Here is a 57,671-nt window from a genome sequence, read left to right as displayed (position 1 = left end):
CTTCAATAATTTCTTTCAAATTCACTCTTGCTTTGTCATAATTTTGCTTTCCAGCTTCCATCCGCTGTATATCAAGAAAGTCATTAATAAGCGAGGTTAATCGCTTCGCTTCTTTATAAATCGTGCTTAAATATTTCTTTTGCTTCTCAGGTTTTAGCTCTTTTGAGAGCATAAGCTCTGTAAAGCCAAGAACACTTGAAAGCGGCGTTCTAAGTTCATGACTAACTGTACTAACGAATTCATTTTTCATTTCATCTACCTCATGTTCACGAGTAATATCGCGATGAACAAAAATCGATCCAATGAACTTATCACCATTATATAAATGCTCATAATACATTTGAATAAAGAGCGCTGGTTCTGTATTTGTTTGATAAATTAATTCACTTTGCTTAGGTTTAACACCCGCAATGACGTCATGCACGTACGACTTTACTGCATCGCGATCATCTAAATCAACTTGCAGAAGAAACTTCGAACTCCACTCAGCAAATGTTTTTTCGTTTACGCCATCAGGGAAACAGGCATCCAACATCGTACACATTTGATCATTAACAGCACGCGTCGTTCCTTCCCTGTCTACGAGTTGAATTCCCTCTCGAATCGTATTCAATATTTCTCTATTCACCTGTCGTTCATTCTCTGTTGTTTCATATAATAGGATTTTATCTAAAGCAAGAGAAATTTGACGTGATAAACCATTGATTTCCGATACTTCTTCTGGCTTGTATTCTACCCCAGTTCTAGTAATGCACAATAAAGCTACTACTTCATTACTTGAAACCACAGGGATATACAGATCATTTGAGAGAACTTCATCACCATGATATCCTGCTTCTCCAACTGAGGCTGGTCTTTGTACAATGTGATACCGCTTTTGTTGAACTGCTTTTATTCCAGGTCCATCCGTAAGATGATCAATCCACTGATGTACCTTCTCCTGGCTGATGCCTAACGACGCATAATCTTTTCCTTGATTCAGCATCACAATAATCCCTTTATCTGAACTTAAGATATGAATCATGTTCGTAATAATACTTTGTAATAACTCATTCTTATTTAGCGTTGAAGCAAGTGAACGGTTTAATTCATTACGATGTTCTAACACTTGCTTCTGAACGTTCATTACTTTTACATTTTCTTCAAGGGTATTTTTACTACTTTGAAGTTCTTCGCTTTGCTCCAACAACGTTTCATTTGATGCAATAAGTGCTTTTTCGTTTTGTTGAATATTTGTGATCATTAAATTAAATGATCTAGCAAGCTCTCCAAGCTCATCTGACCTTCTGACATGCGGTACCGCTACATTTTCACCGGAAGACATTTGACTGGATGCCAAAGCGAGCTCTTGCAGCGGTTTCCCAATACGACGAGCCATTATCCCAGCAAGAATGGTAGCTATTAAGAGAAGGAATACTACAAAGAGAACAAATAGAATTTGTAAGTTCGCTAAACGATCAATTAAATTCTTCTCTGTTGCGGTTATTTCATTCTCAACGTCAGAAACTAAATTTCTCGTTTGATCTCTTAAATTGTAAACGAGATTGCTGCCACCTTGATTTTGAGATAAGATTTGTAATCCAGTCGTATTATCACTAGCTACCTGACCTTTCGCTTCTTCAAACAGGTTATAATAATTTATTAACTTATCTTGAAGATATGTGAGATATTCTTTCTCTTCGGGACTGTTCAATTTCGGCTCTAACTGATTGATTTTATCGACGATCGAATTCTTTTTGGCTTCGTAATTATTGAGAAACGGATCATCCAAACGAAATCCCAGATAGCCTCGTGCTTCAAAAAACATATCATTCAAACTATCTTCTAGTTCAACAGCGTACTGCTGCTTTTCTCTAAGGTTAACAACTTTTTCCTCATATTTTTTTTCAATCGACTGACTATAGAGCCCCAATCCTACGGCTACTATTAAAATCAATAACAAAAACCCGCTCATAAACCAGACAAATTGACGTGATAAACTACTTTTCCACCTTCTATTCACCAAGAATATCCTCTACGACGCTCGCAAGCTCAACAGGACTAAACGGTTTTGAAATAAAATAATTCGCCCCAGCTTCTCTTGCAATCTCTTCATCTTTCTTCTGAGCCTTTGCCGTTAGCATCATGATTTTGACATCCATGTTCCCTTCAGAGCGAACTTTTTTGATAACTTCAAGGCCAGTCATCTCAGGCATCATGTAATCAAGTAATACTAAATCATAGTCATTATCTTGAATAAAATTGTATGCTTCCGCCCCATCTTCAGCCTCATCGATGTCATACCCATCATCTTCAAGTGTATCAACGATTAACATTCTTAGAATCTCTTCATCTTCTGCTACTAATAGTTTTGGTCCCATATTTCTCCTCATTTCTATTTATTGGAGTTAGAAAGCTTCCTAAGTCATTTCTTCTTACTCCATATATCGACTGAATTCTAATATCATTTAGTATAGAGAAGATTATAATATCTTTTGAATTAGTTTATTTATCCTTGCTTCAAGTTCTTCAATCCTAAATGGTTTTGTAATATAGTCATCTGCACCAAGCTCTAGAGATTGAATAATGTCTTTTTCTGCTTTTCTCCCTGTTAACATCATAACAGCATAATCACTATGGTCATGCTCTTCTCGTAGTTTACTAAGTACTTCATTCCCATCCATACCAGGCATGATCCCATCTAGAAGAACGAGACACGGTGCCCCCGTTTTATGCCATGTATCTTCAAAGAAAGAATAGCCTTCTTCATAACTTCTCACTTCTATTTCATAGTTTCCATCAATGGGAATATTGCTAAGCTTAGAAGTTAGAAGATTTCTCATAATTTCATCGTCATCAACAATAGCAATACGAATAGATTTTAGTCTCTTCGACATCATTTTATCGCTTTGATAAATAACTACCTGGTTTCTTCCATTGGCTTTGGCTCGATAGAGAGCTTCATCCGCACAATTTAGTAACTGTTGATTTGAGGAAGAAGCATCTATATCGACTACCCCACCTGAAAACGTGACCGAAAAAGAATTATCATTTGTTCGAAACTCTTTCTTTCTGAAACCTGCGAGAAGCCTTTCAAGAAATTTCGCTGCTTGATTTGAGTTTGTATCGGGGAGGATCAAGACAAACTCTTCACCCCCATAGCGTATAAATGTGTCTGTATTTCGCTTTTCTGAAATGATAAATTGAGCAAGTTTTTTTAATACTTGGTCTCCCATAAGATGACCATACTTATCATTCACTGCTTTAAAGTGATCAATATCAAAAATAATTAAGGAGGCGTTCTCACCATTCCGAACGAGATCATACCGCATATAATTAAGCTGGCTGTCGAGAAATTTACGATTATAGGCACCTGTTAGTTCATCAGTTAGTACAGAGTGAACGATTAATTTTCTTTTCTCGATTTTACGATTCACTCGTAATAAGTACTCATCTTTTTTTACATCTAAATCGAGAAAATCATCTGCTCCAAATTCATAGGCTTTCATCCGATTAGATTCTGACCTTTCTGTGTTCGTTAGAATAAGAGGGATGAATTGGAGCTCTGCTTTTTCTCTCACTTCTCTTCCAATACCGCTCTCATCTCTTTCAATTAATTGAAATTCTATGATAATGCAGTCAGGATACATGTCATATAAAGCTGCACGAGCCTTTGATAAATCCATAGCAGCAAAGACGATGTACCCCGTTCTTTCTAGCTCCTCTTTCATCTCAATTAAATAGAGGGGATTTGAATTAATGATCATAATCATTTTAGGTGTGTCGCCCTCTTCAAGACTAACATCCGGTGCTTCTTCACGAATATCAACCATGACATTATCTAGAAACCTGATTGTCTCCACGCTGCTATAATAGCGCCCACTTTCGAATTCAAATTGATTGAGAAGTGTTTCTGCTTTTTCGGCAGCTTTTGTATACCCTACCGTTCCTGCAGTTCCTTTAAACGTATGTAGCAACTGATACAATTCCTTCTCTGTAACACTTTCATTTCTAGTTTTTATTTCCTCATATTTTTCTTCCATATTCAAAAGGAATTTTTTCTTATACTTTTCCAATGTATAGCCTCCCCCTTGAGATCAAGAGTGATTTTTGTCGAATTACTAAATACTTTCATCATAATTTAGTTTACGTTCTTCCACAAGAAACATCGTCCATATTTTCCATCTTTTTGTATGAATAGGAATTTCGGAATCCACCTTTCTCTGTTTTAGTCAAAGTTCAGATACACCTGCCTGTCCAGAACAAATTCCTTTACAACCTAAGCGCATATAGGTAAACTAGTGTTTATGCAATTATTTACCTAGGTAAATAAAAAGGGGAGTAAACATGATTTCAACAAGCGATATTTTCCATTCGTTACATCAACAAGTGCGACACATCACAAAAGAAGTAAACGAGCTATTGAAAGAGTATAACTTGTATAGTTCACAATGGACGATTCTCTATTGTCTTGATCAATTCGGTCCTATGAAACAGACGGATATCTGGAAATACTTAAATGTTGAAGCGCCAACTACCACTCGTACTCTTGTTCGAATGGAACAAAATAACTGGATTAATCGAATGGAAGGTTCCGATAAGCGTGAACGCATTGTTAGTCTTACTCATGAGGCAGAAGAGCTTTTGCCTACCATAAAAGATTCTATTAAAGAGATGGAAGAATCCCTCCTTCAACATCTATCAACTGAAGAACAGATTCACTTTTATCATCTCTTAAACAAAATAGGGCAACAGAAAGGAGAGAAAACACATGTCTAATAAACAGCCCATTTGGACAAAAAGCTTTTTAAATATCTCAACTAGTAATCTATTTATCTTCATTGTTTTCTATGCACTTCTAACCTTACTCCCTATATACGTTACAGAGGAACTTGGCGGAAGCGAATCTCAAGCAGGTCTTATTATTACGATTTTCTTACTATCTGCTATTATTGTTCGCCCTTTCTCTGGAAAATTAATTGATCGCTTTGGCAAAAAGAAAATGCTTGTAACGAGTGCTTCTCTGTTTGCTGCGGCTTCTTTTATCTATCCATTAGTAGATAACTACTATGCTTTACTCTTACTACGATTCTTTCACGGTGTATGGTTTAGTATTGTTACCACGGCAGCCGGAGCAATTGCTGCAGACACAATTCCAAGAGAACGACGTGGAGAAGGTTTAGGTTATTTCGCAATGTCTATGAACCTTGCAGTTGTTACAGGTCCCTTCCTGGCCCTAACGCTTCTTCAATATGCTTCATATATAACAATTTTCCTTGTATTAAGTACCATAATGGTGATAGGGGTTCTTTGCACACTAGGCGTAAAAGCCATAGAAAATACCGAACCTATACCTAAGAAAAAATTGTCATTTGATGATCTTTTTGAAATAAAATCATTCCCCATTGCAATCGTTGGACTCTTTGTTGCTTTCTCTTATGCAAGCGTCATTTCATTTATCTCTCTATACGCGAAATCAATCGGTCTTCTTGAAGCTGCGGGATTCTTCTTCGCAGTATTCGCTGTAGCTATGCTTGTCTCACGACCATTCACTGGCAGGATGTTTGATTTGAGAGGACCTAATACTGTTATTCTTCCTGCATTTATTTTGTTTGCTCTTGGTCTCGTAACTCTTAGCTTTACAACACAAGCATGGATGTTACTTCTTGCAGGGGCATTTATCGGGTTAGGATACGGTTCGATTGTACCAAGCTTCCAAACACTTGCTATCCAAGCAGCTCCCGAATCAAGAAGCGCGCATGCAACGGCAACTTTTTTCACCTTTTTCGATACTGGAATCGCAACGGGGTCATTCGTACTCGGCATCATTGTGACTTCTCTCGGTTATGCTAATCTCTACATGATTCTAGGGCTCTTTGTGATTGGTATTCTGTTCTTCTATCAATGGATTCAGAAACAAAAAAGCTCGAGAAAACAACTTCAATCACAAACTAATTACTAAGGAAATGTATACCATAGCGATTTAATGGGTTGAAGTATAGTGAAAAAGTAAGCTATTATGGGAGAATCTTATTTTTTCATGAGAGCGAGTTGACAACAGTGCAAGTAATAGAAGCAATTAACGCGGTTCTTTGGGGACCCATAATGATTTCCCTCCTCCTTGGAACTGGGTTGTTTTTCACGATACGTCTTGGATTTATCCAGTTTACTGGCTTAAAAGAAGGATTTCGACAAACATTTGGACCTCTGTTTTCAAAAAAGAAACAAAAAGGAATTTCGTCTTACCAGGCCCTCTCAACAGCCATTGCGGCTCAAGTAGGGACAGGGAATTTAGCCGGGGTAGCCACTGCTATTGCAGCAGGTGGACCAGGTGCTATTTTTTGGATGTGGATCTCTTCCTTTCTTGGTATGGCAACGATCTTTGCTGAAGCTGTTCTAGCTCAGAAATTTCGCGTAAAAGAAAACGGGGTCGTAAAAGGCGGACCCGCTTACTATATTCGCGACGGTCTAGGTAGTAAAAAATTAGCCGCCTTCTTTGCGATTGCGATCATTTGTGCGCTTGGTTTTGTTGGGAATATGGTGCAATCTAATTCAATAGCCGAGGCTTTTCAAACCGCATTTCAAATTCCACCGCTGGCGATCGGCATAGGTGTAGCGATTTTAATTAGTTTAATACTATTCGGTGGTATCAATCGAATTGCTCGATTTGCAGGCAATGTCGTTCCGGTTATGGCGTTACTCTACATTATCGGAGCTCTTATCATTCTTGTCTTACATTTTGATCAAGTACTTCCAGCACTATCACTTATCGTTGAATCGGCATTCACTCCAGAATCAGCTGGAGGCGGGGTACTTGGCGCTTCCATCAAAGAAGCCATTCGTTATGGAGTTGCAAGAGGTTTATTTTCCAATGAAGCCGGTATGGGATCAACGCCGCACGCTCATGCTGTAGCGGAAGTGAAACACCCTGCTCAACAAGGATTTGTAGCCATGGTAGGTGTTCTCATCGATACCGTGATTATTTGTACCGTTACAGCACTCGTAATTCTTGTAACGGACGGGGCAAGTTCTAACCTTACTGGAATTGAATTAACCCAGGCTAGTTTCACGAGTGGACTCGGTGGCTTTGGCGTTTACTTTATTGCATTTAGTCTTTTGTTCTTTAGTTTCACAACAATTTTAGGCTGGGCTTACTTTGGTGAAACAAATGTAAATTATTTATTTGGACAAAAAAGCGTCCCTTACTATCGTGGTGCTGTTCTTGTTTTCATCGTCCTAGGAACTGTTTTAAATGTGCCGTTCGTATGGCAGCTTGCCGATACATTTAATGCATTCATGGTGTTGCCCAACGTCATTGCCTTGATCGCTTTAAGTAGCGTCGTAAAAAAATCATATAAAGAGCTTTCTCAATAAAAAAAGCGATGCAGCTGCATCGCTTTTTTCTATCTATCTGCACTTAGATGAGAGTTGATATTCAGACTGCGGATCACGATTTCATCGCCAGCCACATCAAGGATATTTATTCCTGTATTATCTTGAAAGATGCGACGATAGTTGGCAAAAGGCATCCCAAGTACTCCTGCTAAAAAGAAACGAATCGTGTTGTTGTGCGCAACAACGAGCACCGTTTCACCGGAATGCTTTTCACTTATTTCCTTAAAAAAAGATGACGCTCTTTCATACATTTCACGAGCCGTTTCACCCGTTCGCCCCGCTCTTGTTTCCCATGGGTTAGCCATCCAATTATCCCATGAGTCAGGATCTTCTTTAATAAACTCTGCTTTCGATCTACCTTCCCACTCTCCAAAATCACCTTCATAGACCCGTTCATCTATTTGAATCGGCAAATCTCGTTCTCCTAAAATGAGTTCAGCTGTATGACGTGCACGTATTAATGGAGAAGCATAAGCTCGATCAAACGAAACCGAACTTAGAAAGTCGCCTGCACTCTTCGCTTGAGTGGCTCCCCCCGTAGAAAGTCCAATATCTGTTCGTCCACAATAAAGATTTCCTGCTGCATTCCATTCACTTTCACCATGTCGTACAAGATAAATACGCGTATGACTTTGTTTCGTTGCTTTATTTATACTTTTATTGGTCACTACTTGTTCACTCTCTCCTACACAAATTCTAACCTTCATTATGGCTATCGTATCGAGAGGATGCAAGTAGAAGAAAATGTTTCTACTTCTCATTACACACGAAATCCGCTAGCTATATGCCAGCGGATAATTATCTATAAAGCGGCCTGTAGACCAGCCTGATTTAGAAAGTTCCACGGTTTATTAAAATGTGGTTGGAAAAAGAAATCGATGTATCCTAATTCATCTATAGTCATTTTGTTTTGAATACAAACAGATAGTGTATTGATTGATTGCGTTACGTCTGCTTTAGAGATGACTTGAGCACCAAGAATTCTCCGAGTATCCTCTTCATAAACCACCTTCAGTGTGATCACTTCATAATCTGGCATAAACTCTGGACGATTGTTTTCTTTTATTGTGATTGTTTTCACATTCTTCCCCGTACTAATAGCTGCCTTCTCAGTTAAACCAGTAGAAGCCATACTGTGATCAAAAAGGTGTAAACCAGATGTCCCCTGAGTGCCCATATATCTGATCGTTGGTTTCATAATGTTCTGTCCAACGAGGGTACCCATACGCACAGCATTTGTGGCTAAAGGAATATAAGCATTTTCACCAGTTGGATTGTATTGTATAGCACAGCTATCACCAGCAGCAAAAATATTTTGCTTACTCGTTCTCATATATTCATCTACAATAATGGCCCCGTTTGGCATCATCTCTACCTGCCCTTTAAGAAGATCTGTGTTCGGACGAAAGCCTACAGAAAGAATAACGAGATCTGCTTCATACTCTCCACTGGTTGTCACTACTTTAGAGACGTGTTCCTCACCTTCAAATCGAGTCACTGTTTCGTTAAGCGCAAGACGAATGCCACGAGTCTTGAAGTCCTCTTCAATTATATCTGTAAACTCTGGATCAAGATACTTACTTAAGATACGGTCTTCTCCATCAATTAAAGTTACTTCTTTTCCATATTTCTGAAAAGCCTCTACTAACTCAACTCCAATATAGCCTGCTCCAATAACGGTTACGCGCTTAGCTTCCTTTGCTCGTTCGATAATTGTATTAGCTTGAGTATAGTTTTTTGATAAAAGGATATTATTAAGTTGAATTCCTTCAATTGGCGGAATAATCGGCCATGATCCTGTTGCCATCACAAGCTTATCGTAATCATCCTCAAACACTTCTTTTGTATTCAAATTCTTAACGCGAATGCGATTGTTTATAGAATCAATATCTAATACTTCATGCTTCATTTTCATTGTGACACCCATCTCTTCTAACTTCTCAGGAGATGAATAGAATAAACCTTTTGGATCTTTTACAACTCCTCCAACATAAAGAGCAATTCCGCAAGATAAGAAAGAGACATTATCATTCCGCTCATAAACCGTAATATCTGCTTCAGGATAACGTGTTGCTATATTCGTAACTGCCGCCGTTCCGGCATGTGTACATCCAACAACTGCTACTTTCATCAATCATTCCTCCTTGTATAATTGTGAAGTATTTCACATAAAAGGATGCAATCATGTGAAATACTTCACAATTTCTATATTCTAATTATATGTCTGTTTTGTATTAAACGCAATAAGTTTGTTCAATATTTCACAATAAATCTTAAATAGAAAGTCATCTTACTATCACATGCCTTCCTATCGCGTTACGATAATGGTAGAAGGTTAATACTATTTATTAAAGCGGAAGGAGTCTAACCATGGTTACATTAAGCATTCTTGATCAAGCCCCTATACCTTCAGGGAGTAATGCCTATAAAACACTTGAGCATACGCGTGAACTCGCACGTACTGCAGAAGCTCTTGGTTACTACCGATACTGGTTTGCAGAACACCATAGTACAAAAGGACTTGCCAGCACTTCTCCAGAGATTATGATGTCTCACATCGCAGCCTCAACCTCTAATATCAAGGTAGGCTCTGGTGGTGTCCTACTTCCACAATATAGTCCATTCAAAGTGGCAGAGAATTTCCGACAACTAGAAGCTCTTCATCCAGGACGTGTAGACCTTGGAGTCGGCCGTTCACCCGGTGGTACAGCAAAAACACGATTAGCTTTAACAGATGGCATTAATAAAAGCTTGAATGAATTCCCACGTCAATTAGAAGAGCTCTCCCACTACTTGACTGACTCTATGCCGAGAGGACACGAGTTTGCCGGCATAAAAGCAGCTCCTCAAACCGACTCACCCCCTTCTCTTTGGCTATTAGGGATGGGTGAGAATAGTGCTAAAAAAGCAGCAGAATTGGGCATTGGCTATGTCTTTGGGCATTTTATTAAACCTGATCGAGGGAAGAACGCTCTCCAAACTTACTATCAACAGTTCCAACCTACTTATTATAGTCCTTCTCCCTCAGCTATTATTGCCTTATTTGTCGTATGTGGAGAAACTGACGAAGAGGCGGAAGAACTTGCTTTAAGTCAGGATCTCTGGCTTCTGCGAGTAGAAAAAGGTCTTGATAGTCGAGTGCCATCCATTGACGAAGCTAAACAGCACCGTTATACCGTAACGGAAGAAGAACGAGTAAAAAATAATCGAAAACGAATGATAATAGGATCTAGAGAAACAGTGAAGAAGAAAATCGACGCATTAGCCGAACACTATCAAACTGAAGAATTCATGGTCCTCACAAACATACATGATTATGATGAGCGAAGAAAATCATATGAGCGTCTTGCACATATTTATTTATAAGGCGATTACTCAACATGTTTTTAGGTGTTACTCAAATAAAAGCCCCTACTTCTCAATGAAATAGGGGCTTTTACCGTTATTCAGTTAATTCGGATCGATGCCGTATTCGATAAAATTCATAGAAATTCTTAACGATGACCTTAATGACGGAGTAAAGTGGAATAGCAATCAGCATCCCAATGAACCCATATAAAGCCGCCGCTACAATTAGTAGTAAAATGATGGTTAAAGGGTGTATGTTTAACCTTTTACCTAGGACAACAGGCGCTACCAAGTTTCCTTCTAACTGTTGAACAACTATCGTAATAATAATCACATACAATGCTAACATCGGCTCTTGTGTTAAAGCGACAACCAGAGCAGGTATAACACCAATAATCGGCCCAAAGAACGGGACAACTGCTGTGACCATCACAAATAGGCCTAATATTAATGCATAAGGTAGTCCAATGATTAAATAACCAACATACATTAGGACACCGTCCACGATTGCTACAATAATTTGGCCGATAATATAGGCCGATAAAGTTTCATCAACTTTATGAAGGATCTTTTCTCCTTCACCCTGATGTTTATTTGGAATAAATCTCAGGAGAAATGGGCTTAATTTATGATCATCTTTAAGAAAATAGAATAAGACAAAAGGTACGATTACAAGGACTGTCGTAGCACTCGTTAACGCACTCACAACCTGCATAATATGATCACCGAGGCTTTGCGTTAAATTCCCTAAATAACTCGTTGCTTTTTGTTGAAGGTTTTCTACAGAAAGCATCCCCATATCATTTTTCTCCATCATTTTCTCAGCTTCTTTTGCTGATTCTTTCAGCTTCTCAGGCAACTCCTTCGAAAACTCTGACACTTGACTCTGAATTGGATTTGCTAGAAAAGTGAATCCAGTATAGAGGATACCCGCAATCCCTATAAACACAATTAAAATCGCGACAATATCTGATACAAATGGAATCTTTTTTAATAACTTAACAATAGGCTTGATCGCATAATACAAAAAACCAGCAATTAATACTGGATAAAACAATGTACCTATAATTGTTTTCACCGGTTTCAATAAATCTAATTCTGTCAAAAAGAAAAAACAAATTAATAATAGAATAATACCGGTTATATACTTGAAGAAATCATGTCTAATCCACATTGGCCGTCTCCTTTGTTTTTATTCATTTCACTCTCATCCCTATACCACTCAACACTCTTTTACTAACTTGATTTCCACAAAAAGTTTACTATTCTAAGGGATCTAAAAAGTAGCCTCTCTCGTAAATATTGTTTCTATAAAAGTGAGGGGTGATTCCCTCTCCAATCAGCTAAATGGGGTTTTAAATATAAAACAACCATCTTTTAGAGAGGAGCCAAAGTAAAACGATAAAATGTCTCACAGCTAACAAAAGAGAGCCGGAATATTCCGGCCCTCTTTTCGGATTATAACAACGCTAGGATTTCCCCTAGATTCTTGCTTGTTTTTTTACGATCCAATCTTGTTTGAGCACGTTTTTGGGCTAGCTCGTTAAGTTGCCTCTCCCCTTCAGTTTCCGGCTGAATTCCAGGTACTTTCATTGGTCTTCCTTCTAGCAAGGCAACAAACGAAATAAAGCACGTCGCTGCTATTCGATTGTCACCCGTTAAAAGATGTTCGGCGTTTACTTTCACAAAAACTTCCATTGAGCTTTTACCTGTCCATATGACAAATGCTTCATAATGAATCGAATCTTCTTCCGTTATAGGATGTAAAAACTCAACCGTATCCATCGACACCGTCACGCACTCTAGACGAGAATGCCTCGTCGCTGCGATTGATGCTAGCATATCCATATCGGCAAGGAGCTTACCCCCAAATAATGTCCCATGACTGTTAAGGTCAGGCGGAAAAATACGGCTGCTCTTATACACTCTTGATTCGCTTACATTCTTTTTCATATCATCTCTCCTTTTCTAAACAATAAAAAATGCATACTCTTTTCATAAGAGCATGCATAACAAATAGACTTTTTCCCAGTCTTCTCCGTTACACCCCCCTATCGTCCGTAGGTCAATCAGTGCTTTAGAAAAGGCAGGTCTCCTGGCTTGAAGCTTTGTTGAACGAATGCCCCTTCCCTATCATTGATAAGTGGGGTAACGCACCGTCCTTACTTCTTACAGTGGCGGGACCGCATTGGTTTTTCACCAATTTCCCTATTAAGTACTGGAATCAGTACACCTTTTCCATTTTATTCAATTGTACTTCTCTATTCTTCATGCCGGGGATCTAAAAGTCAATACTATTCGTTAATCAAACGTTTGTTTAACTATTTATACCTTAAACAAACGTTTATTTAATGATTTTTCCGCCGGCAGAGGAACCAATTAATTAGAATGCAACAAAAAAAGACGCCTTCACAGCGCCTTTATTTATTCGTCGGTTGAATCCTCAACCATTTGTTTTAATTCAGATAAACTAGTTCCTTCAAAACGCTTACCATCTACAAATAAGGTAGGCGTTTCTGAAACATTCTTTTTATTTGCATAAGCAAGGTCAGCTTCTACTCGTTTCTCACCTGCTCCACTCTTATAGGCTTTAACAACTCTGTCCGTTTCTTCTTCACTAACTAGACCACTAAGGGTTTTCGTTAAGAACGATTCAGTTAAAACATCTTTCGTTTCAGATCCTTTTTTATGTTTGTCATACAGAACATGATGAAATTGCCAGAATACATCATTACCTAATTCTTTATAAACAACCTCAGCAAATTCAGCAGCCCTCGTGGAATCTTTATGGAGGAATGGATAATTAACAAAGTAGTATTTCGCTTTCTCAGTCGCAATGAACTCCTCTTGGATTTTTGGAAACAAAGATTCATTAAAGGATTGACATGAAGAGCATTTGTAATCACCAAATTGCACAATTTCAACTGGCGCTGTTTCCTCACCCAAGTGCGGTTGAGACTCTAATTTAAATCCTTTTGTATTTGCAAATGGATGAAACAGAAAGTTAATAAACAAAAATAGAATAACGAGTCCCGCAAATAATAATAACCATTTGGCACCCGGTTTTAACTTCTTTTTTGGTTTAGCCATTCAGTCACTTCCTCTTTAATCCTATGTTTCTTTCTCCTGATCGATCTTAAACGACCAACCTTTTCTCTTAAGATATGTTGAAAGACTATATGGTCCGCCGCCTCCTAGAAATAAAGACACTGACATAGCTAGAAAAGCAATGTCTAGTTCATAACCGCCCAGCATTCCAGTTGATCGCTTTACAAAGAGAAGAGCTCCTAATAAAATCATGGAAAACAGTACGCTGACAATTCGCGTTCCTAAGCCGAGAATCATTAAAACTCCTCCAGTTAACTCTACTACAGCCACAACATAAGCAAGAAAACCAGAAATACCGATCGTCTCAAAAAAAGCTACTGTATTCGTGATCCCTTCAGAAAACTTTAAAAAACCATGAGCAAAAAAAAGCATACCTACGACCAATCGAATTGTTAACAACCCGAGATGGGGATAGGTTTTCATTATTGATCCTCCCCAGATATTAACATTATTTGACACCGTTCGACACAGTTATCCAACTAAACGTTATCATAATGAATGCCTACATTGCAAAAGGATGAAGACCTATTTCTGACCCCTTGCGAGTGTAGAATGCCGAATGATTTGATTGATCACTTCGGAAAATACTAACCCTACTGCAATGGATCCCGATATCATAAATGCTCTGGCTGCAAGGTTAATGGCACTATTGTAATCATTTTGAACGAAATTCCTCATCGCATCGTAAGCCAGACCACCAGGAACAAGCGGAATAATCCCCGCTACACTAAATATAATCACTGGGGTCCGATACACCTTTGCAAACACCTGACTAATAACAGCGATGACAAAGGAGGCTGTTACAGTGGCAATGACAGCATCAATACCTGATGCCTCCATCCCGTAATAAATCATCCAGCCACACATGCCTACAAACCCGCCCTTAATAAGGGAGGATTTAGGAGCGTTAAATAACAATCCAAACGCTGCACTTGCCACAAAGCTCGTCAAAACCTGAGCAATAATTGTCATAATTGTCCTCCCTTTCTATAAAAATGATACAACAAGGGCAATGCCTGCTCCAATCGCAAATGCGGTAAGAAAGGCTTCTGCGCCTTTAGATAGGCCTGATATTAAATGCCCCGCCATTAAATCCCTCACAGCGTTCGTGATTAATAGACCCGGAACAAGTGGCATCACTGAACCAATAATAATTCTATCAAGTTGCCCACCGATTCCAGTAGACACAAAAAAGACAGCGAGTAATCCTATGACAAATGAAGCGAGGAATTCTGCGAAGAATTTTATCGGTACAAGGCGGTTAAATAGTGAAACACTATAAAAGCCACCTCCCCCTGCAAGAACCGCTGGAAGAAAATCTCCCCACTCCCCTTGAAACATAATTAGAAAACAACCGCTCGCAATCGCAGCAGCAACTAACTGCTTAGGAAATGTATACCGCTCAGTCATTTTATCCAATCGGTCAAGCTCTTCATAAGCTTCCTTAATCGAAAAACCACCACTGCTAATTCTCCTCGATATACTATTTACCTTCGTTACTTTATCTAAATCCGTCGTGCGTTCTGAAATGCGCATCAACTGTGTTTTGGAAGGCTCAGGACCTTCTAAAGAAAAAATAATCCCAGTAGGGGTTACGTAACTATTCGAATGCGTTGCCCCATAAGCGTCCGCAATTCTAGTCATCGTATCTTCTACACGGTACGTTTCACCGCCATTTTGCAGCATTACCTTTCCGGCCAAAAGGCATACTTGAATAATGTCATAGGCATAACTCGTTTGATTTTCCATACGTCGCTCCTGACAACCGTGAAGTATTCATTGTTCGTTGTTTCTTAGTTTATATGAACCTACTTATGTTTATCAAATGTAATATAAAAAGAAGAAGATCATTATGAATGTCACTTTAACAAAAAGGCTATGTTAGCTTATACTGTTGATTCCCGATTTTTGGCTCATTTATATAGCCTAAAAAAATAGCGCTGGCATAAGCCAGCGCTATTGTTGAGACACTCTTTGCATTTTAGAATAAATCGACATATAGGTATTCGATTCCTCCACTTTACCCATCTCACGATAAACCTTCGTCAACCACTGAACAGGGGTTGGGTCCGTTGGATGCAGCTCCATCTCCCAATCGAAACAAGTAATTGCTTCCTCATATTGTTTAAGTTTATGGTAGAGCTTACCTAGCTGAAACTGCTTATCTGGATCATCTTGAATATCCGCCATTGTTTGTAGCGTTGATAGGATAGAGAGATCTTGGTTTTTCTCGAATAAAGGCTTCACCCAGCTATAGACGTATCCTAAACCAAATTCATGCAGCATCCTAGGGATGAGTGCTTGAAGTAAACCATCTAGATAAGGACGATTTTCTTTACGTTCCAAACAGCTTTGAAGGGAAGGATAATCAAAGGTTTTGAAATTTGTAGTCTCATCTTGAAACGCACTTAGAAGAAGGTCATATTCACTTTGGGTGATTTCACCTTTTCGTTCTGTCATTAATTGAATGGCTTCACTTGTTTTATTTAAATACATTAGAGCTTGAAAAGCATTGTTTCTTAGAGTTTTATGGTGAGGTGCTTCTGCATACATCAATGATAGCAGACGGGCTCGCTCAGATTCAGAGAGCGTAACATCGATGAGAGATAGTGGGTCCAGATCATCCTCTTCAGGTGATTGGAGATAGAGGTAAAGGCGTAAAGCGGATCGTTCAATAACACGTTTTTCCTTACGAAGAATTGATTCAAGGTAGGCTTGATGTGCTTCAAGGTCATCATAGGCCTGAATTTCTGCAAAAAGCGGATCCACTTCTTTAAGACCATCATGATCTCCTTCATAGAAGCTTCTAACTTTTTGATATTCTAATTTCCGCGATAGTTCAATCGCCCATTTATTTGTTGGATCGAAATAAAGCATTACAGCTAAAATTTGAAACGCCATCCGTAACTGGCCATTTCTGCGGTAGTCATAAAAATGCTTTCGCATTAATTTAATAATGGTTTCGGTTGAGAGAAAAGAGTCAAAATAAGAAAAGATAAAGGATGTTTCTTGAGGGGTGTACCGTTTCTGTACAGATTGAAAGACTTGCTTTGTAGATTTAAGATGAAGTGTTCGATCAGCTAGAAAGTGATCAATAAGCGGGTGAGGTGCTTGGAGTACGATCCCTTTCTGGAAAGCTTTCTCAATAAGAGAGCCATTTTTAACTTCTGCCGTTTTTCCAGTAATGAAATCATCTTTATAAAAGAAAAGGTAGAAGTTACTTCCATCTGTCTTCTTAGCTTCTACAATCTTCATTCTTTGATGAATTACGAGTCGCTCAACACGTAATTGGACTTGTCGTTGATTCGAGATAACAGTAACACGTTGTGGTTGCTCGATCATTAAAATCCCTCCCGGGCAGAGCTGATTTTTAATACTTCCATCTTTATTTTACCACTCCATTCATCAGGAAGAAAGTGATCATTCTTGAGCCTGCAGAAGCTGCTCATATAAACGAATCGTTGAACCTCCTTTAGGCAACTTAAAGATGAAGCTAAAATTCATTTGTTGAGACATTTTCTCCATATGCCTATCGCTCCTTTTACCATTCCGATACAAGTTTCATTAGCTCTGAATCTATAGGATGCTTTACCTGCTCCTTCTTTACCTGAACATTTTTTGAGCCAGTAATTGCAATAACTGGACACTCTACTTCCTTTAAATAATCGCGCACGTCAAACTTCTCATGTTCACGATTCCATTTGGCATTTATTTTTTGACCATTGTATCGTATGGTTGGCGCATCAGTTCTTTTAATTTTTCGGGTCATTTTATCTAGCTTTTTATCTGCTTTAATGAATCGAAGCAATCCCCCCTGGAAGCCACTTAGCGTTTGCATATCTTCTTTCATTTGACTTCTTTGCCAAGTTGTCGTTTCTGCAAGCGGCTCAGCTGAGGGAGATAATAGAATCATTCCTTGCACAGTGGTCCTAGTGTGGACGACAGGTGACACAAGACAGCCCTCACTATGCGCTAGAAGATAAATTCGCTCTTCATCAATACTTTCATGTGATTTAGCGAAATTCACAACGTCTACAGCATCATCAATTAGATCATAGTACCCTGTTTGATAATAATCTCCTTTACTTTCACCAATTCCCCTCTTGTCATACCGAAGAGTGGCGTACCCTTCTCCTGTCAAAAAAGTAGCGAATTCCTTAAACGCATTTATTTTTAGCCTTTTGGCATTCTCATCACGATTACGGGATACTTATCTTATGAATCGGGAGGAAGAGTAAGGGGTGCGCTTAAATCATATCCATTCTTAATCAAAATATCGATCTCTCTCATGCTCATCGCTCCATATCTCTGATTAAGTTAGAATTCACTTTTCATTTTCCTCAAGGGTTTTTCTATATTATATCGAATATCAAAAATAGAGGAGAATAAATAAGATGGTTTATTTTACAATGTGAGGTTATCTTACATCAAGTATCCTTTTCAACCAATACTACCTGTATAATAAACAATTGTGTTGCTGTGTCTAACATTATTTATTTTCTGAAAATACGATTAATTTTCCATTTTTATTAAAACACTAATAAAGTAAGTTAGATTCAGTTGAATTAAGGGAAGTGTGATCATATCTTACATTCTTCTTTCCTAAATTATATATAGAAGGGGCCTACATATGGATATTTTAAAAACTATTGTTGATGCTGGTAATGAGCTTATTTGGTCAAATATTCTAATCGTCATTCTAATTGGTGTCGGACTTTATTTTACAATTCGTTCTCGATTTGTTCAATTTCGCTTATTCGGTGAGATGTTCCATGTTCTTTCTGAAAAGGACACAATGAAAGGAAGAAAGAACTCTGTTTCAAGTTTACAAGCTTTCTTCATTAGTACGGCTTCACGTGTTGGAACCGGGAACCTTGCCGGCGTTGCCTCAGCAGTTAGTATCGGTGGTCCCGGTGCTGTATTTTGGATGTGGGTTATTGCCCTACTCGGTGCAGCAAGTGGATTTGTTGAAAGCACACTAGCTCAAATTTACAAAGTGCGCGATGGAGACGATTTCCGTGGTGGACCTGCTTACTATATGCAACGTGCACTAAATGCTAGGTGGCTAGGCATTATCTTCGCCGTCTTAATTACATTCAGCTTTGGTCTTGTATTTAACTCTGTACAATCCAATACGATTGCACTTGCTTTCGAAAATTCATTTGATGTGAATCGCTGGGTATTAGGTGCAATTTTAACTGTTGCAACGGCGATCATTATTTTCGGTGGCGTTCGTCGAATTGCTGTTGTTTCTCAAATCATTGTACCAATTATGGCAGGGATTTATATCATTGTTGCTGGTTTTGTTTTAATCGTTAATTTCACTGAAATTCCAACCATGATCGCTCTTATTTTCCAACATGCTTTTGGTTTAAAAGAAGTGACAGGAGGCGGTGTTGGTGCCGCAATGCTTCTAGGAATCAAACGTGGTCTTTTCTCTAACGAAGCTGGTATGGGTAGTGCTCCCAATGCTGCTGCAACTGCAGACGTATCACACCCAGTAAAACAGGGACTTATTCAGGCGCTTGGTGTGTTCGTGGATACTCTACTGATCGCTACAGCAACAGCATTTATGATTCTAATGTCAGATGGCTATGTTGATTCAAAGCTAGATGGTGTACAGCTTACTCAGGAAGCAATGAATCAGCACTTAGGAAGTGGCGCAGGTATATTCGTAGCAGTTGCCGTTCTCCTCTTTGCTTTTAGTTCAATTATTGGTAACTATTACTACGGTGAAACAAATATCGAATTTATTAAATCAAGCAAAACTGCTCTTTTTGTTTACAGACTTGCCGTTCTTGCCATGGTTATGTTCGGTGCTAAAGCCGGATTCGGTATCGTTTGGGGCATGGCCGACCTTTCCATGGGTCTTATGGCACTCTTGAACTTAATCGTCATCTCCATTATTGGTAAAGTGGCGTTTGTAGCATTGAAAGACTATCGCGATCAGCGAAAAGCAGGTCAAGATCCTCAATTCTACGCCGATACGATAAAAGGCTTGAAATCAGATATTTGGACAGATAAGCCTGTAAAAGACAAATCAAACTAATGTACTATTTTCTGCCCCTTGAAGCAAAATGCCGTTTGGCATCAGCCTTCAGGGGGTATTTTCATCACTAGATAAAAGTAAGAGAAAGGAGCGTTTTTGCAATGAGTGATCGCAAAGGACTAAGTGATAAAGTGAAAGGCGCTGTTTCTAAAACTAAAGGTGAAGTAAAAGATCAAATTGGTAATGCAAAGAATGATCAACACCTTCAAGAAGAAGGCAAACGTGATAAATCGAAAGGTGAATATCAGGAACGAACTGGTAATCTCAAGGATAAAAACTAAACAAAACTCAATTATAAATAAAAGGAGAGCGGGAACCCGCTCTCCTTTTATTTATGAACTTTTAGCATTATTACCGATTTGCTTCATATTATCTTGAAGTTCAAGAATTCGCTTCGTACCTTCATCTCGCATACGTTTATTCTCATCCTCAATGGCTCTCGTTTCTTCCATACCTTTAACGATTGTATTCCAAGATTCTTCGATCGTCTCAATCTTAACACTCGGTCTACCAGATAATTTAGCTATCTCAACGCTTTGATTCGAGATGTTCTGCGCATTGTTTTTTAACATTTCGTTTGTACGACGGTCCAGCTCGTTCATTGAATCAGCAACAAGCTTCTGACGCTTTGCGGTAACAGCTTGAATAACACCGTTCTTAAAAACAGGAATGGTAATAATAAAGGCTGAATTGATCTTACCTATTAGCTTTGTGTTTCCGCGCTGCAACAGGCGAATTTGTGGAGCTGTTTGAATTGCAACCATTCTCGCCATCTCAAGATCGTAGATGCGCTCCTCCAACGTCTGAATAGCATTATTCAAAGTATCTAGCTCCATTTGCGCCATTTGGTCGCCAGCACTAACTTTTTGTTGGATCGCAGGGACCTTATCTTGAAGTTCTTCTAACTTTATTTGACCTGCAACGACGTACTTCTCAAGTTCTACATAATAGTTCAGGTTATGTTGGTACATTTCATCCAACGTCCCAGTAGAACGAGACATTTCATCTTTGTACTTGGAGATTTCAACGTGTACCTTCTCAATTTCTCCACCGAGCGTCTGATATTTACCAAAAATCTTTTCTACCATATCATTGCTTTTTTTGAAAAACTTAGATAGAAAGCCTGTTTTCGGCTCTTCAAAATCTTTTTTATCAAAACGATCCATGATTTTCCCAAGTTGTTTCAGCATCTCACCTGAGTCCGTGACGCTAGTTGTACGCATCATAGATAAGATTTTATCTGAGAACTTCGAAATCTCTACTGCTGGTTCTTTACCAAATTCGAGTAATGCCATTTGGTCTTTTACATCAATTTCACCGGCAAGCTTTTGAACTTCTTGCTCTTCGCGAAGTTTTAAACGTACATCTTCAGCCTTCGCTTCTGTAATCTCTTCATTCTTATCGAGCGTAGTTAGGCCTGTCTCATTCGTCATGAACGATCACTCCCTGATTATAATTTAATCGATTTAAATAGCTTACGAAATACAGAAGGTTCTTTAAAATCCTGTCGAAATGCCATTTCCTCTAACCAATGCGTGTCAAACTGATTCGAATCGAGGTAGCGCTCAATACATTGATGACCAGGAGGATTATATAGAATGATATCAATACCGAACTCATTTAGCAGGTGTAACACTGCTGCATCTGATCGTGATAATGTGCCGTTCATTTCTGTATTATATAGCACTACTTTCGGCACTTCCTGAGAATAATCAAACGTTTGCATTAAATGAACAAACTCCTCAGGGATTTTTGTAGTTTGAGAGAATAAATAAAGCTTAATATCTTCTTCCGTTTCATTACCTTCCGGAAGCAGCTTCGGATTTGCACACATTCTTGAGATAGCTTGTCCAATCGCTTTCTGCGTCTCATTAGGAAGGTGTTTATACTGCCACCAATTACCCTGCATCATCAATTCAGGATCTAACATTCCTTCCCGATTCATCGTATGCTGGTAGTGAAATTTCTGATTCGCTCTCGTCTCTTGTGTGAAAGGAAACTGACGAATCATCGTAGTCGATTTCGCTTCACTTATATCTTGAAGTCGGTTCCAGTATTCCTTTTTATTCTCAGATACTCCCATAATTTTAGCAAATAAAGAGGGGATATGGACCGTGCCACCCTCTACTTTAAAATTGGGTCTAATAAATGCTTTTTCCTTTGCAATCAGAAATAATTCATCATAAGTCGTTTTTAGAGTAACAGACTTAGGGGAATAATTTCGTAACTGCCAAGGCTTAAAAAGTTGCGATCCTTCATGATGAAGCACCGTATCCATTTCCTTTGTTGCTCGATAAGCAACCGTAGAGCGTCTCTCTGGTTTTTCAATCGGAAATGGTTCAATTGCGACGGTAGTAGGTAATTTCCTTTTCTCCATCAATTCCCCATCGGGATCGAGTTCGTCAAACGAATCAACTCCTTCAGGATGAAAATAAAGGACATCGCATCCAATCTGAACAAGATAAAGTAAAAAGTATTGTTGACTTGTTGAAGCTTCACCGTACCATACAATACCGGGCATCTTTATTTCAAACTCCACATCCTCTAACCATGGATCAAGATGATTCCAAGTCCATTTCATTAAATCAACAAGTACTCTGCGAAATTCCGGGTGACTAAATCCACCATTATGCTGTTTCTCAAACAGTTCAAGAATGGAAATTAATGATTTTCGCAAATGACGATGTAAGGCAGGATTTTTGTGTGAAGGAATCAGTTTAGCACCTTCCAAAAAGGCTACGAATCGATTCGCAGAAAGTCCGTTTTCTTTTTGGTTAATAGAATGAATCGATTGAATAGCCTGAAGTCGTTCAGGGCTTATCACCTTATTTAATTCTTCACTTAATACGTGAAAATAGTTAGAATTCGATAGTTCGTGCAGCTGAAGAAAATATTCGTTCTCATCATAATAGCTCCCCAAAAATCTCCCCACGATTTGCGTTATAAGTAATTCGTTCCCGTTCTCATAAGGAGTTCGTTCAGGAAACGGATTGAATAATAGTTCATTTAAATTCTCATCATCAAGTGGTGCTTTCTTGATAAGAATTTGATCATAGTGACTCATGATGTTCTCCCCGCTTTCTCATTCCTTTCCGGAGGATGGTCAGTTCCGATCAAGCCTCCCTACATTCATAATTTTATTATACTTTTACAAGTAAGAAGTAACCTTATTTATTTCTAGCCATTCTTTCAACAATATAACATCTTCTATCTTTCAGAATAACATACTATTTCTTCCATACTTAACTCTTTTGTTCTACTGATTCTTGTTTTAAAGATAAGTCAACGACAATGGAGTCTAGAATTTCTTCTGAGGCCTTCATTCCATGTGCTGTCGTTTTGGGAAGATCGGGATAACTTTCGAGAACTTCACCATGTGCAGGTACATAACTACAATCACCATGAAAAACAAGTTCATAATCTAGAAGGGAGTCTCCTGCTGTATACACGTAAGATAATCCAATTTCTTTCTTCAAATAGTCGACGGCTTTCCATTTGTTCACCGGATTTGGAACAAAATAAAGCTTCCTCCCCTGAAGACTAGGTTGCCATCCCTGCTCACGTGACCACTCAAATAATTGATAGAGTTCTTCGGACGTTACATGATCTCGTTTAATAATTAGGTAAACAAAAAGGTAGTCTGCATGACGAATTCGCTCAACCCAGTTTCCTGTGATAAGGTTCTCCAGTTGCCGAACAAAGGCATCAAGCGACAAGCACTCTTCTAACGAAGCATTGATTCGATTCGACCAGTCACTCAATACTTTTCCGTTCTTTAAAATTCGACCGCCGTTACTTGTTATGGCGTATTCTGGTTGAATCGTTGTTTGAAAAAATGTGATACGACGGTATTGTTCAACTGTTCTTGTTGTAACAGGGATAAAATAAATCTCTTTATTTACCTTCTGTAATAACTCACTAGCATAGTTGGAAATATATGAAATTTCCTTTCCATCAAGTGTTTCAATTAATTCATAGTTTTGCTGGGTATCTTGCTCGATCATTCTACTAGAATAAATTAACGTGCGATCTAAGTCGCTAGCAAATGCTCTCATGAGTCTTTCTCCATAGGCTTAATCAGTCCGCAGCATGAATAAGACATGTTTGCGTACTCTTCAATTGGAACACCACGGTCTCTTGCTAAAATAAGAATATGTTCTAAGTTCATTTCCGCATCTGGATGCACAAGAATTTTCCATGGAACACGCCGTAACAATACTCTCGTTGTTTCTCCAACACCAGGTTTGATGAGGTTACTGTTTGCTATACCATAATCCCTCTGGATGTTTTCGATCGATTCAAGTCCTTTCCACTTGGGCTTGCGATCTTCCTTTGAGATATCTTGCAATCCATCTTCAACCTCTGTAGCGATCAAAGGATACTGTGTACAAATAGTATCGACGAATAAGTTGGAGACATCTTCTGCAGCAAGCTCCGAGTAGTATTTACCTCCGTGGAAATCTCCCTCATGAATCCAATTATTATTAAGCACAGTACGACTGACAAGCCCTGAAACGGTTGAATTTAAACAAGCACTTGGAATCAAAAAATCTTCACGAGTTCCAAAAAGAGAAGAACAGTCACCTGGGTCTGCTAAAACGGCTAATTCGCTTGATAAATTCTTGCCAGTACTAGCATTAAATTCTGCTACTGACTTTGTTAATTCCTTTGTAATCGCACCTTTTCCAGTCCACCCGTCAATAAACGTAATAGACGAATCAGGATGCTGATTTAAAATAAATTGAAGAGCATTCTCATCAATGCCTCTGTCCCTAATAATAGAAATGCTGTAATGGGGAAGTTCTCGATCATACTTATAAGAAAGGTAACGCTTGATTAATACACCTATTGGCGTGCCTGCTCTAGCAAGCGAAACAAGTACTGTTTGAAAGCCTCTTTCCGCCACAAGCTGTTCAGCAACAATCCCTACTGCTACAGCCACTTTGTGCTTCGCCTCTTCGAGTGAAGTATAGAACAATTTCATATATTCATCTGTCGGCTTATACTCAATAGGAAGCATCTCAGAATAGTGTGTACCTTTCTGAATTGCCTGTTCTCTCTCCATCGTACTTTTTTCCATTGTGATGTCTGATAAATCTTTTAGAAGGAAAGTTACATCTTGATCAGGATAACTTCCCATTTTGGTAGTCTGTACAGTCAATTTGTTCATCCCTCTCTTCAAGAACACGTTACAATATAAATCGTTTTTATATCCCGTTCTTCTAATATTGCTATTATTTCTTTAAGGTCAGCATCTGGGACACTTTTTTCAAAAAAGAGAAAAGCTTGCTCATATTCACCTTTAAGAATGTTGTAGAGGTAATGCTGAATTTGTTGATCTTCTGGATTCTGAAATGTGAATCCATTTGATATCGCATATCCTTCAATATCTACCGGCTGTATTGGACTTCTTGTCGTGGAATGATAATAAACCTCACCATTTAGATAAGAGGCGATTTTCATTGGGATATACATAAACTCCCCAGTGCCAAGACATAGAGTCTTCCCTTCGACTGATTCTTTCTTTAAGAGATTCGATGCTTTCTGACATGAATCCTCTATCTTCGCCTTATCCGCTCCATTAATTCCAAACCTACCGCTATAAGTTAAATAGTCATTTTCATTAAGTGAATCGAAACAAGATGATAAATCAATGCGATTAATCTCGGCTGCATCACTAAGATATCGACTTGATTGAAAGTCATGAATCGGATGCTCAAGAGGCTTTCCTTCGAATTTAATAGTTCCTTTAAGCAAAGAAAGAACGCTAATTGTAATCCCGAGTTCGATTTCTAATGCTTTATATTGTTCCATATGTTCATCAGATCGCCAGTCTAATAGAGAAAGTACAGCATATTGTTTGCGAGGATAGTTGGCGTGGAGTTCCCTGATAATGTTTAGACAAGTCTTCCCAGTTGTTATTTCATCATCTACTAATACAACAGGATTAGACTTCATTAGAATAGACCGATCTGCATAACACCGTTGATCCACAGCATGAGAATGCTCTTCTTCAAAGTTGAATTCTGGATCTAAATCACTTACGTTTTCTCTTGTTGTATGAATATAGTATCCTTCTTGAAAGCTATCAAATACAGCATGTCCGAGTGCTGTAGCCGTTTCAGCAAATCCAATTACTATTGGTGGTCCCTCAAGATGGAGAGGATTGTTTAGCAATCGCTCGTACGATTTCTTAACTTCTTCCAGATCGTCGCTTAAAAACCCATCTCTTACTTCTGATAAATAATCGATTGACTCCCCTGTCACGCTCTCATAATAAGTGATTGCTAAAAGTCCTGAGGCAAGTAGCGATTTATGAGGATGAACCGGAATATGCTTGCCAAGCATTTTACTAACAAACAAAAAACCTCTTTTTTTATTAATTCTAGCTGCCATTTGAAAGAATTCCTCAACCGGTATGTTCAATTTATTTTGAGTAACCTCTAAGTTAACGCTCATATCCGACAGGATCTGAAAATGGTACTGTTTCGGTAAGCATTTTGATGAAATTGTACTTGTCATGATACACCCCGTATATATTCGATTTCGTAATGATCTTCATCGCCCACTTATAATGCGGTTTAATCTCATTCATCTTATTATGTGATTCGCTTTTCAGCACGCCTACATCCCCACTTACGTGATCCAAAATGCTAAGTGCATCAAGATATTCTTCTTTCGATACAATATTTACACACTGTACGACTTTCATATGAGTAGGGTGGATGACAGTTTTACCAATTAGCCCATTCGTCAAATCAAGCAGCGTCTCGTTCAACAGTCCTGTGTTATAGTCCAGTATGGTTTCATTCGCATGGGCACTTACTTCTCTTCTGCTATTAAAATACTCCCATACAGGACCCGAGATAACAAAGGTTCTACCAAAATAATTGACGACATCAGATATAAAGTCTCTCATTATCGATATATCGTATATTGTTGATTGGGCACTGCGGCGGATTCCATAAAGTCCACATAGATCAGTTGCTCCTATACGGACGTTAAGAATAGAGGATTCGTATTCTTTTAATAGCAAAGAAAGACGTTGGAATTCTGTATAGCGTGATTCCTTATAGAAAAGCTCTGGCGACTCTAAAATCGGCATGCCATATAGAAGAGCACCTGCCGTTCGTTCTACTTTTTTGAGAGTATGTAAATACTCTCTACCATTCTTAGAGGAAAATTTAGGGAAAACAAACCCTGTCAAATAGTGAATAGTAGCACCTAATTTATTTGCCACTTCGTTTAATTGCTCAGCTGACCGGACACGAATGAACAGTAGGGGAAGTGTCTCCCAACGCAACTGACGATCGTTCATAGCCTGCGCAATAGAGGAAAAGTGTTCTACCGTCTGATCGATCGCCTCATCCACACAGTTGTCCCCAATGGCATCTTCAAGATCAAGCACAATCGTAGTCAATTCTTGGTACTTGCCTTGGATCACGATTTCAGCAATATCTTTTCGAATCGCAGGCATATACAAAGCCGCCCCAACCGCATATGATAGCTGTTCACGATCTATATGTTTATTAATAGGGGTTGGTTTTTTATAGAAAATTTGCTCCTTTTGCATTTCTGATAGATATTTAAAATATTCCAGCGTCTTCACCTCCTAATTCCTGATCATTAGGTTATATTAGCTTCTATTTTTACTAAATTGAAAGTTTCATTGTATAAAAAAGAAGGAGAGCACCAGCGTCTCCTCCTCTTTATATTATTCGTTCTCTTTTGCTGATGCTGTTTCTTCAGCGTATGGTCGATTTTTATTGTTAATGTAGTGAACAACAAACGTTCCAAGGAAGGCAAGCACGATAATACCAAAGAAAGCAACGTGCGGTATTTCAATATGAAAGACGCTTAAGAACATCTTCACTGAGATGATTGCAATTAATACAAACGCTGTATTTTCCATTTCAGGAACTCTTTCAATCAACTTCAGAAATACACCCGCTACTGTTCTCATAAGAAGAATACCAATCATACCTCCGAGTAACAGCACCCATACTTGTTCTGAAATCGCTAATGCAGCTAAAATACTATCAGCAGAAAACGCAATATCCATTAATTCTACTGAAATAACAGTTGCCCAAAATAGACCAAAGGTTCGAACAAGCCAGGTATCCTTTTTCATACCCTCCGTACCTTCTTCTTCACCTTTACTTCTAAAGTGTTGAATTACAATCCACGCAAGGTAGGCGGCACCAAATACTTTGATCCACCAAAATTTAATAAGATACATACCAATACCAATAAATAAGAATCGGAAGAAATATGCCCCTATTAACCCATAGGTTAGCGCTTTTCTACGTTTTTCTGGTGGAAGGTGTTTAACCATAACAGCAAGTACTAGTGCGTTATCAGCTGATAGTAGCCCTTCTAAAAGCACCAGCGTACCGATAAGTCCCCATGAAACAGGGTCAGTTAAAACTTCTCCCCACATTTCCCAATCAAAGAAAGAGGCATATGTGTTTAGAATTTCTTGTAAGATTTCCACTTGATGTTTCCTCCTAATGTCAACTAGCTAAGCCTTAAACCTCAAGGCCATAATTTTTACAAAGAGATGCAAGTCCACCTGAGAATCCGCTACCTATTGCATTGAATTTCCATTCGTTACCGTGTCGATATAGTTCACAAACGACGACGGCTGTTTCAATTGAAAAATCTTCGCCAAGATCAAATCGCAATAGCTCTTCTCCAGAAGATTCATCCGCAAGACGAACAAATGCGTTTGATACTTGTCCAAAGTTCTGGTGACGCGCTTCAGCATCATGTATCGTGACGGTGATCCCAATTTTATCAACATGCGCAGGAATTTTTGAGAAGTCGACGATCAGCTGTTCATCATCTCCATCACCTTCACCTGTTCGGTTATCACCTGTATGAATGACTGATTTACTTGGATGCTCTAAGTTGTTATAAAAAATAAAATCCAGATCGTCCTGACACCGATTATTTGCATCAACTAAAAATGCCGATGCATCTAGATCAAAGTCAGAGCCTCCCTGGTATTTGTTCGTGTCCCAACCAAGCCCTATAAGTCCTTTAACGAGTCCTGGATTTGTCTTTGTTAAATCAATTCTCTGTCCTTTAGATAGTTGAATTCCCAATGTGATCCCCCAATTCGCGTTTATATTGGAATGGCAAGAGGGAGGCATCCCTCTTGCCAAAAAAGAAGAGTTTATCCGACTTGTAAACCAAAATCAGTTGCGATTCTAGCAAGTCCTCCCTGATAACCAGATCCTACTGCAGAGAATTTCCATTCGCCGTTATGACGGTAAAGTTCTCCAACAATAATCGCTGTTTCAATCGAGAAATCTTCTCCAAGATCATAACGAATGAGCTCTTCATTTGAATCTTCATTTAGGATGCGTACAAATGCATTAGATACTTGTCCGAAATTCTGATTACGCGCTTCAGCATCATGTATCGTAATGACGAAAGAAATTTTCTCAATTTCAGCTGGAACATCATGAAGATGAACTTTTACTTGTTCGTCATCTCCTTCTCCTTCACCAGTACGGTTATCGCCTGTATGAACAACCGAACCGCCGCCACCTTCTGTTTGATTATAGAAAACAAAATCTTTATCAGAAGAACACTTACCAGTGCTGTCTAATAGGAAGATACTTGCGTCAAGGTCAAAGTCATTTCCGCCATCGTATTTATTTGTGTCCCATCCAAGTCCTACAATAACCTTTGATAGACCTGGATTTGTTTTTGTTAAATCTACTTTTTGTCCTTTAGATAATGATACAGCCATGCTCGTCAACCCCTTTAGAATTTTAGTAGTTTAATATTTTTTTGCAATGTCGCTTAAGCCAGCATCGTTCGTTCCATTACCAATCGCGGCAAATTTCCATTCACTGCCGTGGCGATAGATTTCTGCTACAAAGAGACTTGTCTTACCAGAATAGTTATCTGTGAGATTAAATTTGATCATTTCTTCTTGATTCGACTGGTTTACTACGCGAATAAACGCATTTTGAATCATACCAAAATCCTGTTTGCGTTTCACAGCATCATAGATGTTTACTACAAAAACAAGTTTTGTGATACGCTGTGGCACCTTACCGAGATCAACCATAATTTGCTCGTCATCACCGTCTCCAGCACCAGTCAGGTTGTCACCAGTATGATTGATACTTCCGCATGCGCTTTTTAAGTTACCGAAGTAAATTAAATCTTTTTTAGAAGTTAATTTGTCGTCCTCAAGCATAAGGAGAGAAGCATCACAGTCGACGTTAGCGCCACCGCTTCCGCCTCCAAAAAGACCGCCTAGAAGACCACTTTTCTTTTGCTCAACTGGATCCCAACCAAGGCCAACCATAATTTTCGATAAGCCGGCATTTCCTTTTGTTAAGTCAATTCGTTGACCTTTCTGCAAAGAAATTGTCAAATCGTTTCACTCCTGTTAGTAGATTTAAGTTAAATATGAGATGGTGCGTGTTAAGTTTAATAGTTAACTGCCTATTCTGTAATACGTGCCTAGATTCAGAAAGTTTCATGTTTCAACAAAAAAATTGTTTTTAACTAGAAAAATTGATTCTTTCTATTTAAAACTAACATATTTTCAGCTAAAATGAATCCTTTAACCATTGAGCAACGATGATAATATGAAAGAATTTTGTCGATTCTGTTAACATAGGGAACTAGCTACTTACTGAATAACTCCTTTATCTTTTGCTTCCTTCAACCAATCTGGAAATTCACCTAGAAGATTATTGTACAACACTTCATCACTTGTCCGGTCAATATCTTCTATATGGAAGAAGTTGGCGTTATCAATGAACCGTCCCGTCATTGTGTCCAACTTCTCTAATACATCGAAGTTTGAATCTCCTATACCAATAAACTGCCAAAAAAGAGGTTGGTCTGAAGATTCGACAATCGCTTTCTTAATTCCACGTTTACAGCCTCCATCATTAATAAACACAATGAACACCGGTTCTTTCGATGGATCTTCTTCGACGTATTTACTAATGACATCTTCCATAACGAGAGGTTCATCATTTCGACCAAATTTATGAACGAGATCGTTCGAAAGAATTTGACGATCCACGTATCCTTCGAAATCAAATTCTGTTACTGGCTTTAATCGACTAAACTCATTATCGTATACCCATACATCTAGTGAACCATCATCATCGAATTGACTTGCGACTGCAAGAACACGCTCGACGACTTTTTGAACGACACCTTCTTTGTATAAATTCCGCATTGAACCGCTAATATCAAGGACAAGACCTACTCTAGCTACAACTTGATCTAAATTCTTTTTCTTTAAAACAATACCAGCGTTTTTCTTCATTAATGTAATACTCATCAGAGTACCTCCCTTAAATTAAGAAAGAACAACTTCTTTTTCTATATGGCTAGCGCGAATACCCATTTCTGGATTTAAATTAAGGAACGGATTACCACCATTTTGCAACAGTTTAATCGCTTCGTACGGGATGTTTACACCCGATAAGCAGCTAATATTCAATCCCCCAGCCATCCTTGGGTTAATTTCAAGAAGCTTTGGAATTCCATTGCTGAACTTAACTTGAATATTTGAGATGTAATCAATGTTATATTCCTTATGAATAGCTCGTGCAATCTCTAGTAACTCTTCATTGTTCTCAAGTTCTCTTACTCTTCCCTCAACTTTCTTACGAGGGATAGCAAGATGCAGCTCTCCATCATACGCAAGACAATCGATACTATACTCATAACCATCTAAGTACTCTAAGACCATTAAGTCTTGGAACGAATCTTTCTGACTTAAAATAGAGCAAGCATGCTCAATTGAAATTCTTCTAGATCCCCCACCCGTAAAAAGTTCTTCAATCGTTTCCTGCCCCTCACTAATAACCCGAAAGCCATTGGCGCCTTCACCTATCACAGGTTTAAAACAGACAGTATGTCCTTTTTTACGAAGATGATGATAAGCTTTTTTGAATTCTTCTACATTGGTAACAACTGCGTAATCTGGAATAGGAACGAGCGATGTTTTTTTCTCTGCTTCCTTTGTAAGAATGGATTGGCACATAGCCGCTTTATTATCCATAAGAGCCATTAATTCAGCGTCACATACGAGAACTTTTACACCGATGCTGTGGAATTTCGAAAGGTTTTTCGAGATGAGGACATTTTCTTTACGAGGTATGAACAAATCGATTTTCTTTTCAGCACAAACTTGTAAACAATACGCTACGTACGCATCGCCACTAATATCAGGTTCAACAAAAGAATGATCGCAATACTGTAAATACAAAGCATCTTCGTTCGGGTGTGAACCATACACTTCAAATTCTGCTCCATCTTCGTTTTGTCGAATTAACTCTATGTAATGTGCCACAGTAGTAAACCATCTATTAAACCAAATTTTTGTCATGTTTGACTCCTTCTTTGCTGTGAAAGTTGTTTCTCGATTCAGCTAATATAGTTAGCTTAACATGAATACTTATCTCGAGATTTCACCCTCCCCGTTTATCATTTCATTCCAAACTTAAACATTCGACAGGTTTCAAAATTCTCCTCTATCTAGTAAAAAATAAAGTGCGAACCTTAATAGGTCCACACTCTATTCTTAATTAAACGTTTATTTAATTTGTTCTAATAGTTGATAAGCTTCTTTCGTTGTTTGAACTGTTAGAAGCTTTTCTCTAAATTGATCATCCATTAATTGTCGTGAAAGCATTTGGAGAATCTTTAAGTGAGCATCCCCTTCGCTCTCTTTAGGGACAGCAATCATAAAGATTAATCGAGCTTCTGTGCCATCTAAACTGTTCCAATCAATTCCTTCTTGTTTCAATCCAAAGACCACGCTTGGCTTACGTACAGCGGAAGATTTTCCATGTGGAATCGCGATATTCATTCCGATGCCAGTTGAACTTTCATTCTCACGGCTAAGGATTGCTTCTCTAAATTCCTTCCTTGAATTAAGAACGCCATCTTCTTCTAATTTCGCAATCATCTCATCGATCACAGCATCTCGATTTGCCCCTTTTAAATCAATATCGATAAGTCTTTCATTTGTAATATCTGTAAGCTTTGAAATCTCCTCGGTAGTAGATTGAGTCGCTCCCATACTTTGAACAGGCTCCTCCTCCACTAGTTCTTCACTACTGATTTCCATCCCAACTCCAGCTACCTCTACAACGGCATCTTTTTTCAAAAGGTTAACGAGAATAGCTGTTACGAATGCCCCTACAATAACCGCTATGAAAAACATCAATACGTTATCAACTGCTCCTAAGACGGCTACGATCGGCCCACCATGAGCAACGCGATCTCCCACATTACCTATCATCGCTATAACGGATCCCGTAATTGACCCTGCCATAATACTCGGAATCACTCGAATCGGATCCTGAGCAGCAAACGGAATGGCTCCCTCCGTAATACCGAATAATCCCATAGTAAAAGATGCTTTACCAGTTTCTCTCTCAGCTTCTTCATATTTTTTCTTCTTAAGAAATGTTGCCAGTCCCATCCCGATTGGAGGGATACAGATAGCGGCCGCGATAGGCCCCATAATTTCATAATTTCCTTCTCCAATCATTGCAGCTCCGAATAAGAAAGCAACTTTATTAACAGGTCCTCCCATATCAAAGGAGATCATCGCTCCAAGGATGACCGCAAGAAGAATCGAACTTGTTCCTTGCATACCTGCTAACCAGTTCGTTAATGATTCAAATACTTGCGCAACTGGCGCACCTACAATATAAACGAATACTAATCCCACAATGAGCGATGCAAAAACAGGTATAATAATAATCGGCATGATTGGTTGTACTGCCTTAGGTACTTTCATTCGCTTAATAGCAAGTGCTACATAACCCGCTAAAAAACCAGCGATCATACCACCAATGAAACCAGCTCCAGCCTCGCTTCCATAAAAACTTCCGTTAGCAGCAATGTAACCACCAATGACACCAGGCGCAAGTCCAGGTCTGTCAGCAATACTATAGGCAATAAAACCTGCAAGGATAGGGATCATGAATGTGAACGATGCTCCCCCTAATTGTTCAATCGTTTTCCAAAATGAATCTTCAGGAATAACAAGACCACTCTCTGTCGGCTTTCCTCCTATGGTTAAGGCAATTGCAATTAATAATCCTCCTACAACGATAAAAGGAATCATGTAAGATACACCATTCATAAGGTGGCGATAAATGGGATTTTGCTTATCCTTCTTTTCCTTCTTAAACTCATTAGCTGCTTTACCGTCTGAATGAAAAACAGGCACCTCTCCATTTTGGTGCTTGTTAATTAACTGCTCCGGCCTACGTATCCCATCTTGAACCCCAACTATGAGAACTTTTTTACCGATAAAACGTCCTTTCTCAACCGTTTTATCTGCCGCAATAATAATGCCATCGGCTTCCTCGATGTCTCTCTCAGAAAACTCATTCTCTACTCCAATTGATCCTTGAGTTTCAACTTTCATTTCAACACCTAACTTATCGGCTGCTTTTTGAAGATTTTCAGCTGCCATATAAGTGTGCGCAATTCCATTTGGACACGATGTAATCGCTAACAGTTTCATTTCTTATTCCCCCTCTTCAATCGTAATCGCTTACATAAATAGTAACGTAAGATTAGATAGAAAAAGGAGCTATATTTTACCGAAGCTTTCGGTAAAGTTGATTTTATTTCTCGATTGCATTCGTTTCCAAACAATTAATAAAAGCATTTGCACTTGTTTGTTCTGTTAACTTTTTTAAGAAAAGAGGTTGCTCACTAATTGAAGAAATCTCCCTGAATAATTCGCGAGTAACTCCGTCCCCTTGATTTCCAAGGGCTAATAAAAATACTAAATTAACTCGTTCTTCGCCCCATTCAATCGGCTCTTTCAAGACAGCCACTGCTATACCTGGTGTATGTATAAAGTTAGGGTTACCATGTGGAATCGCGATACCAGAACCAATTGCGGTAGAAGATGTTCGTTCTCTTATAAGAGCTTGATGCACGTATTCCTTTTCTACAAATCCCTTCTCATACAATGCATTCGAGAGAACTTCAATTACTTTATATCGATGATTTCCATCGTGCTGAACGAACACAAGATCCGACTGAAGGTAATTAGAAAATACGGCATTCCGCCTTTCTTCGCGGTTCGCTTGATCCATTTCTCCTAAAAAGGATTCTAACTTACTTTCCTCCTCAGTATTAAGTAGTGGTGAAATGACAATATGCGGTATAGACTGAGGCTCCATCTCGACTGTAGAAATGATAAAATCCACCTGATGTTGAGTAAGAAAATCATGTAAAGCCGTACGTCCGATACAGTTTAAAATTATTAAAGAAGAGAATTTCCGTTCAAGCTTTGTTTGTAGCAACTGAGACATTCCAACACCTAAATGACAAACAATCACCACACTCTTCTTTTCTCCACGATTTGATTGTAATCGCTCAACCGCGGCTTCAAAATGAAGGGTTAAATAAGCTATTTCATCTTCTGGAATCGATAATTTCCACTTATCCTGCATTCCTACTGTTATTTGGATTAATAAATCAAACAAGTAGGGATACATCCTCTTAATTTCTTGAAGCATGGGATTAGACACAGACAGCCCATACTGTATGCGGTTTAGAGCAGCATACAGATGCACGCGAAGGCCTTCCATAAGGTTAGCGTCAGCATTAAAAGACAGATTCGTCATTTCAGTCATTTCATTGATTAACGCTAATCCAATTCTCTCCACCTCTGGCTCTCGTATGATCGAAACACCAGTACGTTTAGCCCCTATCAAATGAAGGGCAAGGTAAGCAACTTCACCTACCGGGAAATGGGCGACGAAGACGATGCCCAGCTTTTTAAGAAGTGATTTTGACCACTCATACTCTTCATACTCTTTAATTTGTTTTTCTTCCTTATCCGTAACTTGAATCGATTGACGCAGTTTTGTTCTTTTAATAATAAAAAGGGTATGATAAAGAAGATTTTCGAAAGATTCATCGGTATACGTAATCGAGTGCTCGTTTTGCAGATTTCTTAATTCCTTCTCAACAAGCTCTATTTCATATAACGTGAACTGCTTCTTCAAGAACGGACGAATAAGTGCCTCATTTTGTACAAGCTTACCTAGATTAACAAGAGCGCTTCGACGCAACCGCTCTTTTCCTTCGATCATTACTCCTACTTTTTGTCTTGAATGTAATGTTAAATTCATTGTCTTTAACCACTGATTGATTTGTTCAAGATCTTTCTTAAGAACAGAGCGAGTAATAAAGTGACTGGTGGAAAGGTTTTGTAATGTCATCGGTCCTTTAGCTGTTAATAGCTTATATGCAAGTTCAAGCAACCTTTCACTTTGGGACAACTCGTCAGCATGGCTACTTTCATACGAAAACTTCTGATAAAGCCAATCACGTTCTTCATTCTCTATTACTAGTTGAATTCCAAGTCCTGTTTTACGAATCAGTGATCCACCTGTTTCTTTTCTTATATAAGGTTGTATGACATCAAGATCATTCCTTATCGTTTTATCTGAGCAACTCAGACGCACAGACAAATCTTTAACAAGGGAAAATTCTCCACTTGTCTCCAAAAGAATACACATTAACTTTTTTTGTCTTTCATTCATGTTCTCACCTACTTTAGATGGTCGACTTAGTACCTATAAGAATTATAGCAAAAGAAAAGTAAGAGGAGAAAATCACTACAATAAAGAACCCTCCATACACATTAGTATATAAAGGGTTCTATAATCACTCTTATTCTTTTATAAAATCGGACATCGAATGAACTTTTATTCCCTCCGCAATCCCTTTTGTAAAACCTTGATCTTTTGATCGAGTTAGAAATTCAATTCTTTTTTGCTCTCCAGGTATGAGATCAAAGTAATTATCCGTAAAGATTCCTTCCAAATCACTTGTTACATATACCTGCTTAGCAAGTGTATTTGTTTCCAAAGTGTAGTGCTTCCCTGAAGATGTGGAAACCTCTTCTATTTTTAAATTAGGTTTACAAAGTGAAAGGTTTTTCACTGATGTAAAATAATGATATTTTGCATCTATGATTTCACCTTCTAATTCAAGTTCAGCTTTGAACACTATGTTATTAGGGTCACGATTCTCAATTACTTCTTCAGTCTCTAATGTAACAAACTTAGTTGCAGAGTTGCTTTTTAATGCGAATGACTCATTCCATTCACGAAGCAACGTTCCATCGAAAGTCGACAAACTCATGCGAATCGAACCGTTCATGTCACTTAATATATCTGAAATAATATGAATATCTATTTTGGTGCGATTAGTACCATCTATTGAGAGCGTTATATCCCGGAAACTTCGCTTCACATAATATTGAAGAGCTTTCCATCTACCGTAATAATCCATGCTTGACCATGATGCCACTGGCCAGCAATCATTCATTTGCCAGTACAGAGTTCCCATACAGTAAGGTTTCTTTCTTCGGTGAGCTTCAATTGCTGTCTTGATTCCTTCTGCTTGAAGAACATGACTCATATAAAGAAATGAGGGGAAATCTTTAGGCTCTGGGAGATAGGTCTCCATGTATTCTTTGATTAAATAATTTCCTCGCCCATTTTTCTGATGGTGCAGCATGACCTTAGAATCGAGAGCCATATCTCCTTCTCCAGCGTATGATTCTACAGTCTTCAGTTCCGGAAACGATTGAAAACCGTATTCACTCATAAAACGACCAACATGGTGATTATACTCTTCGAAAGGCTTTAAACCATGCCAGACATCCCAATAATGAATATCTCCACTAGTAGATGTATTACTAGTATGCTGACGACTATCACCTGTCCAATCACTCATCGGTGAAGATGGCCAGTAGTAGACACCTGGCATATGGTTCTCTACCGCTTCAGGTAGAATGGTATGAAAAACATCTTCATACGCTTGCCAGATTTCATCCTGGATCGGTTTAGAATACTGCTGTTTCCATCCCCAACCACCATCTTCATCATAGGCAGACCAGGCAGTATCGATCTCGTTATTCCCACACCAGAGTGCGATACTCGGATGATTGCGAAGTCGCTTCACGTTTTCTATCGCTTCAGCTTTCACATTCTTTAGAAATGCTTCATCACCCGGGTACATGCTGCAAGCAAACATGAAATCCTGCCAGACAAGAATGCCATATTCATTGCATAGCTCATAAAACGCATCGTATTCGTAAATACCTCCGCCCCAGATCCGAAGCATATTCATATTACTTTCAACTACACTTTGGATTTCATGTCGGTATCGTTCAAGCGTAACTTCAGTTACAAAACTATCATTCGGAATATGGTTTGCACCTTTCGCAAATACCGGAACACCATTTAACTCGATATAGAATGTTTTTCCTTCATCGTCTTTTTCTCTAATCACCTTAATCGATCGTAAACCAGTTCGCGTTGTTTTCCCAGCAACAAGAGATCCGTCTTTTCTAATTTCAGCTATGAACTCATACATATTCTGATCGCCAAGTCCCCGTGACCACCATAGCTTCGGATCCTGAACTTTCATATCTAAACTTACTTCATTCATGCCACGCTTTAATTGTACGGTTTGAATCAGCTCGATTTCTTCAGTTTGAATTCTTAGTTCTCGTTCTCCTTCTTCCTCAGCCTCAATCTCTACAAGAGCAGTCAAATTAGCCTCTGAAGCGGTTACATTTTTCTGAAGAATCGACAAGTCTTCTATTCTAGCTTCAGACCATCCGCGAAGATGAACGTCCTTCCAGATTCCGCTTGTAACAAAGCGAGGACCCCAATCCCATCCATAGTGATACGGCGCTTTTCTAGCAAACACACTTAAGTTCTTATCGCCCACATTGCCATCTTCAGAATGGTCATTAACTGCCGGGAAGTTATACCCCTGTTTTTCGAGCTTTTCAAGATCCGTTTGGATCGGAGATTTGAAATGAATCCGAAGTACGTTTCCCTTTTCTTTGACGAATGGCTTTACATTTGCTTTCCATGAACGAAACATATTGTCGGCAGATAGTAGATGTTCATCATTAAGAAAGACCTCCGCATAAGTATCCAGACCATCGAACACGATTTCGATCTGATTTTTATTCAGCAGTTCTGCAGGTACGTCGAAGGAAGCCTCATATTCCCAATCTTTTTTATCGATCCACTGCAGATCCAGTTCATTTTCACCGTAAAAAGGATCTGAAATAAGATTGTTCTTTAATAGATCGGTATGGACACATCCTGGAACTTTTGCTGGAAGCCATTCCTCTCCTTCAGTCTGTCTGAATTTCCAATCTGACAATACCGCCTTTTCTTCATTTACAGTTGAATGATGCGAAACTTTAATCATCAGAAACTCTCCCTTTTTTATATTTTTGATTCAATCATAATGACACCGAATAAAAATTCGAAACGAATGTTCAAAAAAAAGAGGACTTTATTATTGTCTCTCCCTCCATGTGAAATAAGCGGTATGATGTTTGAATTTTTTAGCTACTTTGTATGCAAGCTCTCCATCTATTTTGTTGTAAATAAATTTCATTTCTCTTTTAAACTCGGAATACGGTTTAATGAATCCCAAACTCCAAGCAAATACATGATTCCAAGTGCTCGGTCATATAAACCATAACCAGGGCGACAAACTTCATCCCATATATGTCTCCCATGATCCGGACGCACGTACCCTTTATAGCCACTCTCATGAAGAGCCTTTACTACATCATAAATATCAACAGATCCATCTTGAGTTCGATGGGAAGCCTCTATAAAGTCTCCGTTGTCCTCGGTTTTTACATTGCGGATATGTGCGAACGCAATTCGATCAGCAAACTCTCTCACTATGTTGCCGGGATGATTCTTTGGATTCGCTCCAAGAGAGCCACTACAAAATGTCAGGCAGTTCGAGGCACTGTCGACCATCTTCAGCATGCGAGATATATTTTCTCGATTCGTGATAATCCTCGGCAAACCGAAGATAGACCAAGGCGGATCATCCGGATGAATCGCCATTTTCACGCCATTTGCTTCTGCCATAGGAATAATCGCATTAAGAAAATAATGCAAATTGCTAAAAAGATCTTCCTCTGTAATGCCCTGATAGGAATCAAGCAGAGTGGATAATTCTCCTAAGCGCTCGGGTTCCCAACCGGGCATGTGAAAATCAAGATCATCCGCATTCTGCTTAACGATCTGCCTTACATTCATATTAGTTACTTTCTCATGCTCATAGAAAAGAGCCGTCGACCCATCCTTTAACCGTTTTTTTAAATCGGTTCGAAACCAGTCAAACACAGGCATGAAATTGTAGCAAATCACTTTCACCCCAACGCTTGCTAACTTTTCTATCGTCTTATTATAGTTTTCAATATAGTAGTCTCGATCGGAATGACCTAATTTGATCGCCTCATGTACATTGACACTTTCTACAACTTCATTAGATAATCCGCTATCAACGGCCTGTTTTCTCACTGCCTCTATCTTTTCCATAGGCCATTCTTCTCCAGCAGGGAGATCATGCAGTGCCCAAACGATTCCTTCAGTACCAGGGATTTGTTTGATATAGCGCAATGGCACCGTATCATTTCCTTCACCGAACCATCTGAACATCATTTTCAACCTGTCCCACCTCTTTCATTAGGAGAAAAGCGCTTCAATGCTGCCAAGTTTTCTACAAGACTATCATATGGGTTCCCGTCGAATTCCTCTTGTTCTACAGTGAACCAATCGATGTTGACCTTATCCGCTTCACGCATCAGCCCGGGATAATCAATCATTCCTTTACCTACTTCAGTTGACCTTTTCGTGCCATCTCCTATCATATCTTTAATATGCAACGAGACGATTCGATCTTGGTAAATCTGAATGATTTGAAGAGGATCATGACTCGAATAGGCTGCCCAATAACAATCCAATTCCATTTTCACTAGATCTTTGGATGTTTCTTTAAACAAAAGATCGAAGCCAGTACCTTCGCCCATATCCGTAAACTCAAAAGCGTGGTTATGATAACCAAATTCAAATCCTGCATTCTTACAGCTTTCGCCTATACGGTTTAGCTTTTCAGCCGAACGCTTATAGTCATCGGCTGTTTTCCTCATTTCTTCTGGTAAGGCAGGACAAATCAGTAAATGCTCACCGATCGCTTCATGATAGGAGAAGAGTTCCTCAAGTCGATCTTCTCCTAGCTGATGAATGCCCACATGTGAACCGGCACGCTTTAATCCCTTCTTATCTAAGCTTTCACAAACTTGTTCTGCTGAGGCATCAAAAAAACCCGCAAATTGGACGCCATCGTATCCCATATCACCAACACGTTCGATCATGCCAAGAAAATTTTTTTCGGCTTCTTCTTTCAGTGAATAAAGCTGAAGGGTGATGTTTGCCAACTTCTCTCTCTCCTCTCGTATTAAAAGATCCTCACCCGACCTGTTAGTTCTAGGGGGGAGTCAATACATTATCTCTGAAGTTCTTTAATGGGTATTGTCTTTCTGCTATTCATAGAACTTACGGAAATCCCCTCAAACTGAATCGCCTCTCCATTCAATTGACAGAGATTGATCGTTTTGGATTCCCCAGGTAGAAGATCAAAAAAGTTATCTGAGCACGTTACGCCGCTTTGATTAAAGTCCACTTTCACGAACCTCGCTAGCTCTCGTGAGCTTAGCGTTATCGTGTTCTCGGCCTCGTTATTTTCAATCTCCACTACAGCAGCAGGATAGTTCATGTCTTTATAATCTCTTAAATAGTAACGATTTTCTTCGAAAGAGCCAGTCGCTGCATACGCTCTAACAATTACTTTAGAAGCAGATGCACCATTTAGCACTTCTTCTTCAGATAAGACAGCTAATTCTGTTACCGAATTGCTTTCTACTGAAAAGTCGAGTGATCTTGAGAAAACCACTTCCCCATTAAATCCTACTACGTCAACGTTAAGTGAATCTTTAATAGAAGTCAGCCGATCATTTATAACAGAGAGTTTTAATGACTCTCCTGGATCATGATCAATTACCGCCATAACAGGAGCAAAGAATTTCTTAGCATAATAATAGGAAGCCTTCGGTAGGAGCTCATAATCGATCATCGACCAGCTTGTACCTGGCCAGCAATCATTAAGCTGCCAGATCAATGCGCCAGCTGTAAATGGTTTCTGCCTTCTATAGTGTTCGATTCCATACTTTAGTCCTTCTGCCTGAGTCAACATAGAGTAATTCATATACTCATCGATCGTTTCCGGTATGCCAGTATAACCTTCCATAAGGAGTATTCCTTTTTCATGAAAATGGTCCTTATTTCGATAAGACATTTCATCACTTTTCCAATAAAATTCACCTTCAGGAATGTAGCTTTTTAATGTGAACTGGTTAGAAGATGCATGCATCCCAAATTCGCTCGAAAAACGAGTGTAGTCTTTCTTATAATTCTTAAATGAAACACCTTCAAGAGAAATGTCCTGAACAACAGCCTCCCCTTTTTTTCTTGGTTCAACATTTCCATGCCAGACTTGCCAGTTATGACGATCTCCCATTTCCTCAGCGTCCAGATCATTTCCTCCAAATGGTGAACTCGGCCAATAAAGACGGGTGTTATCCAGCTTCTTCAGTATTTCCGGGATAAGGCTATGATAAATTTGTTCACCATAGAAAGGAGTCGTGATCTCACCATCGGAATGTTTACGATCATAGATCCAATCAATTTCATTATTTCCGCACCATAGAGCTAGACACGTATGCTTTCTTAAACGCTTCACAACCTTACTTACTTCATTTCGTACATTCTCCATGAAGTTTTCGTTATAATCTGGATAAAGCGCATTAGCGAACATAAAGTCCTGCCAGACTAAGAGCCCTAATCGATCACACTCTTCGTAGAAGATATCTTTTTCATAAATACCCCCACCCCATACTCGCATCATGTTCATGTGAGCGTCTTTCGCTAATTCCAACTGGTTCGAATATCGATCATTCCGCGCTGCACCTATGAAACTATGAACGGGTATCCAGTTCGCACCTTTAGCAAATAACCGAACACCATTCAAATTAAAAACAAAGAGGTTCTCCCCATTTTCATGTTTTTGCTCAACAGTAACCGTTCTAATGCCAAACTGCTGAGAATGTTCATCCACCACGGTACCGTCTTCATCTTTCAACTTCACGTTCAATTCATAAAGATATGGTTCACCAAGATCATGCGTCCACCATAGCGTAGGATGATCGATTTCAAGGTGTAGTGTCGTCAGATTTGACTTAACAAAACATACCTCTGCACCATCAGCTGTAAGCAGCTCTGCTTCAATTCGGAAATTTTCTGTATGAAATGGATAAAAGGACTTGATGTCTGTTTTAATTTCAACCAGAGCCTTTTCCTCATTCGCCTTAACGGTTTTAGCGAACACACCGTCAAACTTCCCTTTCGTTCGCTTGTGAAGATGAACAGCTTTCCAGATACCAGTCGTAACGAGTCGCGGCCCCCAGTCCCATCCGAAGTTCATTGCAGCTTTTCGAGCCCAAATCCTCTCCTTACCATAGCTACACCAATAATTACGCTCTTTGCCTTCCACCTCTTCAGTCACTGGATCGAATCGAACAGCAAGCTTATTCTTCCCCTGTTTAATCGCTCTACTCACGTCAAAGGAGTGCTCGATAAACATATTCTCGGTACTTCCTATTTCCAGTCCGTTCAGATAGACAGTTGCGAAAGTATCCAGACCTTCAAATTCCAATTCAAGCTTCTCACTTTTAGACAAAGACTCGTCCCAGCTAAAAGATGTACGATACCACCATTCTTTCTCCTCTACCCAGCGACAATCCAGGTCATTATGACCGATAAAAGGATCTTTAATTAACTTCTTATCGATAAGAGTAGAATGAACATCTCCCGGTACAGCTGTCGTCATCCAAAAATGATCGATATAGTAAGGAGCGGCTAATTCGAGCGGATTCTTTTCTCCCGCTTCAAACCACTGTAATTTCCATTCGCTACTAAGTTTCATAATCCATTCCTTTCTCCATGCGCCTTACTCTTTTGAAAAATAATACTTCTATATTGAGTAGGCGTCATGGACGAGACTTTTTTGAAGTTATGAACAAAATACTTATAATCGTGGTATCCTACCATCTGAGCGATTTCAAAGACACGATAAGGCGTTTCCTTCAAGAGCACTTTTGCCTCTCCAATTCGAATTTCATGTAGGTAATCATTAAAGTGAAGATCCGTCTCCCGTTTAAACAGCTGGCTAAAATAATTAGGAGAAACATTGATCACATCCGCTACCTCAGAAGCTTTCAAATCATGCCCATAATTTTCTTCGATATAAGAAACCGCTTTCCTGATCAACCAGCGTGAACCTGCATTTGCCGTCGTCTCCTGGTAGGCTCCATACGCGATAAGATCTTGATAAAAGAGCTTTCCCAGCTGCTCATACGAGTTATGAACTCCAACATTCAATTTGCCATATAGATTCACATTGATCTCCGGATAAAATTCTTTGAATATTTTTTTCTCGAAATCTTCTAAAGATCGCACGATATTTTCAAGATACCAGCGATTTTGTTTAAACGTTTGTAAAAGACGCACACTAAAATCCTCGTACTCTTCTTCACTATGTAGTTGTTTCACATCCTTCTCAAAGGGTTCTAGTGAAAAAGGGATGTTTACTTGATGAAGAACAGCTTCCACTTCAAGCACCTCATCACTATGAAAAGCCTGAGCTTTCATCGCTTCGTTTAATAAGTAATACTGTCGTTGAAGAGTATCAGCTGTTTTTGCCTCATGAGAGATCGTTAGGTTTAGCGAGAATCCCAACTTTCGAGACGTTTGCTCAAGGAGACTCTTATGCTCACTGAAGGAAGCTCCTCCACAACATGTAAGAAGACTGTTTTCTCCCACTACGATCGAAACGTTTCTTATCCCTCTTTCACTCATCGCCTTGCTTAACTCTTTCATCCATTGTTTCTTAAGTTCGATTTCTTCCAACGATGAACAGTTATTTACAACATTCGAGAAGTGTTGAATCTCACTTCCAACTAACTGAATCCCTCCAGAAATTGCTGTTTTCACACTTCCTGGTAAATAACTCAGCTCCTGACCTGTAGCAAGTGAAGAGAGAATCTGCTTGGCGCCGCTTTCCCACTCTTGTTTTTTTAAGTGTTCGGTCTCTTTTCTAATGGAGATGATCAATTCCATCAGCTCATCGATATCAACAGGCTTAAGTAAATAATCTTTAATCCCAAGTTTCATAGCCTGCTTCGCGTACTCGAATTCATCATATCCACTGATTATGATCATCCGAATCGATGGATAGCGCTTGTACACCTCACCCGCTAGTTCAAGTCCGTCCATAATGGGCATCTTCACATCGGATAAAACGACATCCACATCATGTGCTTCAATCACCTCAAGTGCTTCTTCACCGTCATAGGCCTCTCCAATCACTTCAGCCCCCATTTCATCCCAGGGCACAGTATTTTTTAAACCTTCGCAAATAATTGGTTCATCATCAACAATCAACACTTTGAGATTCATATCATTCACCTGCACTTTTCCAGACTTCAATTTCTTCTTCTGTTTCAAGATAGGGGAATCTCACTCTGACCCAGGCTCCAGGCGAAGGTTTGTCTTCAATCGTCAGAGAAGCTCTTGATCCGAACGCAATGAGTAGCCGATCTTGTATATTTTTCAGCGCATATCCAGATTGAATACTTTCCATTGTAGTTCCTTCTCCGAATCCTTTACCATTATCCAGTACATCGATCACCAGATCCTGGTCGTCCCGAAAACAACGAATATAGATTTTCCTCTCCGTCCTCATATTTTCAAATCCATGATGAAGGCTGTTCTCTATTAATGGCTGGATCGTTTGCTTTAGCATGATAGACCCCATCGCGGCATGATCACAATAAAGGGTGTACTGAAGTTTTTTCCCAAGACGTCTTTTTTGTAAATCTAAGTACCCCTGACTGTAGGTAAGCTCGTCTTTTAATGTGATCCATGGTTTCCCACGATTCAAACTAATTCTGAACATCTTTGATAATTGTTCAATTAGTTTACTAGTCTCCATCGCTTTCTCTAAGCGTGCCGTCCAGCGAATCATATCCAATGTATTGTAAAGAAAATGAGGGTTGATCTGACTTTGCAGAAGCTTGAGTTCTGACTCACGATTTCTTAGCTCCATCTTGTACTCGTTGTCGATCAAATAGCGTAAACGCTCAACCATTTTGTTAAACCTCATTCCTAATAACCCAATTTCATCACTTGATCCTACAGAGACATTTGCAGAAAAGTCCCCACGCTCTAACTGTCGAGTTTCCCTCGTTAATTCACGGATTCTTCGGATATTAAAGTAGTAAAAACCAAAGATCGCGAGTAATCCAAAAAGAGTCAAAGCGATCATCATGATTAAAATCGACTGTTGTATACTAGTGATCCCCTCGGCAACACTCTTCTCATTAACTGCCCCAAGGATGACAAGATCCGCCCCAGCAACTGGCTGCGTAACAATAGTATAGTTCACATCGTCTCTCTCATATTGGAGTGTGCTATTTTTATCACCGTTACGAATAATAGCTTTTACAATATTCTCGTCAGGATAAGGTTTACCGATCATGTCCTCATCTGGATGCATCACAACTTGCCCATGGTGATTTAAAACGAACATCGTCTCTAAATTCTTAAAGTCAGTATCGATCAGTTCATAGAATTTTAATGCATCAAAGCGAATCGTAACCATTCCAAGCGGAAGTGACACGTTATTAACATCATTGATAACACGAAATAAACTCACGACCTTTCGATCACGCCCCCACGCGTCACGAATCTTATAAGCATCGCTCCAATAAGGTTTGCCAGCAAACTCCTCCGCCTTCACTTTCCAGACGTCCTCCTGATTTTCTTTAAGAGGGGTGCCCATATCCAGGTGATGGCCGTTAACAGATGACAATGAAATCGAATGTAAATAAAATTTAGACGTAAGATGAAACGTAGTAAAACCAGTAATTCTGCGTTCCATATCGTTTAAATACGTACGGTTACCGGGCGACTCTTCCGTTCTTAGGAAGGAGCGGATATCTTCGCTATAAATCATGTAAGATGAGATATCTTCAATATCACTAGTGAATGCAGAAATATTCTGGTCTATTTTCTCGAGATGTCCTCTTGTATTATTAACAGCTTGAAGCTGAATCGCCTGATTCGCTTCCGAATAAATATAGAGACTGAAAGCAAAAATCGGAACTAATACAAGGGTGAAAAAGATGAAAAAGAACTTCCAATGAAGTTTCCAACCGGAAAAGGACAGCAATCGCTTCATGTCATCTACCTCTCATGTTGACGTTTACTTTAAAGCTTATCCTTTCACTGCGCCAGCTGTCATCCCTTTTACAAGATGCTCTTCTAAAATCATGTAAATAATGATGGTCGGTATGATCGCGAGCGTTAGCCCCGCCATCTGTGCTCCGTAATTCGTTGTATATTGGCCTGCAAAATTCGCTAATCCTAACGGCAGCGTCTTAAGCGCATCTTCGTTAATCAATACGAGCGCAAAGGAGAACTCGTTCCAGTTATTGATAAAGTTCAAAATAACCACTGTCGCAAGTGCTGGTTTTGTCATCGGTAGAATAATAGACCAGAAGATTCGAAACACACCACAGCCATCCATGATCGCTGATTCTTCGATGTCCTTTGGAAAAGCCTTCATGAAGCTTACGAGTATAAATATCGTGATCGGAAGATTGAAAGCGATGTAAGGCAATATGAGACCCGCGTGTGTATTTAACAATCCAAGGTTTTTCATTAGAAGAAACATCGGTACAAGTGTGGCGTGAATGGGAATAAGCATTCCAAATACAAAGAACGCATACATGTATTTGCCCCATTTATACGTAAAGCGTGAAAGAAAATAAGAAGCAAGCGCACCCGCAAGTACGGTTACAGCGACCGCGATAACAGTAACGATGATACTGTTTAGAAAATAAGTATCTAACCTAGCTGTTTCCCATGCTGTCTTATAGTTTTCAAATAACCACGTTGCCGGGAAAGAGAAAGGGTTCTCTGCGAATTCAGTATTGCTTTTGAATGAATTCAGTACCATCCAGAGAATAGGATAAGCATTCATCAACGCATACATCAGTAATAAAATATAAATCAATGTCTTTTTCGAGACCTTTCTAGCTTTTAATCTACTATCCTGATAATTAACATTTGTCTGCTTTCGATAAGCTGTCTCAGCCATGTCTTGATTCCTCCCATCCGATCAAACTGACTTTCTTCGTAGAATTCTCGTAGACAGATAGACGAGTGCCAGGCTAAAGAAGAAGATAAACAAAGAAAGCGCACTCCCATACCCGTAGCGAGTAGAAGAAAATGTCTGTTCAAACATATACATCGCCATAACTTCAGTAGAATGTCCTGGTCCCCCAGAAGTCATAACGTAAATTAAATCAAACGTTCGTAGACTTCCGCTTATACATAGAATGACTGCAACAATGATCGAGTCCCACATCATCGGCAGCGTAATATAAAACGTTTGCTTTAAACCAGAAGCTCCATCAATTCTAGCTGCTTCATATATTTCCTCCGGAATGTTCTGAAGTGCAGCGAGAAAGATAATGAGATAAAGACCTACGAACTGCCAGATGATCGTAATACAAACCGATATCATTGACCACTTCGGGTCACCTAGCCAGTTCTGAGTAAGAGATTCAAGGCCAATAGATTCGAGCAGTTGATTGAATAACCCTATTCTTGAGTTGTACATCATTCCCCACACTAACGAAATGATGACCGTAGAAATAACGACTGGCATAAAGCCAACAGTTCTGAAAAATTTCCCACCTTTGATCTTTCTATTCAATAAGAGGGCAATAAATAAGGCGATCGGAATCTGTCCAAATACAGATGCCCCGACAACGTATAGATTATTTTTGAGAGATTGCCAAAAAATCGGATCCGTAAGGGCTTCCTGGAAGTTAGCCAGGCCAACAAATTCCATTTCGGTGAACCCGTCCCACCTCATGACAGAGTAATAGAACGAGATGAGTATCGGAACGATTGCAAACAATATATAAATAAGAAACGCCGGGGCTAACCCCACAAATGCAGGCCATTTACTTCTGCTTAACAGATGCATAACTCTCCTCCTTTGAAAAAAAGAAGGAAACCAAGTTTCTAAAGACCTGATTTCCTTCTAACCGTTACTTACTCTTCTCAACAGCTTTCTGAAGCTGTTTCGCTAGTTCCTCAGGTGTCATCGTGCCAAGTGTTACTTCCTGTAAACCAGAGTTAATAGTATCTGTCACGTCAGTTGGAAGGGTCGCATCATATACAGGCGCGATTTGACCATTTGTCAGCTCAGAAACTTCTCTAAGGAGTGGACTGATGTCAGAAGGCGGTTCAATATCCGCTGCAACTAGAATGTCTGCTTTCATAAGATTTTGATAGTATTCTTCAGAATAGAAGCTTTTCAAAAATTCCTGTGCCGCTTCAAGATCTTCGCCTTCAAGTTCACTATTCAATGCGATACCAGTACCCGTTACAGCAGAAACTGCTGAGGGATCTCCTTCCCCACCATCAATTTGAGGGAACAGGGCGATACCGATATTCTTATCCGGTACAGATTCAAGAAGTGGTCCAAGAGACCATGCTCCATCGATCATCATAGCTGCGTCACCCATAGCAAATAAATCTCGATGCTGGATGTTATCGATCGAGTTGAAGTCTTCATTGAATGCTTCCATGTCGGAAAGCTCCTTGATCACGTTTACTGCATCAATAAACTTTTCATCCGTAAACTTCTTATCCCCATTTAGTACTTCTGACAGGAATTCACTGCCTGTCATGCGGTCTCCAATCGTACTGATATACGAAGACTGTAATACCCACTGCGCTTTGTTACCAAGTGCAATCGGAATTGCATCATTTGATTTAAGTGTTTTTATTAACTTTTTGAACTCATCATACCTTTGTGGAAACTCATCATAACCAGCTTCCTTAAGCATATCCTTGTCATAATACACAAGACTTGTTGGTGTGATATTTGCTGGGAGTGCGTACTGCTTACCATCAACGCGGTAATCACCAAGCTGCCCTTCTTTGATAAGGTCGTCCCAGTTACTTAAAATATTATCAATTGGTTGAACGAGTTTCCCATCTACTAGAGGCTTAAGTTCTGCTCCAGGAAAAACCTGAACTAGATCTGGTAACTGCTTACCTGCAGCTTGTGTTTTAACTTTGACTTTAAATTGGTCATGTGGAATACTCTGTTGATTAATGACAATATTAGGGTGTTCCTTATTGAACTTTTCTATCTGCTTAAGACTCGCTTCATTTTGTGGTGAAGGCTCGGTCCAAATGTTCCAGAACGTTAATTCGACCTTATCTCCGTCTCCCCCAGATGAACCGCTTGAAGTATCATCACCTGAACATGCCGAAAGCATCAGTACAAGGACCAGCATAGCGATAAATAAACTATGAGATCTTATCTTTTTCAACATTCCCCATCCCCCTTATCGTTTTAAAAGCGCTTACAAATAAATTGTAAACGGATTCGACAAAACTGATAATCCGAAAAAATTAAGATACTATCCTAAAAATTATTTAGTTTTTAGATTATTCCGCACATTCCAAAAGATTACTTCACGATTATTATTATAATATTAGATAAATAAAACAAATAAAAAAAGCTAAGGACTTATAATCCTTAACTTTTTCTTTAACGATATCCCATTATCCTACTCGACAAAATTTGAGCTTAATCGGGTGGTGACAGGCACTAATAAACAATAACTAATTTAAACCTCCAATAAACTCATCAACAACTCGATTAAACTTATCAGCTTCTTCTATAAACGGACAGTGACAGCTTTCTTCAAACAACTCAAGTTTCGAGTTAGGGATCGCTCGATTTAAGTGCTCCCCAGCTGCTACTGGTATAAGCTTCTCCTCTTTCCCAAAACATAGTAATGTTGGTTTCGTTATTTGGTTTAAATAAGGGCGGCAGTCAATGATGGATTGATCGAAAAGAATTGCACTTGCAATGGAAGCAGGCACTTTGGTTGTCTCTGCTAACATCCACTCGAGCTCAGATTCAGACAAATCTTTTTTAAACATCAGTGGAATGAATCCTTGAAGCAATCCCTTTTGATCCGATTGAATCTCTCTCATCATTCCAATAAGTGCCGGGAGATCAAATGCGCCTATTTCAAAATCTGGCCACTTAAAATCCGATGCTAGCTCATCAACAATAACTGTCCCCTTCACGTTATCCTCACCGAACTGCTGTAAGTATTCCCATATAACAAAGGCACCCATTGACCATCCAACTAGCGTTACGTCCTTCAGATGAAGCTGATCAATAAATTTCTTCAGATCACGAGCATAGTTTGCTACTGAGTGCCCTGTTTGAACGTGAGAGGATTGCCCATGACCTCTTAAGTCTAGAGAAATAGCACGATACTTCTGCCTGAAGTACGGAAGCTGTTTTTTGAAAAAGCGGCTACTCATCCAAACGCCATGAATGAAAATCACAGGCTGCCCCATACCAACATCTTCATAATAGAGCTCTACATCATCTTCAATATTCAAAAATGGCATTGTTACCCCTCCTATAAATAAGAAATAATTGCCGTTAATCCTCATCGTATAGCTAACTCAAGTTTATCACGAGCATCATACGATACGTATGCAAGAACCTCTTCTTTTATCCATATATTGCTCGACAGCATTCGAGTCAGTTCGGGTGGTGACAGGCACTACCTATGCTAGAATATGAGAGAGAACATAATACAAATGTGAAGGAGGAGTTACAATGGGTATTTTAAGCGGATTTATGGGGAATGCTTCAACGATGAAGAAGGAAGATGTGCAAAAAGAGCTTTCTACCATTCTTTCAGAAACAGAAGAGGTGAATGCCGCATTTAAGCTTGTGAGGGATTTAATTGTCTTTACAGACAAACGCCTTTTGTTTGTTGACAAGCAAGGCATGACAGGTAAGAAAGTGGAATATCATTCTGTTCTATACAAGAGCATTTCGCACTTCAGCATTGAAACGGCAGGACACTTTGATCTTGATGCAGAGCTTAAAATCTGGATTTCCAGTTCACAAGCTCCTACCTTCTCGAAGCAGTTTAAGAAGGATGATAGCATCTACACAATTCAAAAGATCCTTACTGAACTTTGTGGATAATGTATTACAATCCTAAAAAAAATTCAAAGAAGCTAGCGAACCTTAGTTCACTAGCTTCTTTGTTCAGTTTTCAATATTCATAAATTTATAAAGTAAGGTTGCTTTATTACTTGGACAACACATTTACGATTTTAGCTATGGCCCAATCAAGATCTTCTCTTGAAATGATAAGCGGTGGCGCAAATCGGATCACCGTATCATGCGTTTCCTTACATAAAAGCCCTTCTTCTTTTAACTTTTCGCAGTAAGGTCTTGCAGCCTCTGTTAATTCAACTCCGATAAATAATCCTTTACCGCGTACTTCTTTAATTAGAGGGTTATTGATTTCCTTTAATTTTTCTTGAAAATAGTTTCCAAGCTCGAGTGACCGCTGAGCTAACTGTTCGTCTTCTAAAACTTCAAGAGCAGCAACAGAAACGGCACAGCCAAGCGGATTTCCACCAAATGTGGATCCGTGTGAGCCAGGATTAAAGACACCAAGAATTTCTTCATTAGCAGCAATACATGAGATTGGGAAGACGCCTCCACCTAGCGCTTTTCCAAGAATGTAAATATCCGGCTCCACATTTTCCCAATCGCACGCAAATGTTTTACCCGAGCGCCCAAGACCAGCTTGAATTTCATCCGCGACGTAAAGCACATTACTTTCTTTACAAACATCATAAGCTTCCTTTAAAAAGCCTTCTGGAGGAATGACAATCCCTGCTTCTCCTTGAATCGGTTCAAAGAGGAAAGCAGCTGTATTTGGTGTAATGGCATTTCGTAGCGCATCAATATCACCGTATGGAATCAATTTAATTCCCGGTAACATTGGACCAAATCCTCTTTGGTATTCTGCCTCAGAAGAGAGAGAGACAGCCGTCATTGTACGTCCATGAAAATTCCCGACGCATGCAATAATTTCAGCCTGATTTTCAGAAACGCCTTTCACATTATAAGCCCAGCGTCGCACCGTTTTAATAGCGGTTTCCACTGCTTCTGCCCCAGTGTTCATTGGAAGAACTTTTGCTTTATTTGTTAGCTTTGCGACCTTCTCATAAAACGGAGCCAATTGGTCGTTATGAAAAGCTCGGGATGTTAATGTAATGCGATCTGCCTGGTCCTTCAAGGCTTGAATAATTTTCGGATGACGGTGTCCTTGATTAACTGCTGAATAAGCACTCAACATATCCATATATCGGTTACCTTCAGGGTCTTTCACCCACACCCCTTCTGCATCCGTAATCACAATTGGAAGCGGGTTATAGTTATTCGCTCCATATTGAGTTGTTTTTTCAATCACATTCTCAGTCGTTGATTGTGTCTTCATGTTCTTCCTCCTTTAAAAGTTCGCCTCACCTAGAGGAGCAAAAAATCTTCGCTCTCCCTCTCGTTAGTAACAAGCAAGTTTTATGCCAACTTTTTAAAACGATTAAATCTTAGGGAGGACGGGGATTATTCATTTTCGCCATGCAAAACATCTTTGCATACAATTGATTTATTTTGCATGTGTGTGCAAAATAATATTGCAATCCATGTGCTTTCATACATACAATAGCGATAGCAACAAAGGAGGTACGTAACTTGGATAATGAAACGGAGAACGATTTGAAAGTACTTAACACCATGAACCAGGTATATAAAAAAATCATCGATGAAATCGACGTCGGCGTTCATGTGATTGATGAAAAAGGCAAAACGATCATTTATAATCCTAAAATGATGCAAATTGAAGCCATGGATCGCCAGGATGTGGTTGATAAATATTTATTAGACGTCTTTATGTTCTCAGCGAATGAAAGCAGCACGCTTGTTAAGGCACTTCAAAAAGGCATCGAAACGTCGAATGTGAAGCAAACATATTTCAATAATAAAGGGAAAGAAATCACAACAATTAACAACTCATTTCCCATTATAGTAAATGGAACTATTAAAGGCGCTGTCGAGATTTCTAACGACGTAACAAAGCTTGAACGGTTAATTCGTGACAATATGAATCGAAAAGGAAACACTCGATTCACATTCGATAGCATTATTGGAGATAGCCTTGCCATTCAAGAAGTGATTGAAAATACAAAACGAAGCACACGGACATCGTCGTCTGTTTTGATCGTTGGGGAAACCGGAACAGGGAAAGAATTATTTGCTCAAAGTATCCACAATGGTAGCCACCGTTCTTCCGCTCCATTTATTTCACAAAACTGTGCTGCCTTACCTGATAATTTGATTGAAAGCCTTCTATTCGGTACGAAGCGAGGCGCATTTACAGGAGCAACTGAGCGACCAGGCTTATTTGAACAAGCAGAAGGCGGGACGTTATTACTTGATGAAATCAATTCTTTAAATATGAATTTACAAGCGAAACTATTGAGAGTCCTACAGGAAAAAACAATTCGGCGCATTGGTGACACAGAAGATAAGACCATTGACGTTAGAATCATCGCTACAATGAACGAAGATCCCATTGAAGCCATTGCGCAGGAACGAATGCGTAAAGACTTGTATTTCCGACTTGGGGTTGTGACGCTATTTATCCCTCCACTTAGAGAAAGGAAAGAGGACATCTCTTTATTAGTGGATTCGTTTATCTCAAAATATAACGAACTCTTTCAAATGGATGTTAAAGGAGTAGATACCGAAGTCTCTGAATCATTTCAGGTTTACGACTGGCCAGGGAATGTACGAGAATTAGAGCATATTATTGAAGGTGCCATGAATTTAATGATGAGCGAAGACATCATACACTATTCTCATTTGCCCATTCAGTATCGAAATAAAACTCCATTACAAAAGGAAAGACATTTGATTGAGGCTGATCATCTTACCATTCATCATTCCAATCAAATAATCCCATTAAAGGAACAAATGGAGAAAGCTGAAAAAGTTTATATCCAAAAGGTGCTTCAAAAAAACAAAAACAATATCTCCCAAACCGCAAAAGTATTAGGTCTGAGTAGACAAAGCTTGCAGTACCGGTTAAGGAAATTTGATATTCTAACGTAAAATAAGCGGTTAGATGAAATCGGAGCTGATGTGCAAGTGATTCGTCTTCTCTCTTCCATCCATTTTATCTCTACATTAAAACCCGTATAATAAGAAGTAACCGCTTTACCATTCGACAGAATTTGACTTAAACCGGGCGGTGACAGGCACCAGAAACCAGAAACCAGAAACCAGAAAGGAGCTTCCCCTCATGTTCGAACTCTTGCTTACGATGCTAGAGCGACTTGGCATTATCGTCACAATTGCGTTTGTGCTAACCCGCTTTCGCTTCTTCCGAGATATGATATACAGCGATCAGCTTGCTCGTAAGCAGCAGTATGTTGCGATTGGCTTCTTTGGTTTCTTTGGGATCATAGGAACATATACAGGATTAACATTTAGTACAGATTCACTCCAATTTAATTCATGGCCACTAGAAGTTTCTTCTGACGAAGCCATCGCGAATTCAAGAGTAATCGGAGTCGTTCTTGCTGGACTTCTTGGTGGAAAGAGGGTTGGATTTGGTGCAGGACTTATTGCAGGGATTCATCGCTATATGCTTGGTGGATTTACAGCAGTAGCTTGTGGACTTGCCTCCATTATTGCTGGACTTATCGCTGGCTCTCTACACAGACGAAACCGTCATGTAAAACTTCGATCAGCCTTTATGATCGGTGCAGGTGCAGAAGCCGTTCAAATGCTCATTATCTTGCTTCTTTCAAAACCGTTTCAAAATGCCATGGCTCTTGTAGAAGTGATCGGAATTCCAATGATTCTCGCAAACGGAATTGGCTGTGCTCTTTTCCTCCTTATCATAAAAAATGTTGTAAACGAGGAAGAAAAAGCTGGTGCTCTTCAGGCACAGAAAACCCTTCGTATCGCAGATCAAACACTTGGTTATCTCAGACAAGGGCTTTCTGAAGCTTCAGCTCATGAAGTCTGTCAGATTCTTCATCGAGAAATTGAAGGTAGCGCAGTAGCTATAACGGATCGTACACACATTTTAAGTCACGTCGGCCTTGCGAACGACCATCATCAATCAGGACACGAGATTCAAACGACCATTACGAAAGACGTTATTCATAAAGGTGAAATTGTTATAGCAAACGATCAAACCATTCACTGTGCTGAGAAAAATTGTCCGCTCGGAGCAGCCATTATTGCTCCCCTTAAACAGCGTGGTAAAACAATCGGCACGCTAAAATTCTATTTCCGATCGGAAAAAGAGATTACCCATATTATTACTGAGCTCGTTCTCGGTCTCAGCAATCTTCTTAGTAATCAGTTAGAAATAGCTGAAGCGGATAAAGCCTATCAGCTTGCAAAAGAAGCCGAAATCAAAGCATTACAAGCACAAATCAGTCCGCACTTTCTCTTTAATTCACTTAATACGATCATTTCGTTAATTCGAATTGAACCTGATAAAGCACGTAAATTACTCGTTTCCCTTTCACACTTTTTAAGACAAAATTTATCTGGTACTACAGCGAACATGACCTCGCTTAACCAGGAGTTAAAACACGTGAAAGCCTACCTTGAAGTGGAAGAAGCACGATTTGTAGACAGACTAACCGTTAAATATACAATCGATGAAAGTGTATTATCTGTCCAACTACCTCCACTCACGTTACAGCCGATTGTTGAGAATGCTATTAAACATGGTATCAAAAATAAGGAAAACGATTGTCTTGTTGAAATTACAATTGCTCAAAATCCAAACGGGGTTACTGTTTGCGTAACTGATAACGGTGAAGGGATTTCACCTGATCGTTTACCAGAGCTTGGTAGAGCACACGTGTCGTCAGAAATTGGTACAGGGCTTGGCCTCTATAACGTTAATCGTCGCCTAACAATGCTATTTGGAAGCGAAGCAAGCCTTGCCATTCATAGCGAGCCTAGCAACGGTACAACCATTTGCTTTTTGATTCCACTAATGGAGGACGAATAGATGAACGAAATGAAATGTTTAATCGTGGATGATGAACGATACAGCCGCCAGGAACTCGTTCATTTACTCTCACATTTTAAGTCGATAAATGTGATCGGTGAGGCTGATTCAGGTGAAACAGCAGTGATCAAAGCACTTCAACTTCAACCAGATGTTGTTTTTCTTGATGTTGAGATGCCCAAAATGAATGGGATGGAAGCAGCAAAAGCCTTATTGGAACTTAAGAAATCTCCTCTAATTGTTTTTGCGACTGCTTATCCTGAATTTGCTGCAGAAGCTTTTCGATATGAAGCGATTGACTATCTTCTGAAACCCTATGATGAAGAACAGCTTCATCAAACCGTACAACGTCTAGAGAAGTTGATGCAAGTATCTACTAAAGAAGAACCTCCGCCAAAGAAAGGCAAGCTCTCAGTTGAACTAGAAGGTGAGATTCATTACCTCGATCCCAATGATATCCTCTTTATTTTTCGCGATGAAAAAGTCTCACGGATCGTTGTAAAAAATGGCGAGTACGAAGTGAAGATGGCGCTGAAAGAACTGGAAAGCAGACTATCCTCCTTTTCGTTTTTTAGAATCCATAAAGGATATCTTGTTAATCTTCACTACGTCACGCGCCTGACCCCATGGTTCAATGGTGCTTATCAGCTTGAATTAGAAGGTGTTCAAGAAAAGCTTTCTGTAAGTCGTAATTATGTAAAAGCGCTACGTACTGAACTAGAATTATAATTCCGAGTGCATTTCAGTCTTTCATACAGACATCTCAATCCAACTTTCAGACATGTT

The 57,671-nt window shown here is 39.3% G+C and carries 48 protein-coding genes and 1 riboswitch (1 of these 49 only partly in view); of the genes, 10 read left to right on the top strand and 38 right to left on the bottom strand.

Going from position 1 to position 57,671, the window contains the following annotated elements:
* The 3 genes from Q4550_RS14505 to Q4550_RS14495 all read right to left on the bottom strand — a co-directional run.
* Window positions 1–2,002 carry the 5' portion of an ATP-binding protein gene (locus tag Q4550_RS14505; RefSeq protein ID WP_303533819.1) on the bottom strand. 887 nt of this gene lie to the left of the window's left edge, so 2,002 of the gene's 2,889 nt are visible here — the first part of the coding sequence; it begins with the start codon at window positions 2,000–2,002; the stop codon falls past the left edge of the window.
* On the bottom strand, window positions 1,995–2,360 hold the full coding sequence (locus Q4550_RS14500; RefSeq protein WP_303533817.1) for a response regulator transcription factor: 366 nt from the start codon (window positions 2,358–2,360) through the stop codon (window positions 1,995–1,997). Before Q4550_RS14500 ends, Q4550_RS14505 begins: the two co-directional genes overlap by 8 nt.
* Before the next feature lie 102 nt (window positions 2,361–2,462).
* Complete coding sequence (locus Q4550_RS14495; RefSeq protein WP_303533815.1) at window positions 2,463–4,055, bottom strand: diguanylate cyclase; 1,593 nt, start codon at window positions 4,053–4,055, stop codon at window positions 2,463–2,465.
* A gap of 271 nt (window positions 4,056–4,326) precedes the next feature.
* Between Q4550_RS14495 and Q4550_RS14490 the strand changes: the two genes are divergently transcribed.
* From Q4550_RS14490 to Q4550_RS14480, 3 genes are all read left to right on the top strand, one after another.
* Window positions 4,327–4,758 (top strand): MarR family winged helix-turn-helix transcriptional regulator, encoded by a 432-nt coding sequence (locus tag Q4550_RS14490; RefSeq protein ID WP_226616475.1) that lies wholly within the window; start codon window positions 4,327–4,329, stop codon window positions 4,756–4,758.
* Window positions 4,751–5,941 carry an MFS transporter gene (locus tag Q4550_RS14485; protein ID WP_303533811.1) on the top strand — a complete coding sequence of 397 codons (1,191 nt, stop codon included), beginning with the start codon at window positions 4,751–4,753 and terminating at the stop codon, window positions 5,939–5,941. Before Q4550_RS14490 ends, Q4550_RS14485 begins: the two co-directional genes overlap by 8 nt.
* Window positions 5,942–6,084: 143 nt before the next feature.
* Window positions 6,085–7,353 carry an alanine/glycine:cation symporter family protein gene (locus Q4550_RS14480; protein WP_303533809.1) on the top strand — a complete coding sequence of 423 codons (1,269 nt, stop codon included), beginning with the start codon at window positions 6,085–6,087 and terminating at the stop codon, window positions 7,351–7,353.
* Window positions 7,354–7,382: 29 nt separating this feature from the next.
* Here Q4550_RS14480 and Q4550_RS14475 read toward each other — a convergent pair whose 3' ends face one another.
* Together Q4550_RS14475 and Q4550_RS14470 are read right to left on the bottom strand one after the other, a co-directional pair.
* Complete coding sequence (locus Q4550_RS14475; protein ID WP_303533806.1) at window positions 7,383–8,135, bottom strand: histidine phosphatase family protein; 753 nt, start codon at window positions 8,133–8,135, stop codon at window positions 7,383–7,385.
* A gap of 41 nt (window positions 8,136–8,176) precedes the next feature.
* Entirely contained in the window at window positions 8,177–9,505 is a 1,329-nt protein-coding gene (locus tag Q4550_RS14470; RefSeq protein WP_303533803.1) for a CoA-disulfide reductase, read from the bottom strand.
* Between the two features lie 239 nt (window positions 9,506–9,744).
* Between Q4550_RS14470 and Q4550_RS14465 the strand changes: the two genes are divergently transcribed.
* Complete coding sequence (locus Q4550_RS14465) at window positions 9,745–10,740, top strand: LLM class flavin-dependent oxidoreductase (RefSeq protein ID WP_303533800.1); 996 nt, start codon at window positions 9,745–9,747, stop codon at window positions 10,738–10,740.
* Between the two features lie 76 nt (window positions 10,741–10,816).
* On the opposite strand, the gene Q4550_RS14460 is transcribed toward Q4550_RS14465, so the two are convergent.
* From Q4550_RS14460 to Q4550_RS14425, 8 genes are all read right to left on the bottom strand, one after another.
* Window positions 10,817–11,896 carry an AI-2E family transporter gene (locus Q4550_RS14460; RefSeq protein ID WP_303533799.1) on the bottom strand — a complete coding sequence of 360 codons (1,080 nt, stop codon included), beginning with the start codon at window positions 11,894–11,896 and terminating at the stop codon, window positions 10,817–10,819.
* 284 nt (window positions 11,897–12,180) lie between these two features.
* On the bottom strand, window positions 12,181–12,675 hold the full coding sequence (locus tag Q4550_RS14455; RefSeq protein WP_303533797.1) for an acyl-CoA thioesterase: 495 nt from the start codon (window positions 12,673–12,675) through the stop codon (window positions 12,181–12,183).
* A gap of 115 nt (window positions 12,676–12,790) precedes the next feature.
* Window positions 12,791–12,974: riboswitch (cobalamin riboswitch) on the bottom strand.
* 172 nt (window positions 12,975–13,146) lie between these two features.
* Window positions 13,147–13,812: a DsbA family protein gene (locus Q4550_RS14450; RefSeq protein WP_303533796.1), complete on the bottom strand. Its 666-nt coding sequence runs from the start codon at window positions 13,810–13,812 to the stop codon at window positions 13,147–13,149.
* Between the two features lie 21 nt (window positions 13,813–13,833).
* Complete coding sequence (locus Q4550_RS14445) at window positions 13,834–14,253, bottom strand: DoxX family protein (protein ID WP_303533794.1); 420 nt, start codon at window positions 14,251–14,253, stop codon at window positions 13,834–13,836.
* Between the two features lie 102 nt (window positions 14,254–14,355).
* Window positions 14,356–14,802, bottom strand: a complete 447-nt coding sequence (locus tag Q4550_RS14440) for a threonine/serine exporter family protein (protein ID WP_194222355.1) — start codon at window positions 14,800–14,802, stop codon at window positions 14,356–14,358.
* 15 nt (window positions 14,803–14,817) lie between these two features.
* Complete coding sequence (locus Q4550_RS14435) at window positions 14,818–15,579, bottom strand: threonine/serine exporter family protein (RefSeq protein WP_303533791.1); 762 nt, start codon at window positions 15,577–15,579, stop codon at window positions 14,818–14,820.
* Between the two features lie 207 nt (window positions 15,580–15,786).
* Window positions 15,787–17,172: a tetratricopeptide repeat protein gene (locus Q4550_RS14430; RefSeq protein WP_303533789.1), complete on the bottom strand. Its 1,386-nt coding sequence runs from the start codon at window positions 17,170–17,172 to the stop codon at window positions 15,787–15,789.
* A gap of 199 nt (window positions 17,173–17,371) precedes the next feature.
* Complete coding sequence (locus Q4550_RS14425; RefSeq protein WP_483298564.1) at window positions 17,372–18,001, bottom strand: alpha/beta hydrolase; 630 nt, start codon at window positions 17,999–18,001, stop codon at window positions 17,372–17,374.
* A 459-nt stretch (window positions 18,002–18,460) separates the two neighbouring features.
* On the opposite strand from Q4550_RS14425, the gene Q4550_RS14420 reads away from it, so the two are divergent.
* Both Q4550_RS14420 and Q4550_RS14415 read left to right on the top strand, forming a co-directional pair.
* Window positions 18,461–19,879 carry an alanine/glycine:cation symporter family protein gene (locus tag Q4550_RS14420; RefSeq protein ID WP_303533786.1) on the top strand — a complete coding sequence of 473 codons (1,419 nt, stop codon included), beginning with the start codon at window positions 18,461–18,463 and terminating at the stop codon, window positions 19,877–19,879.
* Between the two features lie 101 nt (window positions 19,880–19,980).
* Window positions 19,981–20,160: a CsbD family protein gene (locus Q4550_RS14415; RefSeq protein ID WP_303533784.1), complete on the top strand. Its 180-nt coding sequence runs from the start codon at window positions 19,981–19,983 to the stop codon at window positions 20,158–20,160.
* A gap of 51 nt (window positions 20,161–20,211) precedes the next feature.
* On the opposite strand, the gene Q4550_RS14410 is transcribed toward Q4550_RS14415, so the two are convergent.
* The 24 genes from Q4550_RS14410 to Q4550_RS14295 all read right to left on the bottom strand — a co-directional run bounded on the left by Q4550_RS14410 (window position 20,212) and on the right by Q4550_RS14295 (window position 51,384).
* Entirely contained in the window at window positions 20,212–21,312 is a 1,101-nt protein-coding gene (locus Q4550_RS14410; RefSeq protein ID WP_303533782.1) for a toxic anion resistance protein, read from the bottom strand.
* A gap of 17 nt (window positions 21,313–21,329) precedes the next feature.
* On the bottom strand, window positions 21,330–22,943 hold the full coding sequence (locus Q4550_RS14405; protein WP_303533780.1) for a YceG family protein: 1,614 nt from the start codon (window positions 22,941–22,943) through the stop codon (window positions 21,330–21,332).
* Window positions 22,944–23,121: 178 nt separating this feature from the next.
* Complete coding sequence (locus Q4550_RS14400) at window positions 23,122–23,934, bottom strand: HAD family hydrolase (RefSeq protein ID WP_303533778.1); 813 nt, start codon at window positions 23,932–23,934, stop codon at window positions 23,122–23,124.
* Window positions 23,931–25,049 carry a cysteine protease StiP family protein gene (locus Q4550_RS14395; protein ID WP_303533776.1) on the bottom strand — a complete coding sequence of 373 codons (1,119 nt, stop codon included), beginning with the start codon at window positions 25,047–25,049 and terminating at the stop codon, window positions 23,931–23,933. The genes Q4550_RS14400 and Q4550_RS14395 overlap by 4 nt, the downstream gene beginning before the upstream one ends.
* Before the next feature lie 8 nt (window positions 25,050–25,057).
* Window positions 25,058–26,401, bottom strand: a complete 1,344-nt coding sequence (locus tag Q4550_RS14390; RefSeq protein WP_303533774.1) for a phosphoribosyltransferase family protein — start codon at window positions 26,399–26,401, stop codon at window positions 25,058–25,060.
* Window positions 26,328–27,479, bottom strand: a complete 1,152-nt coding sequence (locus Q4550_RS14385) for an HpcH/HpaI aldolase/citrate lyase family protein (protein WP_303534011.1) — start codon at window positions 27,477–27,479, stop codon at window positions 26,328–26,330. Before Q4550_RS14385 ends, Q4550_RS14390 begins: the two co-directional genes overlap by 74 nt.
* Window positions 27,480–27,593: 114 nt before the next feature.
* On the bottom strand, window positions 27,594–28,319 hold the full coding sequence (locus tag Q4550_RS14380) for a TerC family protein (RefSeq protein WP_306558473.1): 726 nt from the start codon (window positions 28,317–28,319) through the stop codon (window positions 27,594–27,596).
* Window positions 28,320–28,407: 88 nt separating this feature from the next.
* Window positions 28,408–28,986 carry a TerD family protein gene (locus Q4550_RS14375; RefSeq protein WP_194222366.1) on the bottom strand — a complete coding sequence of 193 codons (579 nt, stop codon included), beginning with the start codon at window positions 28,984–28,986 and terminating at the stop codon, window positions 28,408–28,410.
* Between the two features lie 71 nt (window positions 28,987–29,057).
* Window positions 29,058–29,639 carry a TerD family protein gene (locus tag Q4550_RS14370; RefSeq protein ID WP_194222367.1) on the bottom strand — a complete coding sequence of 194 codons (582 nt, stop codon included), beginning with the start codon at window positions 29,637–29,639 and terminating at the stop codon, window positions 29,058–29,060.
* 30 nt (window positions 29,640–29,669) lie between these two features.
* A complete protein-coding gene (locus tag Q4550_RS14365) occupies window positions 29,670–30,275 on the bottom strand; it encodes a TerD family protein (protein WP_303533769.1) in 606 nt (201 codons plus the stop codon).
* A 261-nt stretch (window positions 30,276–30,536) separates the two neighbouring features.
* Complete coding sequence (locus Q4550_RS14360; protein WP_303534009.1) at window positions 30,537–31,205, bottom strand: vWA domain-containing protein; 669 nt, start codon at window positions 31,203–31,205, stop codon at window positions 30,537–30,539.
* Between the two features lie 15 nt (window positions 31,206–31,220).
* Window positions 31,221–32,255, bottom strand: a complete 1,035-nt coding sequence (locus tag Q4550_RS14355; protein WP_303533767.1) for an ATP-grasp domain-containing protein — start codon at window positions 32,253–32,255, stop codon at window positions 31,221–31,223.
* A 207-nt stretch (window positions 32,256–32,462) separates the two neighbouring features.
* On the bottom strand, window positions 32,463–34,412 hold the full coding sequence (locus Q4550_RS14350; protein ID WP_303533766.1) for a PTS fructose transporter subunit IIABC: 1,950 nt from the start codon (window positions 34,410–34,412) through the stop codon (window positions 32,463–32,465).
* A 103-nt stretch (window positions 34,413–34,515) separates the two neighbouring features.
* Entirely contained in the window at window positions 34,516–36,453 is a 1,938-nt protein-coding gene (locus Q4550_RS14345; RefSeq protein WP_303533765.1) for a BglG family transcription antiterminator, read from the bottom strand.
* A 130-nt stretch (window positions 36,454–36,583) separates the two neighbouring features.
* Window positions 36,584–39,151 (bottom strand): beta-mannosidase, encoded by a 2,568-nt coding sequence (locus Q4550_RS14340; protein ID WP_303533763.1) that lies wholly within the window; start codon window positions 39,149–39,151, stop codon window positions 36,584–36,586.
* 188 nt (window positions 39,152–39,339) lie between these two features.
* On the bottom strand, window positions 39,340–40,416 hold the full coding sequence (uxuA, locus tag Q4550_RS14335; protein WP_303533761.1) for a mannonate dehydratase: 1,077 nt from the start codon (window positions 40,414–40,416) through the stop codon (window positions 39,340–39,342).
* On the bottom strand, window positions 40,413–41,186 hold the full coding sequence (locus Q4550_RS14330) for a sugar phosphate isomerase/epimerase family protein (RefSeq protein ID WP_303533759.1): 774 nt from the start codon (window positions 41,184–41,186) through the stop codon (window positions 40,413–40,415). The genes uxuA and Q4550_RS14330 overlap by 4 nt, the downstream gene beginning before the upstream one ends.
* Window positions 41,187–41,254: 68 nt before the next feature.
* Complete coding sequence (locus Q4550_RS14325; protein ID WP_303533758.1) at window positions 41,255–43,789, bottom strand: beta-mannosidase; 2,535 nt, start codon at window positions 43,787–43,789, stop codon at window positions 41,255–41,257.
* Window positions 43,786–45,321, bottom strand: coding sequence for a response regulator transcription factor (locus tag Q4550_RS14320; protein ID WP_303533756.1), 1,536 nt, complete (start codon window positions 45,319–45,321; stop codon window positions 43,786–43,788). The genes Q4550_RS14325 and Q4550_RS14320 overlap by 4 nt, the downstream gene beginning before the upstream one ends.
* A 1-nt stretch (window position 45,322) precedes the next feature.
* Complete coding sequence (locus tag Q4550_RS14315; RefSeq protein WP_303533754.1) at window positions 45,323–47,104, bottom strand: sensor histidine kinase; 1,782 nt, start codon at window positions 47,102–47,104, stop codon at window positions 45,323–45,325.
* Window positions 47,105–47,140: 36 nt separating this feature from the next.
* The gene (locus tag Q4550_RS14310; protein WP_371018554.1) at window positions 47,141–48,025 is read right to left on the bottom strand and encodes a carbohydrate ABC transporter permease; all 885 of its coding nucleotides are present in this window, start codon (window positions 48,023–48,025) and stop codon (window positions 47,141–47,143) included.
* 21 nt (window positions 48,026–48,046) lie between these two features.
* The gene (locus Q4550_RS14305) at window positions 48,047–48,922 is read right to left on the bottom strand and encodes a carbohydrate ABC transporter permease (RefSeq protein ID WP_194222379.1); all 876 of its coding nucleotides are present in this window, start codon (window positions 48,920–48,922) and stop codon (window positions 48,047–48,049) included.
* Between the two features lie 64 nt (window positions 48,923–48,986).
* Window positions 48,987–50,285 carry an extracellular solute-binding protein gene (locus Q4550_RS14300; protein WP_303533749.1) on the bottom strand — a complete coding sequence of 433 codons (1,299 nt, stop codon included), beginning with the start codon at window positions 50,283–50,285 and terminating at the stop codon, window positions 48,987–48,989.
* Between the two features lie 292 nt (window positions 50,286–50,577).
* Window positions 50,578–51,384 carry an alpha/beta fold hydrolase gene (locus Q4550_RS14295; RefSeq protein WP_303533747.1) on the bottom strand — a complete coding sequence of 269 codons (807 nt, stop codon included), beginning with the start codon at window positions 51,382–51,384 and terminating at the stop codon, window positions 50,578–50,580.
* A gap of 214 nt (window positions 51,385–51,598) precedes the next feature.
* On the opposite strand from Q4550_RS14295, the gene Q4550_RS14290 reads away from it, so the two are divergent.
* Window positions 51,599–51,976 (top strand): PH domain-containing protein, encoded by a 378-nt coding sequence (locus Q4550_RS14290; protein WP_194222382.1) that lies wholly within the window; start codon window positions 51,599–51,601, stop codon window positions 51,974–51,976.
* 106 nt (window positions 51,977–52,082) lie between these two features.
* On the opposite strand, the gene Q4550_RS14285 is transcribed toward Q4550_RS14290, so the two are convergent.
* The gene (locus tag Q4550_RS14285) at window positions 52,083–53,285 is read right to left on the bottom strand and encodes an ornithine--oxo-acid transaminase (RefSeq protein WP_303533744.1); all 1,203 of its coding nucleotides are present in this window, start codon (window positions 53,283–53,285) and stop codon (window positions 52,083–52,085) included.
* Between the two features lie 296 nt (window positions 53,286–53,581).
* On the opposite strand from Q4550_RS14285, the gene Q4550_RS14280 reads away from it, so the two are divergent.
* The 3 genes from Q4550_RS14280 to Q4550_RS14270 all read left to right on the top strand — a co-directional run bounded on the left by Q4550_RS14280 (window position 53,582) and on the right by Q4550_RS14270 (window position 57,614).
* Window positions 53,582–54,958 (top strand): sigma-54 interaction domain-containing protein, encoded by a 1,377-nt coding sequence (locus Q4550_RS14280; RefSeq protein WP_303534004.1) that lies wholly within the window; start codon window positions 53,582–53,584, stop codon window positions 54,956–54,958.
* A 190-nt stretch (window positions 54,959–55,148) separates the two neighbouring features.
* Window positions 55,149–56,885, top strand: a complete 1,737-nt coding sequence (locus tag Q4550_RS14275) for a sensor histidine kinase (RefSeq protein ID WP_303533742.1) — start codon at window positions 55,149–55,151, stop codon at window positions 56,883–56,885.
* A complete protein-coding gene (locus Q4550_RS14270) occupies window positions 56,886–57,614 on the top strand; it encodes a LytR/AlgR family response regulator transcription factor (protein WP_303533740.1) in 729 nt (242 codons plus the stop codon).
* Window positions 57,615–57,671: the final 57 nt, after the last annotated feature.

The organism is Anaerobacillus sp. 1_MG-2023 (assembly GCF_030547345.1).
GTDB lineage: Bacteria > Bacillota > Bacilli > Bacillales > Guptibacillaceae > Guptibacillus > Guptibacillus hwajinpoensis_B.
Note: the sequence above shows the minus strand (reverse complement) of the source record. Positions and strands in the feature narration are given on the sequence as shown.

What these genes read in the sequence shown, in the direction of transcription:
- Q4550_RS14500 (WP_303533817.1), bottom strand. Translation starts at nt 2,360, where the DNA reads ATGGGACCAAAACTATTAGTAGCAGAAGATGAAGAGATTCTAAGAATG.
- Q4550_RS14490 (WP_226616475.1), top strand. Translation starts at nt 4,327, where the DNA reads ATGATTTCAACAAGCGATATTTTCCATTCGTTACATCAACAAGTGCGA.
- Q4550_RS14485 (WP_303533811.1), top strand. Translation starts at nt 4,751, where the DNA reads ATGTCTAATAAACAGCCCATTTGGACAAAAAGCTTTTTAAATATCTCA.
- Q4550_RS14480 (WP_303533809.1), top strand. Translation starts at nt 6,085, where the DNA reads ATGATTTCCCTCCTCCTTGGAACTGGGTTGTTTTTCACGATACGTCTT.
- Q4550_RS14475 (WP_303533806.1), bottom strand. Translation starts at nt 8,135, where the DNA reads ATGAGAAGTAGAAACATTTTCTTCTACTTGCATCCTCTCGATACGATA.
- Q4550_RS14470 (WP_303533803.1), bottom strand. Translation starts at nt 9,505, where the DNA reads ATGAAAGTAGCAGTTGTTGGATGTACACATGCCGGAACGGCGGCAGTT.
- Q4550_RS14465 (WP_303533800.1), top strand. Translation starts at nt 9,745, where the DNA reads ATGGTTACATTAAGCATTCTTGATCAAGCCCCTATACCTTCAGGGAGT.
- Q4550_RS14460 (WP_303533799.1), bottom strand. Translation starts at nt 11,896, where the DNA reads ATGTGGATTAGACATGATTTCTTCAAGTATATAACCGGTATTATTCTA.
- Q4550_RS14455 (WP_303533797.1), bottom strand. Translation starts at nt 12,675, where the DNA reads ATGAAAAAGAATGTAAGCGAATCAAGAGTGTATAAGAGCAGCCGTATT.
- Q4550_RS14450 (WP_303533796.1), bottom strand. Translation starts at nt 13,812, where the DNA reads ATGGCTAAACCAAAAAAGAAGTTAAAACCGGGTGCCAAATGGTTATTA.
- Q4550_RS14445 (WP_303533794.1), bottom strand. Translation starts at nt 14,253, where the DNA reads ATGAAAACCTATCCCCATCTCGGGTTGTTAACAATTCGATTGGTCGTA.
- Q4550_RS14440 (WP_194222355.1), bottom strand. Translation starts at nt 14,802, where the DNA reads ATGACAATTATTGCTCAGGTTTTGACGAGCTTTGTGGCAAGTGCAGCG.
- Q4550_RS14435 (WP_303533791.1), bottom strand. Translation starts at nt 15,579, where the DNA reads ATGGAAAATCAAACGAGTTATGCCTATGACATTATTCAAGTATGCCTT.
- Q4550_RS14430 (WP_303533789.1), bottom strand. Translation starts at nt 17,172, where the DNA reads ATGATCGAGCAACCACAACGTGTTACTGTTATCTCGAATCAACGACAA.
- Q4550_RS14420 (WP_303533786.1), top strand. Translation starts at nt 18,461, where the DNA reads ATGGATATTTTAAAAACTATTGTTGATGCTGGTAATGAGCTTATTTGG.
- Q4550_RS14415 (WP_303533784.1), top strand. Translation starts at nt 19,981, where the DNA reads ATGAGTGATCGCAAAGGACTAAGTGATAAAGTGAAAGGCGCTGTTTCT.
- Q4550_RS14410 (WP_303533782.1), bottom strand. Translation starts at nt 21,312, where the DNA reads ATGACGAATGAGACAGGCCTAACTACGCTCGATAAGAATGAAGAGATT.
- Q4550_RS14405 (WP_303533780.1), bottom strand. Translation starts at nt 22,943, where the DNA reads ATGAGTCACTATGATCAAATTCTTATCAAGAAAGCACCACTTGATGAT.
- Q4550_RS14400 (WP_303533778.1), bottom strand. Translation starts at nt 23,934, where the DNA reads ATGAGAGCATTTGCTAGCGACTTAGATCGCACGTTAATTTATTCTAGT.
- Q4550_RS14395 (WP_303533776.1), bottom strand. Translation starts at nt 25,049, where the DNA reads ATGAACAAATTGACTGTACAGACTACCAAAATGGGAAGTTATCCTGAT.
- Q4550_RS14390 (WP_303533774.1), bottom strand. Translation starts at nt 26,401, where the DNA reads ATGACAAGTACAATTTCATCAAAATGCTTACCGAAACAGTACCATTTT.
- Q4550_RS14380 (WP_306558473.1), bottom strand. Translation starts at nt 28,319, where the DNA reads ATGTGGGGAGAAGTTTTAACTGACCCTGTTTCATGGGGACTTATCGGT.
- Q4550_RS14370 (WP_194222367.1), bottom strand. Translation starts at nt 29,639, where the DNA reads ATGGCTGTATCATTATCTAAAGGACAAAAAGTAGATTTAACAAAAACA.
- Q4550_RS14355 (WP_303533767.1), bottom strand. Translation starts at nt 32,255, where the DNA reads ATGACAAAAATTTGGTTTAATAGATGGTTTACTACTGTGGCACATTAC.
- Q4550_RS14350 (WP_303533766.1), bottom strand. Translation starts at nt 34,412, where the DNA reads ATGAAACTGTTAGCGATTACATCGTGTCCAAATGGAATTGCGCACACT.
- Q4550_RS14345 (WP_303533765.1), bottom strand. Translation starts at nt 36,453, where the DNA reads ATGAATGAAAGACAAAAAAAGTTAATGTGTATTCTTTTGGAGACAAGT.
- Q4550_RS14340 (WP_303533763.1), bottom strand. Translation starts at nt 39,151, where the DNA reads ATGATTAAAGTTTCGCATCATTCAACTGTAAATGAAGAAAAGGCGGTA.
- Q4550_RS14325 (WP_303533758.1), bottom strand. Translation starts at nt 43,789, where the DNA reads ATGAAACTTAGTAGCGAATGGAAATTACAGTGGTTTGAAGCGGGAGAA.
- Q4550_RS14320 (WP_303533756.1), bottom strand. Translation starts at nt 45,321, where the DNA reads ATGAATCTCAAAGTGTTGATTGTTGATGATGAACCAATTATTTGCGAA.
- Q4550_RS14315 (WP_303533754.1), bottom strand. Translation starts at nt 47,104, where the DNA reads ATGAAGCGATTGCTGTCCTTTTCCGGTTGGAAACTTCATTGGAAGTTC.
- Q4550_RS14310 (WP_371018554.1), bottom strand. Translation starts at nt 48,025, where the DNA reads ATGGCTGAGACAGCTTATCGAAAGCAGACAAATGTTAATTATCAGGAT.
- Q4550_RS14305 (WP_194222379.1), bottom strand. Translation starts at nt 48,922, where the DNA reads ATGCATCTGTTAAGCAGAAGTAAATGGCCTGCATTTGTGGGGTTAGCC.
- Q4550_RS14300 (WP_303533749.1), bottom strand. Translation starts at nt 50,285, where the DNA reads ATGTTGAAAAAGATAAGATCTCATAGTTTATTTATCGCTATGCTGGTC.
- Q4550_RS14295 (WP_303533747.1), bottom strand. Translation starts at nt 51,384, where the DNA reads ATGCCATTTTTGAATATTGAAGATGATGTAGAGCTCTATTATGAAGAT.
- Q4550_RS14290 (WP_194222382.1), top strand. Translation starts at nt 51,599, where the DNA reads ATGGGTATTTTAAGCGGATTTATGGGGAATGCTTCAACGATGAAGAAG.
- Q4550_RS14285 (WP_303533744.1), bottom strand. Translation starts at nt 53,285, where the DNA reads ATGAAGACACAATCAACGACTGAGAATGTGATTGAAAAAACAACTCAA.
- Q4550_RS14280 (WP_303534004.1), top strand. Translation starts at nt 53,582, where the DNA reads ATGAACCAGGTATATAAAAAAATCATCGATGAAATCGACGTCGGCGTT.
- Q4550_RS14275 (WP_303533742.1), top strand. Translation starts at nt 55,149, where the DNA reads ATGTTCGAACTCTTGCTTACGATGCTAGAGCGACTTGGCATTATCGTC.
- Q4550_RS14270 (WP_303533740.1), top strand. Translation starts at nt 56,886, where the DNA reads ATGAACGAAATGAAATGTTTAATCGTGGATGATGAACGATACAGCCGC.